Source organism: uncultured Acetatifactor sp. (assembly GCF_948601915.1).
In the GTDB taxonomy this organism is placed as follows: Bacteria; Bacillota; Clostridia; order Lachnospirales; family Lachnospiraceae; genus Acetatifactor.
This window is the reverse complement of record NZ_CAPDXS010000027.1, coordinates 1-44,030: the sequence shown is the minus strand read 5'-3', so window position 1 is coordinate 44,030 and position 44,030 is coordinate 1. Positions and strand designations below refer to the sequence as shown.

The 44,030-nt window shown below is 55.3% G+C and carries 35 protein-coding genes, 1 tRNA gene and 1 pseudogene; 4 read left to right on the top strand and 33 right to left on the bottom strand.

Translation table 11 applies throughout. The features are described from left to right. The 15 genes from Q2B33_RS06660 to Q2B33_RS06590 form a co-directional block, all read right to left on the bottom strand. On the bottom strand, positions 1 to 752 hold a 752-nt coding region (locus Q2B33_RS06660), incomplete at its 3' end, for an EpsG family protein (RefSeq protein ID WP_300913918.1). Further along, positions 752 to 1,981: a glycosyltransferase family 4 protein gene (locus Q2B33_RS06655; protein WP_300564507.1), complete on the bottom strand. Its 1,230-nt coding sequence runs from the start codon at positions 1,979 to 1,981 to the stop codon at positions 752 to 754. The genes Q2B33_RS06655 and Q2B33_RS06660, both read right to left, overlap by 1 nt. A 331-nt stretch (positions 1,982 to 2,312) precedes the next feature. Next, positions 2,313 to 3,395, bottom strand: a complete 1,083-nt coding sequence (locus Q2B33_RS06650) for a glycosyltransferase (RefSeq protein WP_300564510.1) — start codon at positions 3,393 to 3,395, stop codon at positions 2,313 to 2,315. A gap of 308 nt (positions 3,396 to 3,703) precedes the next feature. After that, positions 3,704 to 4,483: a transcriptional regulator gene (locus Q2B33_RS06645; RefSeq protein ID WP_300564513.1), complete on the bottom strand. Its 780-nt coding sequence runs from the start codon at positions 4,481 to 4,483 to the stop codon at positions 3,704 to 3,706. A 471-nt stretch (positions 4,484 to 4,954) separates the two neighbouring features. Then, entirely contained in the window at positions 4,955 to 7,615 is a 2,661-nt protein-coding gene (locus tag Q2B33_RS06640; protein ID WP_300564516.1) for a M56 family metallopeptidase, read from the bottom strand. Positions 7,616 to 7,671: 56 nt separating this feature from the next. Beyond that, positions 7,672 to 10,434, bottom strand: a complete 2,763-nt coding sequence (locus Q2B33_RS06635; protein WP_300564560.1) for a M56 family metallopeptidase — start codon at positions 10,432 to 10,434, stop codon at positions 7,672 to 7,674. 30 nt (positions 10,435 to 10,464) lie between these two features. Next, on the bottom strand, positions 10,465 to 10,842 hold the full coding sequence (locus tag Q2B33_RS06630) for a BlaI/MecI/CopY family transcriptional regulator (RefSeq protein WP_296474327.1): 378 nt from the start codon (positions 10,840 to 10,842) through the stop codon (positions 10,465 to 10,467). 215 nt (positions 10,843 to 11,057) lie between these two features. Further along, positions 11,058 to 13,262, bottom strand: coding sequence for a molecular chaperone HtpG (htpG, locus tag Q2B33_RS06625; RefSeq protein ID WP_300564563.1), 2,205 nt, complete (start codon positions 13,260 to 13,262; stop codon positions 11,058 to 11,060). Between the two features lie 211 nt (positions 13,263 to 13,473). After that, positions 13,474 to 14,487, bottom strand: coding sequence for a peptidylprolyl isomerase (locus tag Q2B33_RS06620; protein ID WP_300898352.1), 1,014 nt, complete (start codon positions 14,485 to 14,487; stop codon positions 13,474 to 13,476). Positions 14,488 to 14,826: 339 nt separating this feature from the next. Then, positions 14,827 to 15,852 carry a branched-chain amino acid aminotransferase gene (locus Q2B33_RS06615; protein WP_300564567.1) on the bottom strand — a complete coding sequence of 342 codons (1,026 nt, stop codon included), beginning with the start codon at positions 15,850 to 15,852 and terminating at the stop codon, positions 14,827 to 14,829. Between the two features lie 213 nt (positions 15,853 to 16,065). Continuing rightward, the gene (queF, locus tag Q2B33_RS06610) at positions 16,066 to 16,536 is read right to left on the bottom strand and encodes a preQ(1) synthase (protein ID WP_296478621.1); all 471 of its coding nucleotides are present in this window, start codon (positions 16,534 to 16,536) and stop codon (positions 16,066 to 16,068) included. Beyond that, positions 16,537 to 17,223: a queuosine precursor transporter gene (locus Q2B33_RS06605; RefSeq protein ID WP_296478619.1), complete on the bottom strand. Its 687-nt coding sequence runs from the start codon at positions 17,221 to 17,223 to the stop codon at positions 16,537 to 16,539. It abuts the gene before it with no gap. Then, positions 17,220 to 17,912, bottom strand: coding sequence for a 7-cyano-7-deazaguanine synthase QueC (gene queC / locus Q2B33_RS06600; RefSeq protein ID WP_296478617.1), 693 nt, complete (start codon positions 17,910 to 17,912; stop codon positions 17,220 to 17,222). The genes Q2B33_RS06605 and queC overlap by 4 nt, the downstream gene beginning before the upstream one ends. Before the next feature lie 261 nt (positions 17,913 to 18,173). Further along, the gene (locus Q2B33_RS06595; protein WP_300564570.1) at positions 18,174 to 18,665 is read right to left on the bottom strand and encodes a dihydrofolate reductase; all 492 of its coding nucleotides are present in this window, start codon (positions 18,663 to 18,665) and stop codon (positions 18,174 to 18,176) included. Between the two features lie 194 nt (positions 18,666 to 18,859). Continuing rightward, positions 18,860 to 20,461: an MBL fold metallo-hydrolase RNA specificity domain-containing protein gene (locus Q2B33_RS06590; RefSeq protein ID WP_300564572.1), complete on the bottom strand. Its 1,602-nt coding sequence runs from the start codon at positions 20,459 to 20,461 to the stop codon at positions 18,860 to 18,862. Between the two features lie 171 nt (positions 20,462 to 20,632). Here Q2B33_RS06590 and Q2B33_RS06585 point away from each other — a divergent pair, with 171 nt between their 5' ends. Together Q2B33_RS06585 and Q2B33_RS06580 are read left to right on the top strand one after the other, a co-directional pair. After that, entirely contained in the window at positions 20,633 to 21,664 is a 1,032-nt protein-coding gene (locus Q2B33_RS06585; protein ID WP_300564574.1) for an acyltransferase, read from the top strand. Positions 21,665 to 21,787: 123 nt separating this feature from the next. Further along, positions 21,788 to 21,860: transfer RNA gene (locus Q2B33_RS06580), tRNA-Gly, on the top strand. Positions 21,861 to 21,960: 100 nt separating this feature from the next. Here the strand turns inward: Q2B33_RS06580 and Q2B33_RS06575 are convergent. Next, complete coding sequence (locus tag Q2B33_RS06575) at positions 21,961 to 22,827, bottom strand: YitT family protein (protein ID WP_300564645.1); 867 nt, start codon at positions 22,825 to 22,827, stop codon at positions 21,961 to 21,963. 166 nt (positions 22,828 to 22,993) lie between these two features. Continuing rightward, entirely contained in the window at positions 22,994 to 24,340 is a 1,347-nt protein-coding gene (locus Q2B33_RS06570) for an aminopeptidase C (protein WP_300564576.1), read from the bottom strand. A gap of 249 nt (positions 24,341 to 24,589) precedes the next feature. On the opposite strand from Q2B33_RS06570, the gene Q2B33_RS06565 reads away from it, so the two are divergent. Continuing rightward, positions 24,590 to 25,846: a diguanylate cyclase gene (locus Q2B33_RS06565; protein WP_300564578.1), complete on the top strand. Its 1,257-nt coding sequence runs from the start codon at positions 24,590 to 24,592 to the stop codon at positions 25,844 to 25,846. Between the two features lie 10 nt (positions 25,847 to 25,856). Here the strand turns inward: Q2B33_RS06565 and Q2B33_RS06560 are convergent, their stop codons facing one another. Both Q2B33_RS06560 and Q2B33_RS06555 read right to left on the bottom strand, forming a co-directional pair. Further along, positions 25,857 to 26,564, bottom strand: a complete 708-nt coding sequence (locus Q2B33_RS06560; protein ID WP_300564580.1) for a hypothetical protein — start codon at positions 26,562 to 26,564, stop codon at positions 25,857 to 25,859. A 14-nt stretch (positions 26,565 to 26,578) separates the two neighbouring features. Then, the gene (locus Q2B33_RS06555; RefSeq protein ID WP_300564582.1) at positions 26,579 to 26,965 is read right to left on the bottom strand and encodes an RNA polymerase sigma factor; all 387 of its coding nucleotides are present in this window, start codon (positions 26,963 to 26,965) and stop codon (positions 26,579 to 26,581) included. Between the two features lie 192 nt (positions 26,966 to 27,157). Here Q2B33_RS06555 and Q2B33_RS06550 point away from each other — a divergent pair, with 192 nt between their 5' ends. Beyond that, positions 27,158 to 28,267: a serine hydrolase gene (locus tag Q2B33_RS06550; RefSeq protein ID WP_300564584.1), complete on the top strand. Its 1,110-nt coding sequence runs from the start codon at positions 27,158 to 27,160 to the stop codon at positions 28,265 to 28,267. A gap of 28 nt (positions 28,268 to 28,295) precedes the next feature. On the opposite strand, the gene Q2B33_RS06545 is transcribed toward Q2B33_RS06550, so the two are convergent. The 14 genes and pseudogenes from Q2B33_RS06545 to Q2B33_RS06480 all read right to left on the bottom strand — a co-directional run bounded on the left by Q2B33_RS06545 (position 28,296) and on the right by Q2B33_RS06480 (position 43,550). Then, on the bottom strand, positions 28,296 to 29,567 hold the full coding sequence (locus Q2B33_RS06545) for a DUF6070 family protein (protein ID WP_300564586.1): 1,272 nt from the start codon (positions 29,565 to 29,567) through the stop codon (positions 28,296 to 28,298). 114 nt (positions 29,568 to 29,681) lie between these two features. Then, positions 29,682 to 29,852 (bottom strand): annotated as a pseudogene (locus tag Q2B33_RS06540) (recombinase); the annotation flags it as partial. A 256-nt stretch (positions 29,853 to 30,108) separates the two neighbouring features. Further along, the gene (locus tag Q2B33_RS06535) at positions 30,109 to 30,291 is read right to left on the bottom strand and encodes a hypothetical protein (RefSeq protein ID WP_251205328.1); all 183 of its coding nucleotides are present in this window, start codon (positions 30,289 to 30,291) and stop codon (positions 30,109 to 30,111) included. A 288-nt stretch (positions 30,292 to 30,579) separates the two neighbouring features. Then, positions 30,580 to 31,470, bottom strand: coding sequence for a ribosome small subunit-dependent GTPase A (rsgA, locus tag Q2B33_RS06530; protein ID WP_300564590.1), 891 nt, complete (start codon positions 31,468 to 31,470; stop codon positions 30,580 to 30,582). A gap of 13 nt (positions 31,471 to 31,483) precedes the next feature. Then, positions 31,484 to 33,613: a Stk1 family PASTA domain-containing Ser/Thr kinase gene (gene pknB / locus Q2B33_RS06525; protein ID WP_300564592.1), complete on the bottom strand. Its 2,130-nt coding sequence runs from the start codon at positions 33,611 to 33,613 to the stop codon at positions 31,484 to 31,486. Positions 33,614 to 33,653: 40 nt separating this feature from the next. Next, positions 33,654 to 34,391, bottom strand: coding sequence for a Stp1/IreP family PP2C-type Ser/Thr phosphatase (locus Q2B33_RS06520; protein WP_300564594.1), 738 nt, complete (start codon positions 34,389 to 34,391; stop codon positions 33,654 to 33,656). A 70-nt stretch (positions 34,392 to 34,461) separates the two neighbouring features. Continuing rightward, complete coding sequence (gene rlmN / locus Q2B33_RS06515) at positions 34,462 to 35,514, bottom strand: 23S rRNA (adenine(2503)-C(2))-methyltransferase RlmN (RefSeq protein ID WP_300564596.1); 1,053 nt, start codon at positions 35,512 to 35,514, stop codon at positions 34,462 to 34,464. Positions 35,515 to 35,608: 94 nt separating this feature from the next. Beyond that, on the bottom strand, positions 35,609 to 37,039 hold the full coding sequence (gene rsmB, locus Q2B33_RS06510) for a 16S rRNA (cytosine(967)-C(5))-methyltransferase RsmB (RefSeq protein WP_300564598.1): 1,431 nt from the start codon (positions 37,037 to 37,039) through the stop codon (positions 35,609 to 35,611). Positions 37,040 to 37,041: 2 nt separating this feature from the next. Beyond that, positions 37,042 to 37,737, bottom strand: coding sequence for a zinc metallopeptidase (locus tag Q2B33_RS06505; protein ID WP_300564600.1), 696 nt, complete (start codon positions 37,735 to 37,737; stop codon positions 37,042 to 37,044). A 120-nt stretch (positions 37,738 to 37,857) separates the two neighbouring features. Beyond that, a complete protein-coding gene (gene fmt / locus Q2B33_RS06500; protein ID WP_300564602.1) occupies positions 37,858 to 38,793 on the bottom strand; it encodes a methionyl-tRNA formyltransferase in 936 nt (311 codons plus the stop codon). Positions 38,794 to 38,941: 148 nt separating this feature from the next. Then, entirely contained in the window at positions 38,942 to 39,421 is a 480-nt protein-coding gene (gene def / locus Q2B33_RS06495) for a peptide deformylase (RefSeq protein WP_296467020.1), read from the bottom strand. 25 nt (positions 39,422 to 39,446) lie between these two features. Then, on the bottom strand, positions 39,447 to 41,756 hold the full coding sequence (gene priA / locus Q2B33_RS06490) for a primosomal protein N' (RefSeq protein WP_300564604.1): 2,310 nt from the start codon (positions 41,754 to 41,756) through the stop codon (positions 39,447 to 39,449). Then, entirely contained in the window at positions 41,717 to 41,986 is a 270-nt protein-coding gene (locus tag Q2B33_RS06485) for a hypothetical protein (RefSeq protein WP_300564606.1), read from the bottom strand. Before Q2B33_RS06485 ends, priA begins: the two co-directional genes overlap by 40 nt. A gap of 64 nt (positions 41,987 to 42,050) precedes the next feature. Beyond that, a complete protein-coding gene (locus tag Q2B33_RS06480) occupies positions 42,051 to 43,550 on the bottom strand; it encodes a UDP-N-acetylmuramoyl-L-alanyl-D-glutamate--2,6-diaminopimelate ligase (protein ID WP_300564608.1) in 1,500 nt (499 codons plus the stop codon). Positions 43,551 to 44,030 lie beyond the last annotated feature (480 nt).

Genomic DNA, 44,030 nt, shown 5'->3' with positions numbered 1-44,030 from the left:
ATAGTAAACTTAATTCCGCATACATCATGTCTTGCTATAAGACGACCATATTTTGTGTCCTGCAAAAAACTAATAAACCAGCCTACTCCAAAAGAAAAAAAGGCTAGCTCTCCTATAATTATGGTTATCAGCCGCTTTACCGATATCCTTAATCTGGGCAGAAAATATACTGGCAAAAAAATAATTGATGTATAGTGCATAGAAAAGGCAAGAATTATGCACACTATGTATTTTTTCAAATCATGATGAAGCACATATCTGATTGAATATACAAGAATAGCGGCAGCAATGAACTGTCTTACAATATTCATTCCAACAAAATAGTAACGCGTAACAAAAAACAAAAGGATGCTCAGAGGTACATTGTATGATTCTTCGTAAATTGCCGCAAAAGATACCGCCACAAAAATCACTGCTGTTATCGCAAACAGAACGAAAACGTTATCCGTAAACACTTGAATGAGCCGGTTAAACCAATAATATCCAAATTCAAACCCATCGACTGTGCTTCCATTAAGGATGCGGTAAAACCCTGTATAATAAGTCGCAACATAGTCTGTTCCTACCTTGTATCTAACTGCTGCTACAATCATAGGAGGAAATGCAGCTAACGCTACTCCAATAGCTGTCCGTCGAATTGTTAGCCTTTTTTTGAGATGGCTTCTCACAGCAATATCTTTTCGCTTTCTCCTCGGTGAGCACAGGAAAAACAACATCAATGAACTTATAATAGTTACCAAATATACATGCATCAGTTTTCCCTCATGATTTCAGTAAATTTTTTATAGTAGTTGGCTGTACTGTACTCACTAGCCTTAATTTTTCCTCTCCTTGCAATTGTTCCTGCCCAGTCTGGATTCGTTTTTACCTTAACAAGTGAGCATGCAATGTCATCTATGAAAGAATCTGTTCTTTGAATCACCACTGCACTCTCCTCGTCCACATATTCCGGTATACCTCCTGCATCGGTTGTAATAACTGGAATCGCCTTCCCCATGGCCTCAATAATAGTTAGTCCAGCCGGTTCCTCCCACATTGCCGGGAATACTGCCACATCCGCAGAACGATAATAGGCATCTATACCTTCATGGTCGACATATCCTGTAAAAATGACCTTTCCTTTCCCACCTTTTGCAGCTCCTCGCAATAAATCTTCATATTTGCTTTTTACATCAGATGAATAATAACTACCACCAACAATTAAAAGGCAGGCATCATCAAAATCACATTTCTTATATGCTTCTACCAACTCCAGAACACCTTTTTCTGGAGATAGCCTTCCAACATATAACACTAAAAATGTTCGTTCTCCAATCCCATATATGCTCCTGATATCCCGATAAAAACCTTTCATCTCTTCGTTCGTGCGATTTTCAGATACGATGCAATTCTTCAGTAGCTTCGCTTCTCCTTTGAAAGAAGGAAATTTGTCCATGAATCTATTAAGTATAAATTGGCTGATGCCAATTACCACAGGAGTATCAGAAATCATTTTCCTACAAGTAAAAGTACTTCCGACTTCGTTATGCAGATGGTAAACTGTACGATCCCTATATTTCTTCCAATGCGATTTCCACTTCAAGGCAAGAAATGATGTAGGCGTATTTTCAATAACAATTCTGTCATATGTATTTATTCTTAAATGAGATGCCACCTTTAATGAATACCAAAGTCTCTGCATAATATACCGATAAGACAGATTCTTAGTCCATTTTAATATGTTCGTCACAAATCTATAAATGAATGCATCTATCCTTTTTATTAATTCTGGCGTTTTTATGAACACAAATTCCGTTTCAGCAAATGTATCAGCCAACATACTGGCTCTTTCATCAAATGAGCTAAATACTGTAAATTTAAACTCTCTGTTATTTTCATTTTCCCTCAAAAGAGCATACACAAGGTTTTCTACTGCACCGCCCATCACTGGGGGAATGGGAAAATACCCTGATGTAATAAATGCAATTTTTTGTTCTTCCATAAAAATCTCATCTCATATAAATGTTCATCAACTTTTGAGTATAATCTCCTGGATTAAGCTCATCCGCCATCTTTACCAAACCGCACATTGCTTTTCCCGCATTTTTTTACAATCTTTGATAATACCCAGCCCGTATCATCCACAGCGGTCAAATTACCTCATACCGCCCTCTGTGTTCATCATCTATATCCACTCATTTTTATAGGGTAGCCCCTCCAACCATTTCTATCTCATTCTCAACAATAAATCGTTTTGGATAAAGTCCATCTCAATCTGTATTGGCATTTTCAGGCCTATTCCCATCAACTCATTTTGTTGGTTAAACCTGTCATTACACCATTTCCCCTGATATAATATTCATATAAATCTTACTATATTTATCTGCCATTACTCTCGTATTATATTTCTCCACCACATCGTTATAGGCCCTATCTATGTACTCCTTGTGAGCATCGACAGATTTGATGGCATCTACGAATTCACTAACATCATCGCAGACAAATCCATTGACACCATTTTTTATCACATCACGATTTCCAATCACGTTGCTGACCACACACGGCTTCTTCATATACATGGATTCCAGCAATGCTATAGGCAATCCTTCCCACAGCGAGGTTAATAGGAATACATCTCCTTGAAGTAAATACTTTAAAGCTTCACCTCTTTCTGTCCATCCTGTAACCTCAATATTCGGAGCAGTCAACTCCTTCCTTAATTCCCCATCTCCAATCCAGAGAAACTTCTCGTTCGGCATAGCCAAAGCAATCTGGTTAAACAGTGCTGGATTCTTCTGGTAGCAAATTCTTCCCAGTGTAAACACTATGGAGGGGCGCTCCTTACTGATTACAGTAGAATCTATCAATTTCTGCAGTTCATTTATATCAATACCATTATCTACATACGTTGCATTTCTGGTAAATTTTTGACTTTCCTGATGTTCACCTGCGCTACAGCTTATAGTAATACAATTCCGTCTGCCACATATCGTTTCAACAATCTTATAAATTGTTCTTTTAACGATACTGTGGTTCTGCATCAAGTAACTGTAACCATGTGGAGTATAGAACAGCGGTATCTTTTTCCCGTTAAAAGCCCACCGTCCTAAAGCCCCAGCTTTACTGCTATGCAGATGGATGACATCTGGCTGCACATTCTTTGAAATGTCCCTAATTTCAAAGAATGCCCTTATATCCTTTGGCAAACTTATCGCACGCTTAAAGTTCCTAACCTCAATCAAGTGTATCCTTTTATCAAAATAATTCATAAAGTCAGCTGGTGTCTGTTTACGGACTGCATAAGCAATATACATATCAAAGACATTCACCAATTCATTTGCTAAATCCACTATATACGTGAACACACCGCCACCCATGGCTTCCACTATGAACAATATTTTTTTCTTCTCAGCCATATACTTCCTTGCTGTCCTTTCATAGGATTCTAGCAAAACCGTCAATTCAGAATTTACAACACAATATACCCAACCACCAGCCTCACCCCTTTCTGCATCAGCGGGACGATGGTCTTGGTTATCTTCTTTACTTTCTCAACATCCGCAGTACCTGTTACCAGTAACCACCAACTTTTGCAAGATTCATAATATTAGTTGATACGATTTAGCTGCAAAACATACCTTTTTGCCCGCCATCCTTTCCCCTTCCTCCGAACTCTTTCTGTAACCCCTCCTACCTAAACCCTATAAACCGCCGCGGTCTATACTCACCCCTTCTTAAAATACGGTGCATAGATTCCCCACCTCTTATGGTAGATTAATCCTTCCGCCCCCTTCACCATATACCTCACCGTACTAGCACAATGCCCCCTGCACTCCCGAAAGAACCTCTCCGGCAGCCCCACATACTCCTGTAGCTGCTCCAGCACATACCCGCACTTCTGATAAAGATACCCATTCCCATACCTCGCCAGGCACTCCAGCAGCTTGTCCGCATCCAACTGCGGCAGGCGCACGATGCACTCCACCGCATCCTCCAGCCCTCTGCTCCCCTCAAAGCTATGGAGGCTGTCCACCACTGTCTGCTCCAGCCCTGTCACCAGAGCCCCTGCCACCCATGCTTTTTCAGCCCCGGCTTTGGGGTTGACCCTCCGGTAGAACACTCCATTATACCGAAAGTCCGTGAACCGCGTCCCGGTAGCCACGAGCACCTCGTTTCCTGCCTGTGGCGCATATCCCCACGCCTCGAAAGCGCTGCGGAGGCATAGATACGCATCCGGGAACAGCCTGCTGCCAATCTGGTACTTGGTCAGCATCGGCTCCTCCCGCTCCGTATCCATCACGGTATACAGGTTCCGGTGTATCCGGTCGATGTAGCCCTTCCTCTGGTAATCATTGACAAGATAGGGCACCGCCGACCGCTCCCCCACCATGTCCGTGACATCCTGCAAAGTGAAGCATCCCAGCTCCCGCATCCGCTCATAGTACTTGACACCGGGAAGCCGTCCAGGCTTCCTGTCATATCCGTTCCCACTCGTCTCCGCCATTTCGCCCCAAATCCCCTTACTGCCATTTCCAAGCAGGACATCCGGACTGTCGTGCCTCCTCCTGAATGCGCAGGAGAATGCTCCACCCCTCTGCCCGTACATCTCAAAAGTCCCCAGACAGCCCTTCGCCCCCCTGCCGTCCTCCAAAAAGTTCGCCTTACTGGCATGTTAGGCGAACTTTTTGGGCCTTTTTCAGCCCCCGCGCCTCCCTCTGAAAAGCGGCACAAAAATGATGGCCAAGTACCAAATATAGTAATTTAGCCAAAATTTCTCTGCGAAATATATGAAAAAACATGGGAAACCTAAGAGAAATTAGCAAATATTGACAAAAATTAATTTAGACTTGCACTGCCCGCACATTGGGTATAAAATGTAGGAAGTAATAAAAAAGTTCGCCTAACATGCCAGTTAGGCGAACTTTTTTATAATACACTAAGACATACGATGCTTTCTCTCCGGTTTCCAGGGCTGTTATTCTACAGATTCTATAAACTCAACCGATTCAGGATCCCCTTTGATCTCTCCGAAATAAGCAAGCTGTATCTTCCCATCCCGCTCCGACAGGAGCACTTCCACCTCCAGCTGCGGCATATCCTCCGGATATTCGGCAATGGCAGAGCCCTCCACCCAATATCCCGGCTCCACCAGGAGCTTGATGCCCTCTCCCAGAGAGTAGCTGGAAATCAGGCCCAGCTCCAGCTCAAGGCTCTCTGCCCCACTCTCGCTGATGTCCACCTTGCCCAGCTGCTTATGATTCCTCTTGTCGAACAGCCACAGAGACTTTTTGTCCTCCCCTATGTAATATCCAATCCTCTCGTATAGCTTCTCCTGCATCTCGTCCAGCTCCAGCGCGTAGTCCTGCAAGACATTGTCGTCATCGTACTGTAGGACATGCAGCTCCTGGGCAAAGACACCGGTACCGGTGTAGACATTCAGCGCCACCTGGAGCTGCCCGTCCGCCTGGTTCCAATAGCATTCCGGCAGACGGCACTGGGCAGAAGTATAAATCCAATCAAAATAATTTACATCCCTGCCAATCTCTATAGCCACTCCCTCGCCGGACCGCTCCGCGTCATTATAGCCATAGATTTTGATGCTTTCCTCCGGAATCTCCGCGATGCAGATTACATCTCTCCAGATGCCGGGATCATTTGTGACAGACAGATGCCTGCTCCTGATTTCGTCCCAGTCCATCCTCTGGAACCTGGCTATCACATCTACGGCATAATCCTTCGGAATCCAGATTCCTTCCTCCCCATATGGCTGTACCATAGTGATTGGAATGGGCAGGGCATCCTCGTCCTTCAAAAACAGAATCTCCAGATTCACCGAACCGCTCTCCTCATAGATGCGCTCCAGCCTTACCTCGGAGGGGTCATCGGACAGGTTCAGGAGCGCCACCGCCGCGCCCTCCGGCTCAAACAGGCCGCGGTACTCCTCAGTCGAGCTCAGGAGCGCGTTCGCATTGAGGTCCTCGCCTGCCCCGTTGCTCTCATAGTCCATGGCGCTGCCCTCTATAGGGCAGCTGTCATAGGCCATCCCGAAAGCTTCGTTGGTGGAGATGTCATCCAGATAGGTCAGCGACTCGGCGGTGGCCATATATCTCCCCTCCTGAAGCTCATAGGAGATTTCCTCCCTCCAGACGCTCACATGGGGATCCGATGTCCAGGCATAATAGCATACCTGCGCCTTCTCCTCCTCGACGCTCAGCACACGGATGTCCCGATCCACCTCTCTGGGCCACGGGCTGGAGACGCCGAACTCCCTCTGTCCTTCCGGCCCCTGGAGCATCTCCCCTGCCAGCTCCTCGGATGCAAGGGATTCGATGGCATTGCCGTCCCGGTTGACGAAAGCTTCGGCCCATTGGTTCACGAAAGCTTCCGGCAAAGCCCTGTCCGCCCCTGCCATATCCATCGGATCCACCGAAGAGGAGCTCCCTTCTGCCTGGCTCTCTCTGCCGGACATCCCATCATCGCTGTCGGATGCCTCGCCGTCAGTCATCTCGCCGTCGCTGCGGGCAGCTCCACCTTCTCCATCCAGTCCGCCAGCAGCGCCCTCTCCTGTCCCCGCTCCGGCAGCCTTGCCTGCTCCCGCAGCCAGCGACAGCCCGTCTCCTGAATCCTCCCCGGATCCCACCGGATCCGTCAGAAAGCATATCGCTGCCGCGATACAGACAGCAACCGCCGCCACTATTGCCCAGAATGCCGGCTTTTTATAATGAATCACGGTCTTGATTCTCTCCCTGACCCCCACTTCCCCGAAAGCCAGCGGGTATCCGAAAGCCGCGCGCCTGTCAAGGCTGCACGCCAGCAGCGCCTCCGAATACATCCTCCTGCCATGCGCATCATACTCTTTTATGACGCTTTCGTCACAAGCCAGCTCTATGTCCCTGCAGAAGAGGGAATACGCCACCCAGACCAGCGGGTGGAACCAGTAGACGCAGACCAGGAGATACCCAGCCAGCTTCCACAGATTGTCCAGCCGCCTTAGATGGGCCTGTTCATGGGCCAGCACCAGGGCGCGCATCTCCTCCGGCATGCCGGACGGCAGATAGATGCGGGGCCTTGCTATGCCCAGGATAAAGGGCGTGTCCGCGAACTCGCTCACATATACCGATCCCTCCAGGCGCACCGCAGTCCGCACCCTGCGCCGCAGCCTGATATAGGCGGCCAGAGAATACAGGGCCAAAATCCCCATACCGGCAATCCATAGGATTCCCGCGGCAGAAAGGGCGTGTCCCATCGGATCGGCATCTGGATATCTGCCTGTATCGGCAACTGTATCCCTGTCCCCGCCCGCGGCCCCGTTCAGCCCCGCGCCTGATATGGCAGCGGAATCAAAGGAATTGCGAAGCGCCGGATTCACGGCATCGTCCAGAAACCGGATGCCGCTATCCACAAAATTTCCCTCCAGACCGCCTGCGCCGCCGTGCACCGTCTCCCTGCTGGGAATCAGGCTGAATGCGCTCTCCAGCGAGAAAGGACAGACCAGCCGCACCGCCACCAGCGCCCATAGCAGGCAGACCGTCCATTTAGGCGCTTTCCGAACCATCAGCCGCAGGGCCGCCACCGCCAGGATCACCCATCCGGCTGTTATGCTCCTGTTCACAATCTCCAGAAAAATTTGTTCCATACTTACACCTCCATGCCCGCCTCTGGCGGGCACTAGATTCCCGGGCCCCCCAGTGCCTACTTCTCCCTAGAAAGCGTCCCATCCCCACCGGGAATGCACTGAATCTCTCCAAAATCAACGAGCCGACGATTCCCATTGCCCCCTCGCAGAAGAATCTCCACCTCCAGCGTCGGCATGTCGTCCGGATATTCGGCGCCGCTAGCGCCCTCCCGATAATATCCCGGCTCCACCAGGAGCTTGATGTCCTCTCCCAGAGAGAAGCTGGAGAACATCCCAAGCTCCAATCCGAAGCCCTCCGCCTCATGCACCCCGATGTCCACTGTCCCCAGATCCGTGTGATCCCTCTTGTCCAACAGCCGCAATCGCCCTGTCTCCTCGTCTATGGAGAATCCAATCCTATTCTGCAGCATCTCCTGCATATCCTCCGGCTCCAGCCAGTCGCTGTCATACAAGACGCCATAGTCGTCATATTCCAGCACATGCAGTGCCTGGGCCGCGGCATTGTGCCCCGCGTAGCTGTTCAGCGCCACCTGGAGCTGCCTCTTCTCCCCGTTCCAGTAGCATTCCGGCAGGAGATGTCGGTCAGTCGTGTAATCCCAATCGAAATAGAACGCATCTTCGTTAATCTCCACAGCGACGCCCTGGTAGGAGCACTCCACGTCATTATAGCCATAAAGCCTGATGCCCTCTTCCGGAAGCTCCGCGATCAAGACCACATGATTCCAGCGTCCGGGCTCGTTTACAAGAATCATATTCCTGTCACGGATTTCGTCCCAGTCTGTCCTCCTGAACCTGGCTATCACGTCCACCCTGCGGTCCTTCGGTATCCAGATTCCCTCCCGGCCATAGGGCTGCATCATGGTAATGGGCATAGGGGAATCCTCTCCCCCCGGAAGCCAGACATAGAAGTTTATCTCGCCTGGTTCCTCGTAGATGCGTTCCAGCTTTACCTCGGAAGCATCCAGGTTCAACAGCCTCCTGGCAGCCCTCTCCGGCTGGAAGAGATCCTGATAGTCTGTGCCGGAGCTGAGCAGGGCTTTGCTGTTCAGCGCCTCTCCCAGCCCATTGGTCTCATAGTCCATGGCAGTACCGTCGATTCCGAAATATCCGTAAGCCTCAGAATATTCTTTCAAAGTGGAGATATCGTCCAGCCAGGTAAGTTCCTCTCTGGTCACCACATAACCGCCATCCTGCTTTCTATAGAAGATCCGCTCCTTCCAGGCAGTCACGTGGGGTTCTGATGTCCTTGCATAGTAGAGGATACTCGCGTACTCTGGAGCGATTTCATATACCGCGGCATCTTTGTCCGCATCCTCAGGCCATGGGCTGGAGAGGCCGAAGCTGCGCTGCCCCTGGGGCCCGGAGAGCATGTCCCGCGACTCCAGGTCGTCCGCCACTCCCTCAGTCGCCAGGCGCTGGACGGCATTTCCGTCCCGCTCCACAAAGGCCTGGGCCCATTCGCTTACCAAAGCCTCCCGCAAAGCCCTCTCCTCCGCTTCCATTTCCGTCAGACCCTCTTCCGCCGAATCCCCCGATACGGAAGTCACTTCTGTCCCGCCTGCACCATCCGGCTCTCCAGCCGCTCCGCCCTTGTACGCCTTATCCTCGTCTCCTCCTGTCCCCGCTCCGCCAGGCCCGTCCATACCATCGCCGCCCTGTCCGTCCGGCACTGTCCCCCGGTTCGTCCCGCTTGCATTCGCCCCGGCATACCTGTTCTCCGACCCATTTCCTCTGCCCGCTTCGGTCGCGCTGTCTGCTCCTGCGGCCAGTGACTGCCCCTCCCCGGAACCGTCCTCAGAACCCACCGGATTTGTCAAAAAGCACACTGCCACTGCGATACAAGCCACCGCTGCCGCCATGGCCACCCAGAACCTGGGCTTCTTATACTGAATCACGGACTTGATCCTCTCCCTGACCCCCACTTCCCCGAAAGCCAACGGATATCCGAAGCCCCCACGCCTGTCAAGACTGCACGCCAGCAGAGCCTCCGAGTACATCCTCCTCTTGTGCGCATCATACCCTTTGATGACACGCTCGTCGCAGGCCATCTCTATGTCCCTGCAGAGCAGGGAATACGCCACCCAGACCAGCGGATGGAACCAATAGACGCAGACCAGAGCATACCCGCACATCTTCCACAGATTGTCCAGCCGCCTTAGATGGGCACGCTCATGGGCCAGCACCGGGGCACGCATCTCTTCCGGCATGCCGGAGGGCAGATAGATGCGGGGCCGTGTTATGCCCAGGATAAAAGGCGTATCCGCGAATTCGCTCACATATACAGCTTCCTCCAGCCGCACCGCAGTCCGCACCCTGCGCCACAGTCTGATATAAGAGGCAAGGGAATACAGGGCCAAAATCCCCATGCCGACAATCCATATGATTCCGGTAATAGAAAGCACGCGCTGCGCCGGATTCACGCCTGTGCCCGTCCTCAGGTAAGCGTCTGCGCCCGCTTCCCTCCCTATGCCAGGGCCTGCGCCCGCATCACCGTCCTCCACCGTCTCCGGTATGGCAGCGGAGCCAAAGGACCTGCGCAGTGCCGGATTCACGGCATCGTCCAGGAACCGGATGCCGCTGTCCACAAAATTCCCATCCAGATCCGCCGCGTCACTGCGCACCGTCTCTTTGCTGGGAATCAGGCTGAACACGCTCTCCAGCGAAAAAGGGCAGACCAGCCGCACCGCCACCACCGCCCACAAAAGGCAGCTTATCCACTTAGGCGCTCTTCGAATCAACAGACGCAGCGCCGCCACCGCCAGTATCGCCCATCCCGCCGCAATGCTCCGGTTCAGGACCTCTACGAAAATATGCTCCATCCTTATCCTCCCTTCCCCCCCTGGCAGCGCCTATCCTTCCACGTCTTCCCCGTCCTCATACCTGTCCAGCATCCGGCGGATCTCAGCCACCTCTTCTCCGGATAGCTTTCTGCGCCTAGTAAAGGCGGCGATGAAAGCGGGCATGGAGCCCTGGAATGTCTTCTCTACCAACTCGTCGATCTCCGCGGCCTGCACCTCATCCTTAGAGACCAGTGACGTGACCACCGCATTCTCATTTTTGACTATCCCTCTGTCGGACAGCCGCCGGATGACAGTGTAAGTGGTGGTGCGGCTCCAACCCAGCCTCTCATTGCACAGCCTGGCCAGCTTCGTGCTGTTGATTGGCTCATTCTCCCACAGAATCAGGCAGAAGCGGTACTCGCTCTCAAATACTTTCGGTGTCTCCATTTCCTCCTCCTTTCGAGATACGACTAATGCATTAGACTTCCCTCTACCCAAAAGTCTAACCCATTAGACGCATTTTGTCAAGAATAAATACCAACTTTTTAAGCAACAAATAGATACACAGCAAAAGGGCATGCACTCACCGGCGCATGCCCTTCTCAAACACAAAGCAACTTTCTTTTCCTATTCTGATTTTCAGATATAAACGGCCCCAGCCCTTACTTCGCCAGCACCATCATAATCTCATTGCTCCTGGCGATGAACTTGGTCATGGCCTCGGGAGACAGCGGAGCCTGCTGGATCTTCGCCAAATCATAGAGCTGCTCGCAGATCATCCCCACGTTCTCGCCCTCCTGGTTGGCATTCACATACTGCACCAGCGGATGGTTGGCATTGAGAATCAGCGTCTCGCCCTCGCCGCCAAAGCCGCCCATGTCCATACCGGGCATGGAATACATCTTCATCATGTCCTGCATGCGCCTGCTCTCCTCGGACAGGGTCAATACGGAGGAAATCTTCTCGTCTTTCAGCTTCTCCACCTTGACTACGAGTTTATCATTCTCCAGGACTTTCTTCATAATCTCTCCCAGAGCCTTTGCCTCTTCCTCCAGCTCCTTGGCGGCCTCTTCATCGGTCTCGGACTTCAATGCATCCGTCACGTCCGCATCGATCCTCTGGAACTTCACGCCCTCATTCTTGGACTCCAACTGCTGGATGAAAGGCTGGTCGATATTGTGGGTCAGGATGACGGCATCCATGCCGTTGTCCCTGAACATCTTGATATACTGGCCCTGCTGCTGCTCGTCTGTGACGTAGTAGATGGTCTTCTCTTTCTTCTCCTCGGCCTCCTCGCCGTCCTTCGCCTGGTCATCCTCGTCGGTGACCACCTCGGCCTCCACTTTCTCGCCGTTCTCATCCACCGCGCCGCCAGCCTCTTTCACCGCTTCGCCGTCAGCAGCCTCTTTGTCCGCGCCCTCTGCTGCGCCGTCCCCAGTGTCCGTAGGCTTCACCTCCAGGCACTCCGGCAGGGTCAGGTACTTGCCCTCCAGGTTCTTGAACAGGATGTAGTCGTTCATCCTCTCGCAGAACTTGTCGTCCTTCAGGCAGCCGAACTTGATGAAGGGGCTGATGTCGTCCCAGTATTTGTCGTACTCCTCCTTCTCCGTCTTGCACATGCCGGACAGCTTGTCCGCCACCTTCTTGGAGATGTACTCGGAAATCTTCTTCACGAAGCCGTCGTTCTGCAATGCGCTCCTGGACACGTTCAGGGGCAGGTCGGGACAGTCGATGACGCCTTTGAGCAGCATCAGGAACTCCGGGATGACCTCCTTGATATTGTCGGCGATGAAGACCTGGTTGTTGTACAGCTTAATCGTCCCCTCGATGGACTCGTACTCCATGTTGATCTTCGGGAAGTACAGGATGCCCTTTAAGTTGAAGGGATAGTCCATGTTCAGGTGGATCCAGAACAGGGGCTCCTTATAGTCATGGAACACCTTGCGGTAGAACTCCAGGTACTCCTCCTTGGTGCAGTCGTTGGCACGCTTCGCCCACAGAGGCGTAGTCTCGTTCAAAAGCTCCGGGCGCTTTTTGATTTTCAGCTTGACGGGCTCTTCTTCCGGCTCTTCCTCCTCTTCCTCTGCCTCGCCATCGGATTCCGCCTCCCCGGCCTCCTCCTTTTTCTCTTTCTTTTCCTTCTTTTTCTTCTCCTTCTTCTCGGGCTCGATCACCTCCAGGACTTCATCGTCCTCACGCTTCTCGTCCTCCTTGATGATCTGGGTCTCCTTGGTGTCCGCCTTGGACAGGTAGATCTCCGTGGGCATGAAGGAGCAGTACTTCTTCAGCACCTCCCGGGCCTTGTACTCGTTGCAGAACTCCAGGCAGTCCTCGTTGAGGAACAGGGTGATGGTAGTGCCCACCTCAGTCCTGTCCCCCTCCTCCATGGAGAATTCCGTACCGCCGTCGCACTCCCAGTGGACAGCCTTGGCGCCCTCCTGATAGGACAGGGTGTCGATATGCACTTCATCCGCCACCATGAAGGCGGAGTAGAAGCCCAGTCCGAAATGGCCGATGATCTGATCCGCGTTGCTCTTATCCTTATATTTCTCTATGAAGTCGGATGCGCCGGAGAAAGCAATCTGGTTGATGTACTCCTCCACCTCGTCCGCGGTCATCCCTAAACCATTGTCCGTGAAGGTCAGGGTCTTCTTCTCCGGATTGACGATGACGTCTATCCTCGCCTTATATCCCTCCGGCAGGGTATACTCGCCCATCATGTCCAGTTTTTTCAGCTTCGTCACGGCATCGCAGCCGTTGGAGATCAGCTCCCTGTAAAAGATGTCGTGGTCGTTATACAGCCACTTTTTGATAATCGGAAAAATGTTCTCGCTGTTGATTGATAAATTACCGCTCTTCGCTGCCATGTTACAACATCCCTTTCTTCCATTTTTTATGAAAAAACAGTAAACGCAAATCCTGAGACTTAGTTTAAGACGGACTTGTCCAAAAGTCAAGACAAAATTAGCACTCATTTTAATCGAGTGCTAATAACATGCCGTGAAAGCCCGAAAACACTGGATTTCCCACTTTCTAAAATTTTTCTAAACTATGGAAACGCCCCTGCTGTAGTAGGCATCAATCCGGAAAATACTTTGCATAGACATCGAAGAACCCCGTGGTCTCCACCTCTTCGTCACGGAGCAGCGCGATTTCCTCCCAGACCTTCTCATTCAGCTGACGGGCCAGTGTCTCCACAAAGGCGTCGTACTCCTGCCCGAAGACCTCCCTGCGCCGCTCCTCCACGATCTGCAGCTTGTTCAGGTCCGTCTGCTCCCTGTCGAAGGTGCTGAGGCATTTGATGATCTCATAGCCGGATTCCGTCTCCACCACCTGGCTCACCTCCCCGGTCTCCAGGGCGAAGGCGGCCTCCTCAAAGGCGATGTCCATCTCCCCCTTGCCGAAGGAGCAGCTGATGACATCGTCCTCGCTGTAGCGGGTGGCCAGATCCACGAAATCCTGCTCCTCCTGCACTGCCTGTCTGCGGATTTCAGCGGCGCTCCTGTAGGCCTCCTGCCTGCGCTCCTCGGAATAGTCCACCCTGTTCCCCGCCCCGTCCACCGTGGACGTGCGCAGCAGGATATGCTGCACCGTGATGGTGCGGGCCTCGTCGTCGCTGATTTCCGGATTCACGTCCTGTATGATATAGCGATATACCTTGTCCGCCAGAGCGTACTCCTCATAGAGCTTCTCTATGGTCTTCTCCTCCACTCCCATGAGCTCCGCCTCCCGCCGGCTCAGGGATCCGAAATACTCCGCAGCAGCCTGCTGCACCCGGCCGGCCTCCGCCTCGTCCAGGGCTACCCCCCTGTCCTGGGCCAAAAGGTACATGGTCTTGATCTGGGCCAGCTTGGCCAGCACCGTATCCTTCACATTCTCCTCCATGGTCACGCCCCCCACGGAAATGTTCCACACCTCCTGGCCATAGACGCTCTCATACTGGTTCTGGGTATTGGTGAGATACACCATCATCTCCGGCACGGTACAGACCCCGCTGCCGATGCGGAACACCTCATCCTGGCCCATGCCGGTGGTGAACACCACCTTTGCGCCGTTTTCATCCCCGCAGGAAGACAATGCCGCAATCGCCAAAAAACCGCAGAAAAACAGCGCAGCGACCCGCCTGCATAAGCCTTGGCGCAGCCCCTGCCGTCCTTTTGGGCCATTTCCTGTCAGGCATCTATTCCTCACATCCATTCTCCATCATCCCTATCCGTCCAATCCTCCGAACTGCCGACCGCCATAATCAAGCTTGCAACGCTGCAGAGCAGAACGTGTCCTTCGGACACTTTGGTATTTGACCCTCGCGGCATTGTGCAAGCACGGCCGCTTGGCTCATTGCCCGCGGGAATAAATCTGCCCATGCCCCATACAAGCTCCCCCTGGCGGAAGAGCTCCTGTGGAGCATGGGCCGTCTCTGTCGTCAATCCCTTATTCGATTACGTGGATCCATCCCTTGGGAGCCTCTATCCTGCCCATCTGGATACCGGTGAGGGTATCATAGAGCTTCCTGGTCACAGGCCCCATCTCCGCCATGCCGCTGGGGAAGCAGATCTCCCTGCCATGATCCACTACCTTGCCCACCGGGGAAATCACCGCCGCCGTGCCGCACAGGCCGCACTCCGCGAAGTCCTTCAGCTCGTCCAAGTACACCTCCCGCTCCTCAGCCTCCAGCCCCAGGTACTCCTTTGCCACATGGACAAGGGAGCGGCGGGTGATTGAGGGCAGGATGCTCTCCGACTTGGGCGTAACGATCTTGCCGTCTTTCGTCACGAAGAGGAAATTGGCCCCGCCGGTCTCCTCCACCTTGGTGCGGGTGCCGGGATCCAGATACATGTTCTCGTCATAGCCGTTCTTGTGGGCCGTCACGATCGCATGCAGGCTCATGGCATAGTTGAGGCCGGCCTTGATATGGCCTGTCCCATGGGGCGCCGCCCGGTCAAAATCGCTGACGCAGATGGTCAGGGGCTTTGCGCCGCCCTTGAAATAAGGCCCCACAGGCGTGCAGAAGATACGGAACTGATATTCATCCGCAGGCTTCACGCCGATGACGGAATTGGAGCCGAACATATAGGGGCGGATGTAAAGGGTCGCCCCGCTGCCATAGGGCGGCACATAGGCCGCATTGGCCGCCACTGCCTTGTCCACAGCGTCGATGAACCGCTCCCCCGGGAACGCCGGCATCTCCAGCCGCCTCGCGGAATCCATCATGCGCTCCGCGTTCAGGTCGGGCCGGAACGCCACGATGCGCCCGTCCTCCGTGGTATAAGCCTTCAGGCCCTCAAATATGGTCTGGGCATACTGCAGGACACACGCGCACTCGTTCAGGACGATGTTCGCATCCTCCGTCAGGCCGCCCTGATCCCATGCGCCGTTCTTATAATAAGAGACATACCGCTTCTCCGTCTGCATATACCCGAAGCCTATGTTGCCCCAGTCGATGTTCTTCTTTTCCACTTGCCTCTCCCTTCCTTCCATTGGTTATACCATTATTTTATCCATAAATTTTATTTTACATAATTATTATACTTTTCCGGCCAAAAGTCAATATTTTTTGCCCTATTTCTTATCCGATTTCTTTGTCTCATACTTCAAGAAGGTATAGGCAATGTCGAATCAAATTTTCGGATACGCCAGATGCCCCGTAAGACTACGGGGCATCCAAATCCGTTATCGGTTATCTACTTTTTCGGGATACATGTCATGATGGGCGAGACGGTCAAAAGCCATCTCCTCCCATTTTGTCCCTTTCTTTCCGTAATTACAGTACGGATCAATCGAAATCCCTCCTCTTGGAAGGAATTTCCCCCAGACTTCAATATACTTCGGTTCCATAAGATTTATCAGATCTTTCATAATCTTATTGCAGCAGTCCTCATGAAAATCTCCATGATTTCTGTAAGAAAAGAGATACAGTTTCAGGGATTTGCTCTCAACCATTTTTCTATCCGGGACATAAGATATGTAAATCGTCGCAAAATCCGGCTGTCCCGTAATCGGACAGAGAGAGGTAAACTCTGGACAATTGAATTTCACGAAATAGTCATTGTCCATATGTTTATTATCAAAACTTTCAAGTACCTCCGGCGCATAATCCGTTTGGTATTTTGTCTGTTTTCCAAGTGCATGTAACTCAGACATTTAATGTTCCTCCTTCACTTTAAGCTTTCTTGCCAGATATACGAAAGGCGTATCGCAGAAAGCCACAATCGCCTTGAACAGATACGTTGTAAGCAGAATACTCACAAACACCTCCGTGTCATACACACCCCAGAAAGCGGCAAACGTAAACACCAGCGTATCCACAGCCTGGGAAGTCAGAGTCGAACCACAGTTCCGAAGCCATAACTTTCTTTCATTGTCGCCTGTCTTTTTCCAGATGAAATGATAAAGCGTAACATCTATCGTCTGTGAGCAGATATATCCCAGGGTGCTTCCTAAAACCACCCTCGGCACAAAACCGAACAGCATCGTGATCGGCTCATTCATGATATCGTTTGCGTTCGGGACAAACCTGATCAGCCCCTGTGTTCCCACCAGGAAAACAACGGTTGTAAACAGACCGATGTAGACTGCTTTCTGCGCCGCTTTCTTTCCATACTTTTCAGACAGGATATCCGTCACCAGAAAACTTGCCGCATAAAGCGTATTCCCCGCAGTGGTCGAAAGCCCGAAAATATCCACATTTTTACACACCTGTATATTGGCAAGAATCGCTGAAATCGCCGTAAACACATACAGCCCTGTCTTTCCGAACATTTTGTAGGCAATCACCACCGCAAAAAGATAAAAAACAATTGAAAATATAAACAAAACAGAATTTGTCATTTCTTCTCCTCCTCATATTCCGCCGGATCCTGAGTTTCGTTTAGTTCAAACGCTTTCCTTCTGTCCAGACAGGTGGCGCACTTTCCGCACGGCTTTTCTCCGCCCTCGTAACAGGACCAGGTAAATGCAAAGGGCACCTGAAGCCCCATCCCCGTCCGGACGACATCTGCCTTATGGCTGTGCAGAAATGGAGCCTCGATTTCCAACTGCTTTCCGCTCCCTTCATACACTGCCCGGCTGATTGCTTCATGGAATGCTTCTGAAGTATCCGGGTACGCGTTTCCCGCGCTGTCATCCGCATGCGCCCCATAATAGATCTTCTCACATCCATCCGCCAGCGCAACAGACGCCGCTGCCGCCAGAAACAGCCCGTTCCGGAACGGAACATAGGTAGAAACCGGTTTTCCGGTACTCTCCTGGAGCTGGGATGCATATGTGCCCTTGGGAATCTCTCCCCTTCCCTCCAGTAATGTACAGTCTGAACCCGCAAATATCATCCCCATATCCAGTTCCTTATGCCGCACATGATAATGCTGCGCAATCCTCCGCGCCGCTTTCAGTTCATTGCTGTGCTTCTGCCCATAAGAAACAGACAGGCTCAGCACATTCTCACAGCCATACTTCTCTACGGCAAGCGCCAGGCAGACTGTCGAGTCAATGCCGCCGCTTGACAACACCAGTACTTTCATACATTTTCCTCCAATCACAGTTCAGCCGGATAAAAAAGCAAAAAAAATCCCGCAAAACGCAGGATTCAATAAAATCGGGTTCCCTAGTTTTGTTTAACGACAGGATGGTACGCTCGAGTAAATCGGGCCGAACTGTCTATTCAGTTGTATTGAAATTATATTCCGCAAAACCCAGAATGTCAACTATAAAATATTATATTTTCATACGCTTACTGTCTTTACAACAGCCATTTTTCAGGAACACGGAAGGGCAATCTTATCCTATTTCTTTCTCTCATACTTCAAGAAGGTATAGGCAATGTCGAAATAAGTCAGCTCATCGCTGTCGGCGGTGACCTCCCATTCCGGATCCCTGTCCAGATTCGGGAAATGGGCGTCCGCCTCGTAAGCCTGGTCTATCTTCGTGATATGGGCCGTGTCGCAGTAGGGCAAAAGCTCCTCATAGACGCTCTCCCCCCCGATGCAGTAGACCTCCTCCGGCGGATACTTCTCCACCTCCCGCAGCAGCTCCTCCAAGGAATGCAGCACCGTGGCCCCCTTGACCTGATAGCCCTTATCCCTGGAGAGGATGATATTCCTCCTGCCCTGCAGGGGCATCCCCTGTGGAAATGTCTGCAGCGTCCTGCGCCCCAGCACCACCACCTTCCCAATAGTCTCCTCCCTGAAATGCCTCTGGTCATTAGGAATGCTCACCAACAGCCTCCCCCTATACCCGATGCCCCAGTTCCTGTCCACCGCCGCAATAATATTCATCCATCTCCCCCCAAAACTCATACGCTTTCCCGAACAAAGTTAATCACTATTCTGTACAAAACCCTGCCACAAACCGGGAAGAATGCCCGCCCTCCGGGCATTCTTCCGCGTGAGACCGGCTCGCAAAGCGAACTTGTTCGCGCACGAGCCTAGAAGTTCTTGGGCGGCGTCCTTTGGCGCCCTAGAACTTCTTCTCACGCTTCCCACTTGTCGCAAAGCGAATTGATCTGGTCTGCGAATTTCCCCATATCCTTATTCGGCATGCCGTCAATCCGCTTCACCATGTTAAGCAGCCTCTGGGCAGCGGCCAGCAGCCTCGCATAGACCGTGGACAATGCGCCCTTTGCCTTCTTCTTCACCGGCACAGGCTCCGCCTCGTATTCCAGCTTTCCCGAGAGCAGGTCGAACACCGTCCCGCTGTAGGGCGCATAGGTGCGCTGTCCGTATTCCATCTTCAGGCATTCCGCGAAGCCCGCGCACACGCTGTCCTCGCCGTGCACCACGAATATCTTCCTGGGCTTCTCCTGGAAGCCGCACACCCATTCGATCAGGCCGTTCTTGTCTGCGTGGCCGCTCATGCCCACCAGCTTCTTTATCTCCGCGCGCACCTGTATGGACTCGCCGAATAGCTTCACCTCGTCCACGCCGTCCACGATCATGCGGCCCAGGGTGCCCACCGCCTGGTATCCCACGAACAGGATGGTGCACTCAGGCCTCCACAGATTGTGCTTGAGGTGATGCCGGATGCGCCCGGCCTCGCACATGCCGGAGGCGGAGATGATGACCTTGGGCGTGTCGATGAAGTTGATCTCCCTTGACTCGTCGCTGGTGATGGACAGCTTCAGCCCGGCGAACGAGATGGGGTTGATGCCCTCCTTTACCAGCTCCAGGGCCTCCCCGGCAAAACATTCCATGCGGTTCTCCTGGAAGATTTCCGTGGCCTCCACGGCAAGGGGGCTGTCCACATACACCGGGAAGTCCTCATGCCCCTTCACCAGGCGCTCCACCTTGATCCTGCGCAGGAAATACAGCAGCTCCTGGGTGCGCCCCACGGCAAAGGAAGGGATGACCACATTGCCGCCCCGGTCGAAGGTCTCCTTCAGGATAGCCGCCAGCTCATGTACATAGTCCGGGCGCTCGGTCCCGTGGAGCCTGTCGCCGTAGGTGGACTCCATGACCACATAATCCGCCTCTTTGGTGGGGATGGGATTGTGCAGCAGGGGATCGTTCTTGTTGCCGATGTCCCCGGAGAACACGATTTTCTTCCTGTGGCCCCTCTCCGTCAGCCATACCTCGATGCTGGCGGAGCCCAGCAGATGGCCGATATCGGAAAAGCGGACGGTCAGCTCATCGCAGATCCTCACTTCCGTGTCATAGTGGCAGGGGACGATCCGCTTGATGATCCCCTCCGCGTCCTCCATGGTGTACAGGGGCTCCACAGAGGCCAGGCTCTCCGTTCTCTTGGCCTTGCGGTTCTTCCACTCCGCCTCCATCATCTGGATGTGGGCACAGTCGCGGAGCATGATGCTGCACAGATCCGCCGTGGCGTCCGTGGCATACACCTGCCCTCTGAAGCCCTTGGCGTACAGAAGGGGCAGCAGGCCCGTGTGGTCGATATGGGCGTGGGTCAGCAGCACGTAGTCGATCAGCCCTTCGTCCACCGGAAGGGGCACGTTCTCGAACGCGTTCACGCCCTGCTCCATGCCGCAGTCCACCAGGATATGCTTGCCGCCCGCCTCCAGGTAATGGCAGCTTCCGGTCACCTCATGGGCCGCGCCTACAAAAATCAGCTTCATAAAATGCACCTCCTTTTTAAAGTCGCTGCGGATATATTTCCATTTTATTATGATATTCCATCCGGCGCAAGGAAAAAGTGGAGAAAATCTTAAGATGTCTCCCATTGCCCCGCCCCACGCAATGTGCTACAATGGGTGGGACATATCTGCCAGGAAAGGACGAGGGATTTCATGAAAGCTCAGCTACCGGATTTTCATCAGACACATTTTGACAGCATCCAGGCGCTGCGGGGCGTCACGGCGCTCTTCATCGTGCTGGAGCACATCCGCTTCCTGAACTGCGGCGCTTTCGGCGTGGACATCTTTTTCTGCATCAGCGGCTTCATGATCATGTTCTCCACCCACGGCGGAGGCAGGCATTTCCTGCGAAAAAGGCTGATCCGTATCCTCCCCCTGTACTACCTGATGACAGCGGGCACCTTCCTGCTCCTGCTGCTCTTCCCGGGCATGTTCGAGCAGACCCGGGCGAATCCCGTCTATCTCCTGAAAAGCCTCCTCTTCCTCCCCTTTGACATCGGCGCAGGGGCGGTGCAGCCTCTCATGCGGATTGGATGGACGGTGAACTGTGAAATATTTTTCTACATATTGTTCATGATAGCCATGCGCATCAGCCACAGGTTCCGGGGGCTGCTCTGCGGCCTGTTCCTGCTGGGCATCATCGCGGCTGCCCAGGCGATGCCCTCTCCCCCCGTATTCCTGGCTTTCTACGGCAATCCCGTGATGCTGGAGTTCCTGTTCGGCATTCTCTGCTACTATGTATGCTGGGGCCTGTACAGAGGGCATCAGGCCGGGAAACTGCCGGGATTCTGCCGTGTACCGGCCCTCATCCTGCCTCCCGTGCTATTCGCGGGGCTCATGGTGACGAAAAGCTCCATCAATGTCCTGGGCTTTCTCAGGCCGCTGCTCTGGGGGCTTCCTGCGCTCCTGATCGTGCTGTGCGCCTTTACCGCGGGCCTGTTCCGGAAGACAGCGCCTGCCCCTCTCGTGCGGCTGGGCGACATCAGCTTCTCCCTCTATCTGATGCACTATTACCCTGTGATGCTGCTGGACCGGCTGGTGTTCGACTTCTCCGCTCCCAGCCTCCGCGCGTTCCTGGGCGTCGCCGTGGCCTTTGCCGTCAGCACGGGCCTGGCCCTTGTCAGTTGGGATCTGATTGAGAAACGGTTTTCGGGCTGGCTGCGGGGAAAGCTTATTTCAAAATAACTTTCAAAACCCTTTTGTAAAAATTGCAATTTTTTTCCAAAAAAGGTTGACAGCCGGTTCAACCCATGCTATAATCATTTTTGTTGTGAGGGAACAATGTTCCAAGGCAACGGAAGTGTTGATGCGATAGTGGCTCAGTTGGTAGAGCGCCACCTTGCCAAGGTGGAAATCGCGGGTTCGAGTCCCGTCTATCGCTTCTTTAATTTGTAGCGGAATCCTGTAAAATAAAGGATTCCGCTCTTTTTTATCTCTAATCCTCAGTAGACAGCCGTAGGCAGAACTTACGTTCTCCCCATTCAATCCTTCCCTCCGCCGGGCCGGCTCTTGGGAATATAGCGCATATCGCTTACATTGTACACCGTTATGAATGCCGTCGGATCCTCCCGGCTGATATACTGCATCAGCTTCTGGTACTCGTTTTTGTCCACAATGGTTATGATTTCATCCCGGACCGTACCCTCGTATGCCCCCTTCGCCTGATAGATCGTGGCCCCGCTCTTCAGCGTGTGCACGATCCAGTGGCGGATTTCTTCTTCCTTGTCCTTCGAGATGATGCAGACCCGCCGCTTCATGTTCTGCCCGAAGATGAAATGATCCAGCACCATCCCGTTGAGATAGGTCCCCAGGACGCTCAGCACCACCGTCTTCTTGTCGTACACGAAAGCGGAGCTCAGCGCTACCAGCATCCCGCTCATGCTCATGGCCCTGCCCAGATCCATGTGCAGATACCTGTTCAGAATCTTCGCCACGATGTCCAGGCCTCCGGAGGACGCGTTCATGTTGAACAGGATGCTCAGCCCGATGCTCACGGTGAAGATATAGCAGGCCACGTCCAGCAGGGCATCCCCGGAAATCGATGTGTTCTCCGGGAAAGCGATCTCGAACAGCCCGATAAAGACAGGGAGGAGGATGGAGGTATATACTGTCTTGAAGCCGAACTCATGCCCGCACAGCAGGAATCCGGCTATCAGCAGGACCACATTTAAGACCATGGTGATGGCCGATACCGACAGCGGGACGAAATTCGACAGTACGATCGCCAGGCCGGACACGGAGCTGACCGCCGCATGGCTGGGTATCAGAAAGAAGAAAACCGCCGCCGCGATTATCAGCGTAGCCGCTGTCATCACGAATATCTCCCGCACTGTCTTCATCATTTTCATCTCCTCTGCCTGAAACCTCACTTCCATGCCAAACCTCCCTCTCGATTGCACGCCCCACAAGCAGCCGGGCCCGCTGACAGTCATTGCCGCAATAAGCGCAGACAGCCAATCCTCAGCCCTACGCAGACAGGAAAGCGCGCCGACAGGCGCGCCCCCTATGGAAAACTCAGCCTCTCACCACAGCCAGCGACCCCATGGGATCCCAGGGCTCCAGCATGATCGGCTCCGCCTCGTACTCCGCCAGCAGCTCCTCCGACAGATATTTCTTGTCCACCACGATCTGGTACATATACTCATCGAACCAGTCGTCGCTCATGACATAGTAGCCCTTCTCGCCGGCCTCTTCGCCCCAGCTGTTCTCCACGCGCCAGCGGTTGGGCCTGCCCTCGTCGTCCAGGTTCACGCCCTGGAACACCATGGCGTGGGTCATCAGGCTCTCGCCGTAGTCCAGCCTCTCGGCCTTGTCCATGCCGAATTTCACTCCCAGAAGCTCCTCCAGCTTGAAGACCTTGGGATCCATGACGCCGCCCTCCCTGGTGGAGCACTTCCCTACATCGCAGCCGAACCACACGGGAACGCCGTCCTTCATCTGGGCGATGGCCGCCTTCTTCAGTTCCTCAATCTCCAGGTTCAGATAGCGCACCGGACGGCCCTCCTTCACGCTGCCCAGGAACTTCACGCTGTAGCTCCTGTGGTAGGGCTTGTCCGCGGTAGGCGCATTGATTATGCTTATGTAATCATTCAGGTTCAGTCCCACATATTTCTCATAGAATGCCTTGGGGGTCAGGCCGCACTCCCTGATGAACTTGCCGTCCTTGTCCTCCACCTCGAAATCGAAGGCCTTGGGTGGCTCGCCCAGGCAGATGCACAGGATACGGTATATCTCTCCCAGCATCTCCTCCTTTCTGGCCGCCAGCTCCTCACGCTTCGCCCCTGCCGCATAGGCGCTGCGCAGACGGCAGGCATCCTCCCGCAGCTTCACGGTGAGCACGCTGTCCATCTCCCCGGATGCGGAGGAAGACTTGGACTCGGGCATGGCATACTTGGGCACCACGCCGTACTTGTCCACCAGGCCGCAGAGCATGTCCCACTGTCCCCCGTCGTTCATGGGCGAGGACAGGAGCCATGCGATCAGCCGGCCGCCCGTGGGCTCGTCCAGAGTCTCCAGGATACTCTCCAGGAAAAAGTTCGCCTTCTCCAGCTTGTCATAGAAAAACAGGTAGCTCTGGGAGAGCTCGAAATTCTCCAGGTTCAGCTTCTTGATGATCTCGAACCGGAAGGTGTTCAGCGCCGCGAACATCCAGCAGCGGCCGCTGGACTTCTGGTTGGTGACAGCGCCCTGCTTCAGCTTCACGGAAAAGCTCTGGCGCGTGGTGCGCTGGGCCTCCCCGTTCTTCGCCGATGCCTTCAGGCCGTTCTCCGTGACGGCGTTCTTAGCCACCTGGCAGGCCGCGTCAGCGCTGCACTTTTTCTCGAACTGCTCCAGCAGTTCCTTTGTGATACTTTCGCTCATGTTCATCCCTCTTTCGTTGGAATCCGGGGAAATCGCCCATGCCTTTTCCCTTGTCCTGCATATGATAAGTAAAGCACCTTGATTATACCCTCTCCCGGAATTTTCTGCAACTCGATTTAGAGATTTTTCCATATTTTCAGGATTTTCCCGGAAAAGAATACACCGCGGAAGAAAACGCTTTCCTTTTGGACGCAATTACTATATAATGGATAAAACAAGCAGACAAAGCCGGTCCACAGGAGTGATGAAATGGAAGATTCTCTGAAGCTCTTAACCAACTATTTACAGGATGTCCTCGAACAGCCCGATACAGCCGCGCTCCGCCTGGAGGACCTGGCGCCTGATTTCCGGGAGCTGGGGGAGAAAGCGGCCCTTCTGGCTGAAACGGTTCAGGACCTGACGAATCAGCTGCAGCAGAAATTCGAGACGTTAGAGCTGGAGAATCAGGTCCTGATGGATAATATCCAGGCTATGGATGAGATCAGCTGGTCCCTGGAGCAGAGCAATCAGGAGCTGCGCAGCAACCTGGCGCTGGTAAATGCCCTCACCGACTATACCCACAACATGATCTTCGTCTATTCCGCGGATACCTGTCAGGAGGTGCACGCCAATCAGCCTGCCCGCTGGTTCCAGAAAGCCCATGCCCAGACTGCCGCACAGTTGACCCGGATGCTGCTGGAGAAGCAGCCGGAAATCCAGCAGCAGCTGGATTATCACCAGAAGAGCCAGAAAATGGAAGACGGGCATTCCATGGAAGACGGGCATTCCACGGAAGAGCCCCTTCTGCCCCAGGGGCCGTCTGCCGGGGACGAAGGGCTCCCGAAGCAGGGCCGGAATTCCCTGAGATGGGATATGGCCCTTGGGGACTGCGATGACACGGACATCTTCTTCCAGGTGGAGTCCTTCCTCATCCCCTGGCTGCGTTCGGACGCGGAGGATTCCCACAATGCCAGGAGACAGGCGATTGTCCATATCGTGATCGACGAGACGGAGCGGCAGCGGCGGCAGAAAATGATCTACCGCTTTGCCTATGTGGATCCCCTGACCGACTTAATGAACCGGCGCTACGCCATGGAGAAGATGGAGCAGTGGATGGAGGAGGGCACAGCCTTCACCCTCTCCTTCATCGATGTGGACTATCTGAAATACTGCAACGACACTTTCGGGCATGAAGCGGGCGACAGCTATCTGATCGAGGTCTCCAGAGCGCTGCAGGCCCTGGGCGGCGAAGTGTGCCGTGTGGGCGGGGATGAGTTCTTCCTTCTCCGGACCGGGTGCGCCCCGGAGGAACAGGAACGGCTGCTGGAGGAGCTCCGCCAGCGGCTGTTGGCCGACAAAAGCAGCGGACATCCCAAGTGCTTCAGCTACGCTGCCACTTTAATCCCGGCCCGCCCCTCCGCCCCCCTGACCGCATATATCAGCGCTACCGACACGAAAATGTACCAGTATAAGCAGAAATACAAGGTTCCGCTTTCTGATGTGGTCTATAAGGACGACCGGATATAGAGGGGTAGGCTTATTGATTGATTTCCTTCATTTCCTGCCTCAACCGCCATATGCCGTATGCCAATAACAGGCCGCCGTACAGCAGGAGCGATAGGAAGACAATCAGGAAAAAGTCCCGGGGCAGCGAGTACGATGTCGTACCGAAGCCTGACACGATGCAGTGGCTGACGATGTACGCCGCCGGGTACAGGCCGACGCGTTCTACCCAGACGCGAAGCCCTGCGTTCTTTTTCGTCAGAAGCCACACCACCGCCGTCCCCGCCAGGGCCGCCGCCGCAAGGAAGAGATAATACCCCAGCGACAATCTCGGCAGGACAATACTGCCCTCATAATCCGTGTCCCCGTAAAAGCACACCGTCTCGCTCCCGTCATTTGGAACATACACCGCCTTGACCGGGTAAGGCTCACTGGGAGAAACCATGCAGGACAGTTTCCCGCTGCGGTCTGAAAGCCACCTGTCCCAAAGGGAAGTCCAGGCCTGGACATCGCAGTAGTAGAAGCTCCCGCCCTCGGGATCCGGGTAGATGGTGTAGTCGCACTCGGTCACCTCCTCGCCAAAGGTGATGCGCAGACCGCCGTCTCCCACAGGCTCAGCCGCAACCAGCCCCTCCGAATAGGGAAGGTAGATTGGCGCGTCCAGCACCGCAAAGGCCGATACCAGCAGCGCCGCCACGAACACGGCGGTCAATAGAACCGTCTGTATTTTCTTCGCCGCCATCTTTTTCCTGAGCTTCAGCAGCGGAGCGGCATCCGTCTTCTCTTCCGCCCGCCCGGGCTCTTTGGCCTGTTCATATTCCCTGCGGCATGTTCCGCAGCCTCCCGTCTGATGCACTGCTCTTCGGTGGCGCTTTCACCCGGCGGGGATTCCGGCAGCTCTACATCGTCGACGTTTTCCGTATGCCTGGACTTTTTCAGATAGGTGTAATAGCAGTTCTTCGCGATTTGGCAAAGCCACACCCGAATGTCGCAGTCCCCGCGGAACCCGCCGATGGAGCGCATGGCTTTGAAGAACGCTTCGCTGGTAATCTCCTCTGCTATAGCCTCGTTGCCGGATAGCCTGCGGATATACAGATATACATCTTCAAAATAGGTCCGGTATATTTGCTCGAACTCCGTCACCTTACCACCTCCTTTCGCTTATAAGACTCCGCGGAAACCGAAACCTTACAAAATATTTCAGACATCCCGCGACAGGGCGGAAACTGACGATTGACCGCCCCTTCCGCCTTTGCTATAATGATTTCAGTCCCATGGGAATCTACGTTGCCAAACGAATCTTCTACGAGAATAGGCAAAGGAGCAGTCAGGAATATGGCACCTTTTGAGAAAGCAGTCAGACTGATAAAAGACACTGTGGAGAGCCGTCGGCTGCCCTCCGCCGCTTTGGGCATAGGCATCGGGGATACGGTCTGCGTGAAAGAGACCTTCGGAGCCACCTCCGTCACGCCGGAGGGCATTCCTGTCAGGGAGGACACCCTCTACGACATGGCCTCGGTGAGCAAGATCCTCTCCACCTCCATGATCGCCCTGCGCTTCATCGCGGAGGGAATCCTGGATCTGGCGGACATGCTGCCCAGATATTTCGGCCAGGATGCGGTTCCCGAGGACAAAAAGGAGATTTCCCTGTTCCACCTGCTGACCCATACAAGCGGCTACCCGGCCCATATCCCTTTGTATGAGAAAATCCCCACTCCCGACCTGACGGTTCCCTATCTGCTCTCCGTGCCCCTGGAGCACGCTCCCGGCACCCGGGTGGTCTATAGCTGTATGGGATTTATCCTGTTGGGGAAAATGCTGGAGAGGATCAGCGGCAAGACCCTGGATGTGCTGGCCCGGGAGGAAGTCTTCAGTCCTTTGGGCATGACGCGCACAGGGTATCATCCGCTGGATGCCGGAACGGATTATTCCGCAAACACGGCCTACACGGAACGAAATCCGCTGACAGGGGAGTGGCTGATCGGACAGGTGCACGATGAGAATGCCCGTTTCCTGAACGGTGTTTCGGGCAATGCAGGCGTGTTCTCCAATCTGAACGATTCCATACGCTTTGCCCGGATGCTGGCCGGACACGGCGTATTAGACGGAAAAACGTATCTTCCGCACCGTATTTTCGATGTATCCATACAGAATCATACGCCGGGGCTGGAGGAGAACCGCGGGCTGGGCTTCCAGTTGGCGGGCGGGTGGCATAGCTGCTCCGGCCGGTTCTTCCCTCAGTCGGGCTTCGGCCACAATGGCTTCACCGGCCCGCACATCTTCGTTGACCCCGGAAGCGGCCTGTGGACGGTGCTGCTGCTCAACCGCGTCCATCCCACCCGGGAGAACGCTGAGCATCTGCGGGTGCGCAGAATCCTGCACACGCTTATTGCGATAGGACTGGAGGAACGCTCTCTTCCGCCCGGACCTCTTTCGCCGTCTTAAGCGCTGTCCAAAGCTTGGGCCTGCCATTTCACCTCCCGCGCCGTCCATCCTCGGGCCCTGCTTCCCCTGACGGCCTGTCGCTGTGCCACCAGGCGTCGTACTCCCCTTCCTCTGAAAGCATCCTGTTGGATACATAATGAAAGCGCTCCCCATCCAGCGGGCGTATCACCGTTTCATGGGTGAATGCCCTGGACGTATCGTCATGGGGATATACCGCGTTGACGGTAAGCGTAATGGTTCCGTCCCCGTTCTCCCTGCAGCCTACCACCTCCGGATAGGGGATGTCCGGATACTCCGCCTCATGAAAGCCCCGGGGCCGGTACTTATATGCCGCCTGTTCCGGGCTGTATTCCGTCTTCCGGCGCAGGGTTTCCGGGTCTATGTCGAAAAATGCCGTGATGACAGACTCAAATTCGTCCTCGGGTATCCAATAGGCACTTTCCTCCCCGGGACTCCCCTCCGCCCCATAGGGGTGGGGCCGGCCCCGCAGGATGGGATAGAACCTGTCGAACGCATCGTAAAAGTCCAGGTCCCCATACTCCTCCCCGCTCCAGCTACAGAGGAACATATTGTTCCGCTCATAGCCTACCGGCAGCAGATATTTCCTGTTCAGCTCCCTGCAGCTTTCCTCCAGGGGCAGCACGCGCAGGGCCGTATGCTCCTCTGTAGCGCTGAAAGTCATCACAAAGTTCTCCGGCAACAGGCTCTTTCCCGCAAAAATCAGATAGCCCTCCGGGGTATATTCCCAAAAGTCCGCCGGGTAGCTCACCGTGCCTCTCTCCTGCAGGATTCCCTCCCGATCGTATTGGTAATAACTTCTGACCACAGCTACGTCGCCGCCCTTGGTCTCCAAATCGAATTTCCGGAAGCCCATCTCCATGGCTACCACAATCGTGAGCTTCCCGCTTTCCTTCTCCTCCACCGCCCTGACGAACTCCAGTACCTGCTCCGCCCCCGCCATGTCCACCTGGTTATCGCCGGAGGCGGCAGCGTAGCCGTTTTCACCAAGCCTATCCACCATGCGCCCTATAGTCTCTATACTTCCCAGAGTGCCAGACTGGGCCGCCTGGGCATAAATGTCACGGCAGATTTCCGCTATGCGCTCTGCGTCCGTGCTTTCGTCCCGGCCGTCCTCACCGGGAATCCCTGCCCCGCTGTCCTCACTCTGCAAGGTCACCGCTTTGATATCTTTTCCCCCGGCCAGCTCGTCGCGCACCTCATTTTGTGCCCCGTCACCGCAGCCGGTCAGCAGAAACGCCGTTATACTGATTCCCCAGAGCAAGCCGCACCTTTTTCCCATCCCATCCTCCTTCTGCGCCGGGCCATGCTTAAAAAGTCCTGCCCCGCATGGTTCCTAAGCAAACGAGACTGCCATTTTTCTCTCCGGGTCTGCATCATATTGCCTGTACCACACGTTGATTAAATTCTTGAAAGGGATAATGATTTCATCCGCCTGCTCTTTCCCGTTCAGACTGTCGTAGTTGTCATTGATGGCAATAAAGCGAACCCCCAGTGCGGGGAACAGCCGCTCAATGTACCTGCCGGAATCAATGTATTCACGCCCGAAGCGGGAAAGGTCTTTCACACTATGGCCTGGTGAAAAGAGTTTGGTACAGGCTGATATTATACCATACTGCTTTTCATTTTGGAATAATCAAAATGAATTTTCTCATATTTATAATGGACGTGACCGCTCTGCCATTCGGCTGGTTTCCAAAATTGGGCAGCCGTCCTTGCTTCTTATGTATCCCAACACCGCAAAAGGTGCAAAGCCCTGAATCATCTTGATGACTTGATAAGACTTTACACCTTTGTTTCGTGCTGCTATTCAGTTGTAGGACTCATTCCTTGATTTTGTCGATTTCTGAAAGATTGATGCCAAAAGAATTTAAGATGACTTTCAATTCTATATAGCGATCTTTCATAAGCTTGTATCCATTTGAGTCCTTTTCAGTCGCTAACATATATGTCTGCAATCTGGAAAATTCTTCAATGTTCTTTTGGATAATCTCTTTTTCGGTCATATAATCACCTGCTTTCTGGAAACTGTTGTTGATTAGTATCTACAACTATTATAGCAATCCATCCCCTAGGTGTAAAGCCTTTATTCAATCGTCAATGTGCTTTGCGTGTTTTCTGTGGTGCCCATAGGCGACTTGTCTTGATGCTACACTCCCGTTTCAAATGGCTGTCCTGTGGTTCATAATGTGTCTGCATATTTCTTTAAATCTGCCAGACTGGTAAAGCGATTGATGTTATCGCTGTCCTGGTCGTTACTTCACCCTCAGCACATTGAAGAAGCCCGATTGCTTTCACAGGCGCTTCACCTTTTTCCTCTCCATGCCCTTCAGCTCCTCATACAGAAGACGGTAATTCTCGTACCGCATCCTACTGACGGCCCCTTCTTCCACCGCGGACTTCACCCCGCAGTCCTTCTCCCCGATATGGGCACAGCCGCCGAAGCGGCAGTATCTCTCATGAGCCGCGAATTCCGGGTAGAAGCCTGCCAGCCGCTCCTTCTCCAGGTCGAAGAGCCCCAGGGAGCTGAAGCCGGGCGTGTCCAGGATATAGGAGCCCTCCCCGATGGCGATCAGCTCGGAATGCCTGGTGGTATGCTTTCCCCGCTCTATCTTCGCGCTGATCTCTCCTGTCTCCATGACAGTGCCAGACTGTAGGCAGTTGATGATGGAGGATTTCCCCACCCCGCTGGGCCCGGCCACCGCCGTGGTATGCCCTGCCAGCATCTCCTTGAGCGCTTCGATGCCGCAGCCCAGCCTGGCGCTGACTGTCAGCGTCCGGTAGCCGCAGCCGCCGTAGAGCTCCCGGTACTCCCTCCCAAGCCCCTCCTGGTCCATGTCCAGCTTGTTGAAGCAGACGATGCTGCGGATTCCCTGCTGTCCCATCATGACCAGGAAGCGGTCCAGGAGGTTGAAGTTGGGCCGGGGCTTTGCGATGGCGAAGATTACCAGGGCCTGATCCACATTGGCCACGGCGGGCCGTATCAGCTCGCTGTCCCTGGGCAGCAGCGCGCTGATGTTCCCAAGCGCTTCCCCTTCGTCCAGCACGTCCATCTCCACCCAGTCTCCCACCAGCGGCTTGCGGTTGTCCTTGCGGAACACCCCTTTCGCCTTGCACTCATATATCCTGTCGCCGCAGTGCACATAGTAGAATCCCGCGATTCCCTTGATGATTCTTCCCCTCAAAGCCAGCCCCCCGCTACTCCTCGACAAACTCGATTCTTCTGGTAAAGCTCCTCTCCTCTGTGGTGCCGGGCTCCTGAATGGTCTCGCCCGTCTCAGGATCCGTGGTGGTCGCCCCCTCTATGGTCACGGTATAGGTCATGGTGATAGTGCCTCCCGAAGCGGTCAGCCCGTAATAGTTCGCCGCCTGGGGGAAGCTGGCCGTCTTTGTCTCCAAAAGCACATTGCCGTCATCCGTCACCAGCGTGATGGCGACCTCCGTCCCCGCCACATAGTCCGGCGCTTCCTCCACGGAGGGGGCCAGGATGCTGGCATTGCATTTATAGGTGGCGGCCTTGGGCCCGGAGCTCACCTTGATGTCCAGGGCCGTCCCCGGCTCCACGTAGGATCCCTTGGAATAGCTCTGGTAGAATATCTCTCCTCCGCCCACCTCATTGCTGCTCTCATAGATTACATTCCCGATCTCAAGCCCGGCCTCCTGGGCCTCCGCCCTGCCTTCCGCCTCCAAACGGCCTATCAGGTCAGGCACGCGGATTTTCTCCTTGCCCTGGCTGACGATGACAGTGACATTCGACCCCTTCGCCACCTTGGTCTGGGCGGCGGGCACCTGGGAGATGATCAGCCCCTCCTCCACCTCATTGGAGAATGCCTCCTCTCTCGTCACGGTGAATCCCTCCGCCGCCAGCTTCAGCTTGGCGTCCTCATAGGAACCGCCTGTCACCGAGGGCACCTCCACCCCCTGTGCGCCGGCGCTGGCTACCAGCTTGACCGTGGTCCCGGCCTCGATTTCTGTACCGGCCTCCACATCCGCGCTGATCACCTTCCCCATCTCCACATCGTCCGATTCCTCATACTCCACCTCGGATTCCAGTTCCAGCCCCTTCAGCTCGTTCCTCACGTCTTCCACGCTCCGGTTCCTCACCTCGGGCATCTTCACGTACTTCTTCCCGGGGGACGGCGTAGGGCTCTCCTCCTCTTCCGATGCGATGATCGGCTTTTCAGGCTCTTTTCCGTCATCCCGCTCTCCGAAGACCTTCAGGGCCAGGACCACCACGATCACGCAGATGACCACGCCTGCCAGCAGCGCCAGGAAGGTAGTCACCTTCTCCATCTTGGGGTTGTAGTCATAGTCGTCCTCGTCCTCCGGCTCCTCCTCATACTCATATACGGGTTCCGCCTCTGTCCGCAGGCGCATGGGCTCCTCCCGCTCTTCATACTCATAGCGGTCGTGATAGGCCGTGCGCCGTTTAATCTGGGCCCGCTCGCTGTCCGTGATCGGCCGGGTGCCGGCCTCCATGTCCGGGTCATTCGGCACGATGACCTCCTCCGGGTTCATCAGCGACTGCTTCAGGTCCGCGATCAGCTCCGGCATGCTCTGGTATCTGCGATCCGGAGATTTCTGGCAGCATTTCATCACGATGCCCTCCACGCTGGTGGGAATCTCCGGAATGAATTCCTTGGGCGATGGCAGCTCCTCCTGGATATGCTTGATGGCGATGGCCACCGTGGTCTCCCCGTTGAAAGGCACGCGGCCGGTGAGCATTTCGAATATGGTAATCCCTAAGGAGTAGATGTCGCTCTTCTCATCGCTGTAGCCGCCTCTGGCCTGCTCAGGCGACGTATAGTGGACGGAGCCCATCACATTGGAGGTGATGGTGTTGCTGGTGGCGGCCTTGGCGATGCCGAAATCCGTCACCTTTACCTTTCCGTCCTTGGAAATGATGATGTTCTGGGGCTTGATGTCCCTGTGGATGATATGATTGTTGTGGGCAGCCTCGATTCCCATGCTGACCTGTATGGCGATGCTCACCGCCTCCTTGAAGGACAGCCTGGCCTTTTTCTCGATATATTTCTTGAGGGTGATGCCCTCCACAAGCTCCATGACGATATAATAGATGCCATTCTCCTCGCCCACATCGTACACGTTCACGATATTGGGATGCATCAGCCCGGCGGCGGCCTGGGCCTCTGTCCGGAATTTCGATACAAAATTTGCGTTCTCACTGAATTCCTGCTTCAGCACCTTGACCGCCACGAAGCGGTTCAGCTTATGGCATTTTGCTTTATATACATCCGACATGCCGCCGGTGCCGATCTTCTCCAGCACCTCGTACCTGTCGCCTATCATCATTCCAATCTTAACCATATACGTTCTCCAATCTATGCAAGGAATGCCTCTCTTCCATTCAATCGCGCAGGGAAGGTTCAATCAAAATAACGCTGATGTTGTCCTTGCCGCCGTTCTCATTGGCGGCCTCCACCAGCTCCTGTGCCTTTTCCACAATGTCCCGGGCCCCGTTCATGATCATCCGTATCTCTCTGTCCTCCAGCATATTGGTCAGCCCGTCGGTGCACATCAGCACCATGTCCCCCTCTTCCAGGCGCACGGAAAAAAAGTCCGCTTTCACCGTATCCTCCGCGCCTACCGCTCTCGTAATGATATTCTTGTCAGGATGGTTCCTGGCCTCCTCCCTGCCGATGCCGCCCCGCAGCACCATCTCCTCCACCCAGGAGTGGTCCCTGGTGATCTGCCTGATTCCCTGGGGGCTCACCACATACAGCCTACTGTCCCCCACATTGGCCACGGACAGGCGGTTCCCCTCACAGCTTGCCGCCACCACCGTGGTCCCCATGCCCGCAAGCAGATAGGATGCCGCCGCCAGTCTGCGAATCCGCGCATTGGCCGCCTGAATCGCCTCGTCAAAACAGCGCAGCGCATCCGTCTGGGCGGAATCCGCCACGCATTCCACGATCGTCTCCACCGTGACCTTGGACGCGTATTCCCCCGCGTTATGTCCCCCCATGCCGTCCGCCACCAGGAACAGATTGGGCAGATGTCCCACCGACTGCTCCGACGAATACACGTAATCCTGATTCATTTTCCTCTTTCTGCCGATATTCGTAACGGAAAATGTCTTTAGCACGCCTTATTTCCTCCAATATCCCATTCTCCCGGCAGGGGCGCTTCTCTCCCCGCCCTGCCGGGTATACCGTCTAAAGCCTGGACATATGTCTGCGGCGCAATTGCCCGCAGGCCCCCTCAATGTCCCGGCCCATTTCCCTTCTTATACTACCATTAATTTTATTTTTTTCAAGTATATTTTGAAACGCCCTGATCCTGTCGGCATCCGGCCGGGAGAACTCCCGCTCCTTCACAGGATTCATCGGAATCAGGTTGATATGGCAGCGCAGGGGCCTCGCAAGGCGGCAGAGCCGCTCCGCGTCCCGCTCCGAATCGTTCACGCCCCTGACCAGGCTGTACTCCAGGGTAATCCGCCTGCCTGTCTCCTGAAAATAGTAGGCGCAGGCCTCCATGAGCTCTTCGATGGAATACCGCTTCGCCACGGGCATCAATGTCTGCCGCTTCTCGTCCGTGGTGGCATGGAGGGACAATGCCAGTGTGATCTGCAGCTTCTCCCGGGCCAGGAGCTTCATCTGGGGCACCAGGCCGCAGGTGGACACCGTCACGTTCCTCTGGCTGATGTGGAGCCCGTCCTCATCCGTGAGCATCCGGATGAACGTCAATAAATTATTGTAATTGTCCAAAGGCTCCCCCGTGCCCATGACCACCACGTTGCTCACCCGCTCTCCCGTGGCCAGCGTGATGGCGTAGACCTGGTCCAGCATCTCCCCGGGAGTGAGGTTGCGCTCCAGGCCCTCTATGCCCGAAGCGCAGAAAGCGCAGCCCATCCTGCAGCCCACCTGGGAGGAGATGCAGACGCTGTTGCCATGCTTATACCGCATCCAGACGCTCTCCACCAGGTTCCCGTCCGACAGCTCGAACAGGAATTTCTTCGTGCCGTCGATTTTGGACTCCAGCACCCGCACTGTCTGCAGGGCCGTGTAGGTGAAGCGCTGTCTGCACTCCTCCCGCAGGGCCTTGGACAGGTTGGTCATGCCCTCGAAGTCCCTGGCCAGCTTCACATGCATCCACTCGTACAGCTGCCTGGCCCGGAAGGCCTTCTCCCCCATGGAGGTCATCTCTGCCGTAAGCTCAGGCAATGTCAGCGATTTGATATCGATTCTTTTACTGATTCCTTTATCCATTCTTTTGTCCTTTTTCTTTTCTGAAAACCGAAACTGTTTCCTGGGTCCCTGGGCCGCTCCGAGCGGATATTCCTCCTGTACGGATTGCGGGCCTTCACGGCTGTCCGGCCTCCGGCTTTCTGCGGAACCTGGCTATAAAGAAGCCGTCCGCCTCCGCAAAGCCCGGCAGCAACTGTATGCATGCCGCCTCCTCCGCCTCCGTCAGGGCCACTGCGGGCGCTATGCCGCTCTCTTCCATCTGTGCCGCTATCTGCAGCTTCCCCCCAAGGACGCTCTCCGGAAGCGCGCCCTCCAGGGATACCGGTTCAAAGCCTAACTCCCTGGCGATGAACCGCACCATGTCCTGGTTCTCGCCGCTGTGGATGGTACAGGTACTGTACACAAGCGTCCCGCCAGGCTTCACGTACCCGGCGCTGGCCGTTACGATCTGCCTCTGTAGCGTCTGCAGGCTCTCCATTCCCTCCGGCTTTACCCGGTATTTGATGTCCCGCTTCTTGCCCATGACCCCCAGCCCGGAGCAGGGCACGTCCAACAATACCACATCGGCCTTCCCCAGAAGCGCCTGGTCCGTGGATGTGGCGTCGAAAACCTGCGCCTCCACGTTCCCGGCCTTCATGCGGCTGACATTCTCCGTTATCCGCTCCAGCTTCTCCCCGGACAGGTCTCTGGCCAGCACCCTGCCATGAACCGCTTTCTCGGATGCCAATATGCTCTTTCCCCCCGGCGCGGCGCAGACATCGATGACGAAGTCCCCCTGGCCGATTCCCGCCGCCTCCACTGCCAGCGCGGAGCTCACATCCTGTATAGTGCACATCCCTTCACGGAATCCCGGCAGCGCTTCCGTCCCCTCCGCATGCTCCACCAGGTACACATAGGGCAGGTAAGGGCTGCGCTCCACCCTCATGCCCTGCTCCCGCATCAGGCCGCAGAGCCTCTCCCGCTCCTCCTCCGACGTGTCAAGCCGGAAGCGCAGGGACACCGGGCGTATGGCCATCAGCCCCCGGAGGATCGTCCTTGCGGTCTCCGGGCCGTACTCCTGCCGCCACAGCTCCACCAGCCACTCTGGCATGGAATACCTGACGGAATCATGCAGGATGGGGGACTTCCTTTCGTCCGGCAGGGGGAGGTTTTCCTTGTTCCTGGAAATGGTGCGCAGCACCCCGTTGACGAAGCCCTTCAGCCGCCCAAAGCCCCGCTTGGCGGCCAGCTTGCAGGCCTCGTCGCACACGGCGCTGTCCGGCACGGCATCCATATAGAGAAGCTGGTAGGCGCTCATGCGCATCAGGCAGCGGATCAGGGGACGCATCTTGCCCACGGGCAGGCTGGAGAAATGGTTCAGATAATGATCCAGCTCCAGCCCCCGCTCCAGCGTCCCCTCCGTGACCCGCTTGATGAAAGCCTTCTCCCGGCCCTCCAGGTAATCATATTTGTCCAACACTGCCTTGATCAGCCTGTGGGAATAGTCCTCCTCCCGCTCCAGGGCCAGCAGCATATCCAGCACAATCTCCCGCGTATTTACGCCCACTGTCAGTCTCTCCTTCTATTATTGCCCCCGAACAGCAGCACCAAACGCAGAAGCTGCAATCCGGCGGAAGCCGTGGCCGCCACATAGGTCATGGCCGCCGCGGTGAGCACCTTCCTACAGCCCTTGGTCTCCTCGGTGGTCAAAAGCCCGTACTGCTCCACCTTCGCCACCGCCCTGGCGGAGGCGTTGAACTCCACCGGCAGGGTCACCAGCTGGAACAGCACCGCCGTGGCGAAAGCCCAGATGCCGATCTGGATCAATGTCTGGTTCCAGCTCAGGATCACGCCCAGGAAGATCAGCGGCATCCCCAGACGGCTCGCGATATTCACCACAGGCACCAGAGCGGACCTGATATTGATCGGCACATAGCCCTTGGCGTGCTGGATGGCATGGCCGCACTCATGGGCCGCCACCCCCACCGCGGTCACGGAGGCGTGATTGTAGTTGCCGGCGGACAGCCGCACGGTGTTGGTGCGGGGATCGTAATGGTCTCCGCTGTCCGAGGGCAGGCACTCAATCTGTACATTGTACAGCCCCTCGTTGTTCAAGATCTGCCGGGCCGCCTCCGCCCCCGTCATGCCCCTGGCATTGCGCACCTTGCTGTACCTGTTCATGGCGCTGTTCACCATGGCGCTGGCCCCCATGCACAACAGCATGCCGATGATCACCAAAAGATACGTAGAGTCCCAAATAAACATACCGTAACGCTCCTTTCCCGCCCTACTGCCATGGCGGCACATACAACAACCAATTCCGGAAGAATGCCCTCACAGAGCGGCCCGGATCCGTCCATGCATCCTTCCGCACATTTTTTTACGCTATCCCAATATTTCCCCGGGTTTCATCTTCACGCCAAGCAGAAAGTCATGGGCCAACATCCGCTTCTTCCCCGCAAGCTGCAGCTCATAAATCCGCAGCACCCCCTGTCCCGTGGCCACGGTCACGCAGTCCTTCTCCGTCCGTATGATCTCGCCGGGGACATGGCCATGGACATCCTCCGCCTCTACAGGCTCCGCCCGCCATATCTTCAGCTGCTTTCCCTGATAGCCGGTATAGGCGCTGGGCCAGGGGGTCATGCCCCGGATATGGCGGTCTATGGCCAGGGCCTCTCCGGAAAAGTCGATCTCTCCCATCTCCTTCCCGATCAGCGGCGCATAGCAGCTCAAGGCATCGTCCTGCTTTACAGGCTCCAGTTTCCCCTGTTCCAGAAGCCCTAAGGCCTCCACGATGGCCTGGCCCCCAAGCAGGGCCAGCTTGTCGTGGAGGGTCTCATAATTGTCCTTGGGAGAAATCCCGATCTCCCGCTGATAAAGGATATCCCCCGTGTCTATCCCCGCGTCCATCTGCATGATGGTGATGCCCGTCCGCTCCTCCCCGTCCATGATGACATGCTGGATGGGGGAGGCCCCTCTGTATCTGGGAAGCAGGGAGGCATGGATGTTCAGGCTGCCGTAAGGCGGGATGTCCAGGATCTCCTGGGAGAGAATCTGCCCGAAAGCCGCCACGACATACACATCAGCCGGATATCCGCGAAGTTCCTCTATGGCCTCCCGCCGCTTGATGCGCCTGGGCTGCAGCACCGGAATGCCATTCTCCAGGGCGCAGGCCTTCACCGGCGATGGCACCAGCTCCTTGCTCCGCCCTTTTGGCTTATCCGGCTGGGTCACCACCGCCGTCACTTCATGCCCCGCCCCGATCAGGGCCCTTAAAGCCACCGCCGCGTAATCCGGCGTCCCCATAAAAACAATCTTCATCCCGGCACCTCCTGTCAGCCTTCCTGTCTCCGGCAACCCGCAAAAGCGCTCTCCCTCCGGACCTTCTTCCCCGCGAGGGCCTAAGCAGGGCGAATCCGTTCCTCCGCCAGCCCTTGTACCCTGCAGGCCTGGAACTTCCTCCCACGCTTTACTCCTCGTCGTCCTCTTCCACCGCATCCTGGAGCGGCCCTTCCACCTTCTCCACGTACAGATGCCCCTCCAGGTGATCCAGCTCATGGCAGATGGCCCGGGCCAGGAGCTCCGTTCCCTCCACCTCGAACTCCCGCATGTTCACGTCCAGGGCCACGGCCTTGACATAATTGGGCCTGGTGACCTGTCCCGTCTTGCCCGGCACGCTTAAGCAGGCCTCCATCCCCGTCTGCTCGCCGCTGCTCTCCACAATCCTGGGGTTGATGAAGATGTAAGGATCCTCCCCTGTGACATCTATCACCACGATGCGCTTCAGCACCCCCACCTGAGGCGCCGCCAGGCCCACGCCGTTGGATTCATACATGGTGTCCAGCATATCCTCGATGAGTTCCTTGGTGCGGGGCGTCATCTCCGTCACCAGCTTGCATTTCTTTGAGAGAACCTCTTCTCCCATCTCCCGTATGTTCCTGATTGCCATTTCACTGTCCCCTCCGATTGTTCCTTTACATTGTATTCATGGGATTGAAATCAAATTGCACCAGTTCATCCGCGGACTGGCGTTTTTGCATTTCCTCTTCCAGCAAATCCTTTATCTGTACCAGTTTATCATATTTTGCGCATTTCACATAGAAGACAAATCTAAAAATATCATTAATTCTGCCGATGGACGCGGGCGCAGGGCCGACGATCTGCAGCCCCTGCCTCTCCCCGCAGGCTCCCGAAGGGCTCCCTCCGGCGTCCGGCCCTGGCAGATTGGCGAAATTGCGTCTTGTCACGGACGCTAGGCTGTCTGCCAGTGCTTGTCCCCGATCCTGGACCCTGGCGAATATCTGTACCGCCAGCATATGGGCCGCAGGGGGATATCCCATCATCTCCCGGTAGATGATCTCTTCCTTATAAAAGCCCCCGTAGTTCTGGGCCGCCGCATGGATTACGGCGTAATGGTCCGGCTGGTAGGTCTGGATCACCGCCTCCCCGGCAAGCTCTCCCCGCCCCGCACGGCCCACCGCCTGGGTCAGCAGCTGGAAGGTCTTCTCCCCGGCCCGATAGTTCCCCACGCTTAAGGACAGGTCTGCCGCCAGCACCCCCACCAGCGTCACCCTGGGGAAATCATGGCCCTTCACGATCATCTGTGTGCCGATCAGCACATCCGCCTCGCCCCCCATGAAAGCGGACAGGATCCGCTCATAGCTGTCCTTCGTCCGGGTGGTGTCCCCGTCCATGCGCAGGGTGCGCACCCCGGGGAACATCTCTTTCAGCTTTTCCTCTATCTGCTGGGTGCCCGCCTTGAAGCCGCTGATGTAGGGAGAGCCGCATTTGGGGCAGACCTTCGGTTTCGGCTCCTGATAGCCACAGTAATGGCACATCAATGTCCCCTGCCCACCCCGCCCCCCGCTGTGCTCCGACAGGGACACATCGCAGTGGGGGCATTTCATCACATGGCCGCAGGACCTGCAGGACACGAAGCCCGCGTAGCCCCGCCGGTTCAGGAACAGGATGCTCTGCTCCTGTTTCGAGAGCCTGTCCGCCAAAAGCTCCTGGAGCTTGCGGCTGAAGATGGAGCGGTTGCCCTCCTTCAGCTCCCTGCGCAGGTCTATGGTGTGGACTTTCGGGAGCTGTCCCCCTGTCAGGCGCTCTTTCAGGGTGAAAAGCTTGTATTCCCCGGTCTCGGCCCGGTAGTAGGACTCCAGGGAGGGCGTGGCGGAGCCTAGGAGCACGCTGGCCCCGTGGAGCCTGGCCACCTGGATGGCCGTCTCCCTGGCGTGGTATTTGGGGGAGGCCTCGCTCTTGTAGCTGCCCTCGTGCTCCTCGTCCATGATGATCAGGCCGATGTTCCGGAAGGGCACGAACAGCGCGGAACGGGGTCCGATGATCACGTCGATCTCCCCGTTCCTGGCCCGTTCGCACTGATCGTATTTTTCTCCGGGGGACAGGTTGGAATTCAGGATGCTGACCCTGTCGCCGAATCTGTTGTAGAAGCGCAGCAATGTCTGGTAGGTCAGGGCGATCTCCGGTATCAGCACGATGGCCTGCCTACCCCGCTCCACCATCTCGGAGACCAGCTGCATATAGACCTCCGTCTTGCCGCTTCCGGTGATGCCGTGGAGCAGGTAGGTGTCGGGGCGGCCGCTTTCGAAGTCGCCCATCACTTCCTCCACGATCCGCCGCTGGGCGTCGCTCAGAAGCTTTTTCTGCTCCCGGGTGGCGGCCAGGCTGACGGGATTGCGGAAGGTTTCGGTGCTGATGACCCGGACGGCCCCCGCCCGCTCCAGGCTCTTCACGGTCTGGGCGGACACCCCCAGCTTTCCCGTGACCCATTCGTAGGGGATGGACTCCTGTTCCACCAGCTCCCGGAGGAGGCGTTCCTTGGCCACCTGCTTTTTTCGCCTGCTTTCCCCGAGCAAGGAGACGATCTCCTCCCTGCCCAATGCCCGCTGCAGCGTCCTGTGCTCCAGCCGCTTCACGGAGCGCCTGGCGGGGAGCACCACCTTCAGGGCCTGTATCATGGTGGAGCCGTAGTTCTTCCGAATCCATGCGGCCAGGGCGATCATTTTGTCCTCCGCGCCTGTGCCGCCCTGGACGATGCCGCGGATCTCCTTCATTTTAGCGGGGTCATATTTGCAGACCTGCCCTATGCCCACCACATAGGCCTTTAGGAGCTTATTTCCGTTTCCGAAGGGAACCGTCACGCAGGCCCCTGTCTCCAGCCTGTCCCGGAGCCTGTCGGGGACGCGGTATTGGAAGGGCCTGTCCAGCTTCTCGTGGGAGATGTCTACGATGACATCTGCATAGTATTCTTTTTTCTCTTCCATCTCGCTCCCCTTTGTCCCAGCTTTATCCTGACCGCAATGCCCACCGTACAGAGCGCGCCCGCCACTGCCGTCAGCGCCGCGGCTCCTATCCGCGCTTTTTCCTGCTGCTCTTCTGTCGGGGCTGTCTCAAAAGAACCGCCCAGATACCAGGACAATGCCAGGATAAATCCAAGAACAAAAACGACAATCCATATGTCACAAACAAGCCGAACCAGTTTGGCTCTCTTCATCCCATGCCCTCATGATACTGAAACTCCCCGCAGCCCGGCTGCGAAGGAATCGACCCACGTAAGATCAGATATGCTCCAGCCCTCCGGCCAGCAGCTCCTCTATGATGACCCGCTCGTCCATGGGGTATTTCACCCCCCTGATCTCCTGATAGTCCTCATGCCCTTTTCCCGCCAGGACGATCAGATCCCCTTCTTCCGCATGGGAGATTGCATAGGCGATGGCCTCTCTCCTGTCGCAAATCTCCACGTAACGCCCCTCTGTCTTCCCGATTCCGGTCTTGATGTCCTCAATGATATCCTGGGGCTCCTCGAAGCGCGGATTGTCGGAGGTGATTACCGTGAAGTCCGCCAGCCGCCCGCTGACCTCCCCCATCTCGTACCGCCGCTGCCTGGAGCGGTTGCCGCCGCAGCCGAACAGGCACACCAGCCGCCTGGGCTCATACTCCTTCAACGTGGACAGCAGGCTCTCCAGGGCCATGGCGTTGTGGGCATAATCTATCAGCAGCGTGAATCTGTCGGAAATCTTCACCCGCTCGATGCGGCCCTTCACCCTGGCCGTCCGCAGGGCGTTTTGGATATCTTCTATGCCCACCTGGAAATGACGGCAGATGGCGATGGCGCACAGGGCGTTGTATACGCTGAACCGTCCGGGCGCGGGCACATGGGCGTCGAAATCCATCAGGCCCGCCACATGGAAGTTCACCCCCAGCTCTCCCGGGACGTGCACCAACTCCAGGTTCTCCGCCCGCAGCATGGCATCCTTTCCGGTGCCATAGGTCTCCAGTTCACAGGTGCGGCCCTCCACAATGTCGCCTGCATGGCCGTCGTCGCCATTGACGATGCCGATCCGGCATTGCCTGAACAGCCGCCCCTTGCATTCCATGTACTCCTCAAAGCTCTCATGCTCTCCCGGCGCGATGTGATCCGGCTCCAGGTTGGTGAAGATGCCGTAATCGAATACAAAGCCCTGGGTCCGGTGGAGCTTCAGGGCCTGGGAGGACACCTCCATCACCACCGCGTCCAGCCCGGCCTCCGCCATTTTGGCAAAGTCCTCCTCTAAAATGTAGGATTCCGGGGTGGTGTTCTCGGCATGGATGTGTACGTCCCCGATGACGGTCTCTATGGTGCCTATGAGCCCCACCTTCAGCCCTGCGTTCTCCAGGATGGACTTCACCAGGTAGGTGGTGGTGGTTTTGCCCTTGGTGCCCGTGATGCCTATCGTCTTCAACTTTTTTGCGGGGTGGCCGAACCAGGCCGCGGAGACGAAGGCCATGGCGTATCTGGTATCTTCCACTTTAATTACAGTAATGTCTTTATCTTCCAGGCCCTCCACGGGCTTGGAGACCAGCAGGGCCGCAGCCCCTTTCTCCGCGGCCTCGGCCGCAAAGGCGTGGCCGTCGAAGTTGACGCCCTCTATACAGATGAAAAGGCAGCCTTCCACGATCTTCCTGGAATCATAGACCACCGCCGACACTTCTTTGTCCATGGAATGCTTTTCTTCCATGGAACGCTTCCCCTGGAGGCATTCCCAGCTTATCCCCTCTAACAGATTCAACAGTCTCATGGTGCCCTCCGTTATCCAATATTTTGAAACATTCTTTTCTATTTTACTCCAGTTTTCGCTTTTCTACCACCCCTTATTTTTGTTTCTTTTTGAAATACAGAATCTGTCTGACACTGAACGCTATAAAAGGGACTTCCGCGCAGCCGGATTACCAAAAAATGCGGAAGTCCTTTTCCCGGCTTCCGCATCTTTTATTTGTCCTTGTATTCACTTTATTTTCCTTTTGTCGGGCCTTTCAGCGCCTCCAGCTAAGTTACGCTGGAATGCCCTGCCCATCCCAAACAGCGCAAAAATCGTAGGCGTACTCATCGCCTGTTGGAAACTGAAAAAGTTATTTACCGTATACGCCAGCAGACAAAACCCACAGGCACATACATAAGCATTCTTTTTCTCTCACCCAAAAAACTCCTGATACCGCCTACCATCATGCCGACATATCCTATAACTCCCAGAATTCCTGTATTTACCAGCACTGTCAGC

What these genes read in the sequence shown, in the direction of transcription:
- Q2B33_RS06655 (WP_300564507.1), bottom strand. Translation starts at nt 1,981, where the DNA reads ATGGAAGAACAAAAAATTGCATTTATTACATCAGGGTATTTTCCCATT.
- Q2B33_RS06650 (WP_300564510.1), bottom strand. Translation starts at nt 3,395, where the DNA reads ATGGCTGAGAAGAAAAAAATATTGTTCATAGTGGAAGCCATGGGTGGC.
- Q2B33_RS06645 (WP_300564513.1), bottom strand. Translation starts at nt 4,483, where the DNA reads ATGGCGGAGACGAGTGGGAACGGATATGACAGGAAGCCTGGACGGCTT.
- Q2B33_RS06640 (WP_300564516.1), bottom strand. Translation starts at nt 7,615, where the DNA reads ATGGAACAAATTTTTCTGGAGATTGTGAACAGGAGCATAACAGCCGGA.
- Q2B33_RS06635 (WP_300564560.1), bottom strand. Translation starts at nt 10,434, where the DNA reads ATGGAGCATATTTTCGTAGAGGTCCTGAACCGGAGCATTGCGGCGGGA.
- Q2B33_RS06630 (WP_296474327.1), bottom strand. Translation starts at nt 10,842, where the DNA reads ATGGAGACACCGAAAGTATTTGAGAGCGAGTACCGCTTCTGCCTGATT.
- htpG (WP_300564563.1), bottom strand. Translation starts at nt 13,262, where the DNA reads ATGGCAGCGAAGAGCGGTAATTTATCAATCAACAGCGAGAACATTTTT.
- queF (WP_296478621.1), bottom strand. Translation starts at nt 16,536, where the DNA reads ATGTCTGAGTTACATGCACTTGGAAAACAGACAAAATACCAAACGGAT.
- Q2B33_RS06605 (WP_296478619.1), bottom strand. Translation starts at nt 17,223, where the DNA reads ATGACAAATTCTGTTTTGTTTATATTTTCAATTGTTTTTTATCTTTTT.
- queC (WP_296478617.1), bottom strand. Translation starts at nt 17,912, where the DNA reads ATGAAAGTACTGGTGTTGTCAAGCGGCGGCATTGACTCGACAGTCTGC.
- Q2B33_RS06595 (WP_300564570.1), bottom strand. Translation starts at nt 18,665, where the DNA reads ATGAATATTATTGCGGCGGTGGACAGGAACTGGGGCATCGGGTATAGG.
- Q2B33_RS06590 (WP_300564572.1), bottom strand. Translation starts at nt 20,461, where the DNA reads ATGAAGCTGATTTTTGTAGGCGCGGCCCATGAGGTGACCGGAAGCTGC.
- Q2B33_RS06585 (WP_300564574.1), top strand. Translation starts at nt 20,633, where the DNA reads ATGAAAGCTCAGCTACCGGATTTTCATCAGACACATTTTGACAGCATC.
- Q2B33_RS06575 (WP_300564645.1), bottom strand. Translation starts at nt 22,827, where the DNA reads ATGAAAATGATGAAGACAGTGCGGGAGATATTCGTGATGACAGCGGCT.
- Q2B33_RS06570 (WP_300564576.1), bottom strand. Translation starts at nt 24,340, where the DNA reads ATGAGCGAAAGTATCACAAAGGAACTGCTGGAGCAGTTCGAGAAAAAG.
- Q2B33_RS06565 (WP_300564578.1), top strand. Translation starts at nt 24,590, where the DNA reads ATGGAAGATTCTCTGAAGCTCTTAACCAACTATTTACAGGATGTCCTC.
- Q2B33_RS06560 (WP_300564580.1), bottom strand. Translation starts at nt 26,564, where the DNA reads ATGGCGGCGAAGAAAATACAGACGGTTCTATTGACCGCCGTGTTCGTG.
- Q2B33_RS06550 (WP_300564584.1), top strand. Translation starts at nt 27,158, where the DNA reads ATGGCACCTTTTGAGAAAGCAGTCAGACTGATAAAAGACACTGTGGAG.
- Q2B33_RS06545 (WP_300564586.1), bottom strand. Translation starts at nt 29,567, where the DNA reads ATGGGAAAAAGGTGCGGCTTGCTCTGGGGAATCAGTATAACGGCGTTT.
- Q2B33_RS06535 (WP_251205328.1), bottom strand. Translation starts at nt 30,291, where the DNA reads ATGACCGAAAAAGAGATTATCCAAAAGAACATTGAAGAATTTTCCAGA.
- pknB (WP_300564592.1), bottom strand. Translation starts at nt 33,613, where the DNA reads ATGGTTAAGATTGGAATGATGATAGGCGACAGGTACGAGGTGCTGGAG.
- rlmN (WP_300564596.1), bottom strand. Translation starts at nt 35,514, where the DNA reads ATGGATAAAGGAATCAGTAAAAGAATCGATATCAAATCGCTGACATTG.
- Q2B33_RS06505 (WP_300564600.1), bottom strand. Translation starts at nt 37,737, where the DNA reads ATGTTTATTTGGGACTCTACGTATCTTTTGGTGATCATCGGCATGCTG.
- fmt (WP_300564602.1), bottom strand. Translation starts at nt 38,793, where the DNA reads ATGAAGATTGTTTTTATGGGGACGCCGGATTACGCGGCGGTGGCTTTA.
- def (WP_296467020.1), bottom strand. Translation starts at nt 39,421, where the DNA reads ATGGCAATCAGGAACATACGGGAGATGGGAGAAGAGGTTCTCTCAAAG.
- priA (WP_300564604.1), bottom strand. Translation starts at nt 41,756, where the DNA reads ATGGAAGAGAAAAAAGAATACTATGCAGATGTCATCGTAGACATCTCC.
- Q2B33_RS06485 (WP_300564606.1), bottom strand. Translation starts at nt 41,986, where the DNA reads ATGAAGAGAGCCAAACTGGTTCGGCTTGTTTGTGACATATGGATTGTC.
- Q2B33_RS06480 (WP_300564608.1), bottom strand. Translation starts at nt 43,550, where the DNA reads ATGAGACTGTTGAATCTGTTAGAGGGGATAAGCTGGGAATGCCTCCAG.